The 54,687-nt window shown below is 71.8% G+C and carries 43 protein-coding genes, 1 tRNA gene and 1 riboswitch; of the genes, 23 read left to right on the top strand and 21 right to left on the bottom strand.

What is annotated here, in order from left to right:
- Nucleotides 1-252: 252 nt before the first annotated feature.
- Nucleotides 253-1,104 (bottom strand): hypothetical protein, encoded by an 852-nt coding sequence (locus tag ACGFYU_RS35450; RefSeq protein WP_393831426.1) that lies wholly within the window; start codon nucleotides 1,102-1,104, stop codon nucleotides 253-255.
- Between the two features lie 124 nt (nucleotides 1,105-1,228).
- Nucleotides 1,229-2,755: an MFS transporter gene (locus ACGFYU_RS35455; RefSeq protein WP_393831462.1), complete on the bottom strand. Its 1,527-nt coding sequence runs from the start codon at nucleotides 2,753-2,755 to the stop codon at nucleotides 1,229-1,231.
- 751 nt (nucleotides 2,756-3,506) lie between these two features.
- On the opposite strand from ACGFYU_RS35455, the gene ACGFYU_RS35460 reads away from it, so the two are divergent.
- Both ACGFYU_RS35460 and ACGFYU_RS35465 read left to right on the top strand, forming a co-directional pair.
- Nucleotides 3,507-4,295: an ABC transporter ATP-binding protein gene (locus ACGFYU_RS35460; RefSeq protein ID WP_393831427.1), complete on the top strand. Its 789-nt coding sequence runs from the start codon at nucleotides 3,507-3,509 to the stop codon at nucleotides 4,293-4,295.
- Entirely contained in the window at nucleotides 4,292-6,883 is a 2,592-nt protein-coding gene (locus tag ACGFYU_RS35465; RefSeq protein WP_393831428.1) for an ABC transporter permease, read from the top strand. The genes ACGFYU_RS35460 and ACGFYU_RS35465 overlap by 4 nt, the downstream gene beginning before the upstream one ends.
- Nucleotides 6,884-6,983: 100 nt before the next feature.
- Here ACGFYU_RS35465 and ACGFYU_RS35470 read toward each other — a convergent pair whose 3' ends face one another.
- Genes ACGFYU_RS35470 through ACGFYU_RS35480 form a run of 3 tightly spaced genes read right to left on the bottom strand, consistent with a single transcriptional unit; the run spans nucleotide 6,984 to nucleotide 9,090 of the window.
- Complete coding sequence (locus ACGFYU_RS35470) at nucleotides 6,984-8,393, bottom strand: DUF2079 domain-containing protein (protein WP_393831429.1); 1,410 nt, start codon at nucleotides 8,391-8,393, stop codon at nucleotides 6,984-6,986.
- A 56-nt stretch (nucleotides 8,394-8,449) separates the two neighbouring features.
- Nucleotides 8,450-8,824 (bottom strand): type II toxin-antitoxin system VapC family toxin, encoded by a 375-nt coding sequence (locus ACGFYU_RS35475; protein ID WP_393831430.1) that lies wholly within the window; start codon nucleotides 8,822-8,824, stop codon nucleotides 8,450-8,452.
- Nucleotides 8,821-9,090, bottom strand: coding sequence for a type II toxin-antitoxin system Phd/YefM family antitoxin (locus ACGFYU_RS35480; RefSeq protein WP_393831431.1), 270 nt, complete (start codon nucleotides 9,088-9,090; stop codon nucleotides 8,821-8,823). The genes ACGFYU_RS35475 and ACGFYU_RS35480 overlap by 4 nt, the downstream gene beginning before the upstream one ends.
- Nucleotides 9,091-9,291: 201 nt before the next feature.
- Here ACGFYU_RS35480 and mfd point away from each other — a divergent pair, with 201 nt between their 5' ends.
- Entirely contained in the window at nucleotides 9,292-12,828 is a 3,537-nt protein-coding gene (mfd, locus tag ACGFYU_RS35485) for a transcription-repair coupling factor (protein WP_393831432.1), read from the top strand.
- An 80-nt stretch (nucleotides 12,829-12,908) separates the two neighbouring features.
- Here mfd and ACGFYU_RS35490 read toward each other — a convergent pair whose 3' ends face one another.
- The 3 genes from ACGFYU_RS35490 to ACGFYU_RS35500 form a co-directional block, all read right to left on the bottom strand.
- Entirely contained in the window at nucleotides 12,909-13,091 is a 183-nt protein-coding gene (locus ACGFYU_RS35490; RefSeq protein WP_393831433.1) for an antitoxin, read from the bottom strand.
- Between the two features lie 98 nt (nucleotides 13,092-13,189).
- Complete coding sequence (locus tag ACGFYU_RS35495; RefSeq protein WP_393831434.1) at nucleotides 13,190-13,906, bottom strand: hypothetical protein; 717 nt, start codon at nucleotides 13,904-13,906, stop codon at nucleotides 13,190-13,192.
- 457 nt (nucleotides 13,907-14,363) lie between these two features.
- Nucleotides 14,364-15,035, bottom strand: a complete 672-nt coding sequence (locus ACGFYU_RS35500) for a hypothetical protein (protein WP_393831435.1) — start codon at nucleotides 15,033-15,035, stop codon at nucleotides 14,364-14,366.
- A 165-nt stretch (nucleotides 15,036-15,200) separates the two neighbouring features.
- Between ACGFYU_RS35500 and ACGFYU_RS35505 the strand changes: the two genes are divergently transcribed.
- From ACGFYU_RS35505 to ACGFYU_RS35515, 3 genes are all read left to right on the top strand, one after another.
- Nucleotides 15,201-17,246, top strand: a complete 2,046-nt coding sequence (locus ACGFYU_RS35505; RefSeq protein ID WP_393831436.1) for an N-6 DNA methylase — start codon at nucleotides 15,201-15,203, stop codon at nucleotides 17,244-17,246.
- 110 nt (nucleotides 17,247-17,356) lie between these two features.
- The gene (locus ACGFYU_RS35510; RefSeq protein ID WP_393831437.1) at nucleotides 17,357-18,007 is read left to right on the top strand and encodes a hypothetical protein; all 651 of its coding nucleotides are present in this window, start codon (nucleotides 17,357-17,359) and stop codon (nucleotides 18,005-18,007) included.
- On the top strand, nucleotides 18,004-19,524 hold the full coding sequence (locus ACGFYU_RS35515) for a protein kinase (protein ID WP_393831438.1): 1,521 nt from the start codon (nucleotides 18,004-18,006) through the stop codon (nucleotides 19,522-19,524). The genes ACGFYU_RS35510 and ACGFYU_RS35515 overlap by 4 nt, the downstream gene beginning before the upstream one ends.
- Before the next feature lie 33 nt (nucleotides 19,525-19,557).
- Here the strand turns inward: ACGFYU_RS35515 and ACGFYU_RS35520 are convergent, their stop codons facing one another.
- Nucleotides 19,558-21,909, bottom strand: a complete 2,352-nt coding sequence (locus ACGFYU_RS35520) for a YfhO family protein (protein WP_393831439.1) — start codon at nucleotides 21,907-21,909, stop codon at nucleotides 19,558-19,560.
- Between the two features lie 193 nt (nucleotides 21,910-22,102).
- Between ACGFYU_RS35520 and ACGFYU_RS35525 the strand changes: the two genes are divergently transcribed.
- Nucleotides 22,103-22,726 carry a SurA N-terminal domain-containing protein gene (locus tag ACGFYU_RS35525; RefSeq protein WP_393831440.1) on the top strand — a complete coding sequence of 208 codons (624 nt, stop codon included), beginning with the start codon at nucleotides 22,103-22,105 and terminating at the stop codon, nucleotides 22,724-22,726.
- 28 nt (nucleotides 22,727-22,754) lie between these two features.
- Nucleotides 22,755-23,765, top strand: coding sequence for a nucleoside triphosphate pyrophosphohydrolase (locus ACGFYU_RS35530; protein WP_393831441.1), 1,011 nt, complete (start codon nucleotides 22,755-22,757; stop codon nucleotides 23,763-23,765).
- A 110-nt stretch (nucleotides 23,766-23,875) separates the two neighbouring features.
- Here ACGFYU_RS35530 and ACGFYU_RS35535 read toward each other — a convergent pair whose 3' ends face one another.
- Nucleotides 23,876-25,087, bottom strand: a complete 1,212-nt coding sequence (locus ACGFYU_RS35535) for a globin domain-containing protein (RefSeq protein ID WP_393831442.1) — start codon at nucleotides 25,085-25,087, stop codon at nucleotides 23,876-23,878.
- A gap of 139 nt (nucleotides 25,088-25,226) precedes the next feature.
- Nucleotides 25,227-26,870, bottom strand: coding sequence for an IS200/IS605 family accessory protein TnpB-related protein (locus ACGFYU_RS35540; RefSeq protein WP_393831443.1), 1,644 nt, complete (start codon nucleotides 26,868-26,870; stop codon nucleotides 25,227-25,229).
- 393 nt (nucleotides 26,871-27,263) lie between these two features.
- Between ACGFYU_RS35540 and ACGFYU_RS35545 the strand changes: the two genes are divergently transcribed.
- From ACGFYU_RS35545 to ACGFYU_RS35585, 9 genes are all read left to right on the top strand, one after another.
- Nucleotides 27,264-28,526: a cytochrome P450 gene (locus tag ACGFYU_RS35545; protein WP_393831444.1), complete on the top strand. Its 1,263-nt coding sequence runs from the start codon at nucleotides 27,264-27,266 to the stop codon at nucleotides 28,524-28,526.
- A 103-nt stretch (nucleotides 28,527-28,629) separates the two neighbouring features.
- Nucleotides 28,630-29,703, top strand: coding sequence for a transglycosylase family protein (locus tag ACGFYU_RS35550; protein ID WP_393831445.1), 1,074 nt, complete (start codon nucleotides 28,630-28,632; stop codon nucleotides 29,701-29,703).
- 276 nt (nucleotides 29,704-29,979) lie between these two features.
- Nucleotides 29,980-30,152: riboswitch (cyclic di-AMP (ydaO/yuaA leader) on the top strand.
- A gap of 3 nt (nucleotides 30,153-30,155) precedes the next feature.
- A complete protein-coding gene (locus ACGFYU_RS35555) occupies nucleotides 30,156-30,857 on the top strand; it encodes a transglycosylase family protein (protein WP_393831446.1) in 702 nt (233 codons plus the stop codon).
- A 271-nt stretch (nucleotides 30,858-31,128) separates the two neighbouring features.
- On the top strand, nucleotides 31,129-32,415 hold the full coding sequence (gene eno, locus ACGFYU_RS35560; protein WP_030296966.1) for a phosphopyruvate hydratase: 1,287 nt from the start codon (nucleotides 31,129-31,131) through the stop codon (nucleotides 32,413-32,415).
- A 101-nt stretch (nucleotides 32,416-32,516) separates the two neighbouring features.
- On the top strand, nucleotides 32,517-33,005 hold the full coding sequence (locus tag ACGFYU_RS35565; RefSeq protein ID WP_382646206.1) for a septum formation initiator family protein: 489 nt from the start codon (nucleotides 32,517-32,519) through the stop codon (nucleotides 33,003-33,005).
- A 59-nt stretch (nucleotides 33,006-33,064) separates the two neighbouring features.
- The gene (locus ACGFYU_RS35570) at nucleotides 33,065-33,601 is read left to right on the top strand and encodes a DUF501 domain-containing protein (protein WP_393831447.1); all 537 of its coding nucleotides are present in this window, start codon (nucleotides 33,065-33,067) and stop codon (nucleotides 33,599-33,601) included.
- Entirely contained in the window at nucleotides 33,598-34,539 is a 942-nt protein-coding gene (locus ACGFYU_RS35575) for an exopolyphosphatase (RefSeq protein ID WP_393831448.1), read from the top strand. Before ACGFYU_RS35570 ends, ACGFYU_RS35575 begins: the two co-directional genes overlap by 4 nt.
- Before the next feature lie 423 nt (nucleotides 34,540-34,962).
- Nucleotides 34,963-36,348 carry an NAD(P)/FAD-dependent oxidoreductase gene (locus tag ACGFYU_RS35580; protein ID WP_393831449.1) on the top strand — a complete coding sequence of 462 codons (1,386 nt, stop codon included), beginning with the start codon at nucleotides 34,963-34,965 and terminating at the stop codon, nucleotides 36,346-36,348.
- Between the two features lie 133 nt (nucleotides 36,349-36,481).
- The gene (locus ACGFYU_RS35585) at nucleotides 36,482-37,870 is read left to right on the top strand and encodes a class I SAM-dependent methyltransferase (RefSeq protein ID WP_393831450.1); all 1,389 of its coding nucleotides are present in this window, start codon (nucleotides 36,482-36,484) and stop codon (nucleotides 37,868-37,870) included.
- A gap of 79 nt (nucleotides 37,871-37,949) precedes the next feature.
- On the opposite strand, the gene ACGFYU_RS35590 is transcribed toward ACGFYU_RS35585, so the two are convergent.
- A complete protein-coding gene (locus ACGFYU_RS35590) occupies nucleotides 37,950-40,499 on the bottom strand; it encodes an ABC transporter permease (RefSeq protein WP_393831451.1) in 2,550 nt (849 codons plus the stop codon).
- Nucleotides 40,500-40,562: 63 nt separating this feature from the next.
- Nucleotides 40,563-41,327 (bottom strand): ABC transporter ATP-binding protein, encoded by a 765-nt coding sequence (locus tag ACGFYU_RS35595; protein WP_393831463.1) that lies wholly within the window; start codon nucleotides 41,325-41,327, stop codon nucleotides 40,563-40,565.
- 451 nt (nucleotides 41,328-41,778) lie between these two features.
- Between ACGFYU_RS35595 and ACGFYU_RS35600 the strand changes: the two genes are divergently transcribed.
- Nucleotides 41,779-41,860: transfer RNA gene (locus ACGFYU_RS35600), tRNA-Leu, on the top strand.
- A gap of 145 nt (nucleotides 41,861-42,005) precedes the next feature.
- Nucleotides 42,006-42,857, top strand: a complete 852-nt coding sequence (locus tag ACGFYU_RS35605; protein ID WP_393831452.1) for a Bax inhibitor-1/YccA family protein — start codon at nucleotides 42,006-42,008, stop codon at nucleotides 42,855-42,857.
- A 126-nt stretch (nucleotides 42,858-42,983) separates the two neighbouring features.
- On the opposite strand, the gene ACGFYU_RS35610 is transcribed toward ACGFYU_RS35605, so the two are convergent.
- Entirely contained in the window at nucleotides 42,984-43,214 is a 231-nt protein-coding gene (locus ACGFYU_RS35610; RefSeq protein WP_390801886.1) for a DUF4287 domain-containing protein, read from the bottom strand.
- Nucleotides 43,215-43,315: 101 nt separating this feature from the next.
- On the opposite strand from ACGFYU_RS35610, the gene ACGFYU_RS35615 reads away from it, so the two are divergent.
- Nucleotides 43,316-43,651 (top strand): hypothetical protein, encoded by a 336-nt coding sequence (locus tag ACGFYU_RS35615; RefSeq protein ID WP_393831453.1) that lies wholly within the window; start codon nucleotides 43,316-43,318, stop codon nucleotides 43,649-43,651.
- Here ACGFYU_RS35615 and ACGFYU_RS35620 read toward each other — a convergent pair.
- The 3 genes from ACGFYU_RS35620 to ACGFYU_RS35630 form a co-directional block, all read right to left on the bottom strand.
- Nucleotides 43,635-44,441 (bottom strand): hypothetical protein, encoded by an 807-nt coding sequence (locus tag ACGFYU_RS35620; protein ID WP_393831464.1) that lies wholly within the window; start codon nucleotides 44,439-44,441, stop codon nucleotides 43,635-43,637. The genes ACGFYU_RS35615 and ACGFYU_RS35620 overlap by 17 nt on opposite strands.
- A 285-nt stretch (nucleotides 44,442-44,726) precedes the next feature.
- Complete coding sequence (locus tag ACGFYU_RS35625; RefSeq protein ID WP_393831454.1) at nucleotides 44,727-45,947, bottom strand: acetyl-CoA C-acetyltransferase; 1,221 nt, start codon at nucleotides 45,945-45,947, stop codon at nucleotides 44,727-44,729.
- A 468-nt stretch (nucleotides 45,948-46,415) separates the two neighbouring features.
- Nucleotides 46,416-47,462, bottom strand: a complete 1,047-nt coding sequence (locus tag ACGFYU_RS35630; protein ID WP_393831455.1) for an SGNH/GDSL hydrolase family protein — start codon at nucleotides 47,460-47,462, stop codon at nucleotides 46,416-46,418.
- A 140-nt stretch (nucleotides 47,463-47,602) separates the two neighbouring features.
- On the opposite strand from ACGFYU_RS35630, the gene ACGFYU_RS35635 reads away from it, so the two are divergent.
- Complete coding sequence (locus tag ACGFYU_RS35635) at nucleotides 47,603-48,988, top strand: cystathionine beta-synthase (RefSeq protein WP_393831465.1); 1,386 nt, start codon at nucleotides 47,603-47,605, stop codon at nucleotides 48,986-48,988.
- 583 nt (nucleotides 48,989-49,571) lie between these two features.
- Here ACGFYU_RS35635 and ACGFYU_RS35640 read toward each other — a convergent pair.
- Complete coding sequence (locus ACGFYU_RS35640) at nucleotides 49,572-49,946, bottom strand: hypothetical protein (RefSeq protein ID WP_393831456.1); 375 nt, start codon at nucleotides 49,944-49,946, stop codon at nucleotides 49,572-49,574.
- A 140-nt stretch (nucleotides 49,947-50,086) separates the two neighbouring features.
- On the opposite strand from ACGFYU_RS35640, the gene ACGFYU_RS35645 reads away from it, so the two are divergent.
- Entirely contained in the window at nucleotides 50,087-50,929 is an 843-nt protein-coding gene (locus ACGFYU_RS35645) for a MurR/RpiR family transcriptional regulator (protein WP_393831457.1), read from the top strand.
- A 15-nt stretch (nucleotides 50,930-50,944) separates the two neighbouring features.
- Here the strand turns inward: ACGFYU_RS35645 and ACGFYU_RS35650 are convergent, their stop codons facing one another.
- A complete protein-coding gene (locus ACGFYU_RS35650) occupies nucleotides 50,945-52,126 on the bottom strand; it encodes an FAD-dependent oxidoreductase (protein ID WP_393831458.1) in 1,182 nt (393 codons plus the stop codon).
- A 105-nt stretch (nucleotides 52,127-52,231) separates the two neighbouring features.
- On the opposite strand from ACGFYU_RS35650, the gene ACGFYU_RS35655 reads away from it, so the two are divergent.
- Complete coding sequence (locus tag ACGFYU_RS35655) at nucleotides 52,232-52,792, top strand: TetR family transcriptional regulator (protein ID WP_393831459.1); 561 nt, start codon at nucleotides 52,232-52,234, stop codon at nucleotides 52,790-52,792.
- A 288-nt stretch (nucleotides 52,793-53,080) separates the two neighbouring features.
- Here ACGFYU_RS35655 and ACGFYU_RS35660 read toward each other — a convergent pair whose 3' ends face one another.
- Both ACGFYU_RS35660 and ACGFYU_RS35665 read right to left on the bottom strand, forming a co-directional pair.
- Complete coding sequence (locus ACGFYU_RS35660) at nucleotides 53,081-53,725, bottom strand: hypothetical protein (RefSeq protein WP_393831460.1); 645 nt, start codon at nucleotides 53,723-53,725, stop codon at nucleotides 53,081-53,083.
- Between the two features lie 58 nt (nucleotides 53,726-53,783).
- Nucleotides 53,784-54,437: a hypothetical protein gene (locus ACGFYU_RS35665; protein ID WP_393831461.1), complete on the bottom strand. Its 654-nt coding sequence runs from the start codon at nucleotides 54,435-54,437 to the stop codon at nucleotides 53,784-53,786.
- Nucleotides 54,438-54,687: the final 250 nt, after the last annotated feature.

The following is a 54,687-nucleotide window of genomic DNA, read 5'->3' on the forward strand; positions in this document are numbered from 1 at the left end:
GGCCCCGGCCTCACGAACCCCCGCCAGGGGACCGGCCGAGCCCCCGGCCGGGGAACCGGCCCCGGCCCCACGAAGCCCCCGCCAAGGGACCGGCCCCGACCACCGCGAAGCCCCCGCCAAGGGACCGGCCAAGTCCCGGGCAAGGCACCCGACCCGGCCCCGCCATGCCCCCGCCGAGGGACCGGCGCGGCCCCCGCCAAGGGGCCGGCCGAGCCCCAGGTCGGCCCCGGCCACCGCCGAGCCGCGGCACGGTTACTGCGTCGACGGGTTCCGGGCGGCCGGGATCGACGGGGTAGGGGATTCGTAGCGGAACGGGTCGCTGCGGAGGCCGCGGGAGGTGACCACCACCGTGAACGGGGGGTGGGTGGAGGAGGGGAGGGGGGCCGTCAGGGTGGCCGTGGTGGGGTCCGGGGTGGCCGGGAGGGGGGTGTCGTCGACCGTGAGGCGGGGGTCGGTGAAGCCGCCGCCCTCGACCGTGAGGAGGCCCTCGGAGACGGTGACCCGGGTGATCACCGGGTTCGCCCGGGAAGCCAGCTTGTTCAGGAGATACGCGCCAGCCGGAGCCCCCGTCAGGGCCCAGACCTCGGAGGGCAGCCGCGGCAGCCCCGCACCCACGTCCGCGAGGAAGAACAGCGCCACGTACAGCATCGTGACCCCGCTCAGCGCGACGTACTGGACGTCGACCAGGTCCGTCCGCCCGCCGTCGTTCGCGATGAGCTCCCTCAGGGGCCGCCGCCCCGAGGCGGTCGGTTTCGCGGCCGGCTTGGCCAGGGTGCCGTTCTCCACCCGCATGCCGACGACCGTCTTCGCCCCGATCAGGGCCGCGTACGGCCCCCCGAGCAGCGGCAGGTACACCGTCGTCAGCGTGGACAGCGGGCCGTCGGAGCCCTGGAAGTAGGGGACTCCGCCGCCCGCGGTGAGCCCGTAGGCGAGGATCGTGAGCAGCAGCCAGACCAGGATCACTGTCCAGGCCAGGGCCAGCGTCGTGGAGGTGGACAGCCGGCCGTCGCGGCCGGTCACGAACCCCGGGTGGCGGCGCAGCCGCAGGCCGATGGGCCCGGCCAGTGCGGCCAGTAAGGCCAGTGCGAAGAGTGCGGAAGCCATGTCGGTCGTCCCCCCGGATTGCGTCCTGCTGGCGGTCCTCGGTTCTCGGTCCTCGGTCCGCGGTCCTGGACAGACACTTACCCATTGGCCTGGGGCATGACAACTCGGCGAGGCCTTCCGCCCGTTACTCCTCGCGCTGCTCCGGCAGTACCGGGAACCTCCGCGGCGCCACCAGCAGCAGGATCAGCAGCGAGGCCACGGCCGCGCCCGTCGCGCCGAGGAAGATGTGGTCCACGGCGGCGGCCACGGCCTCGCGCAGGTAGTTGGCGGCGGCCTGCGGGAGCAGCCCCGGCTGGTCCAGGGCCTTCGATACGTCGTCCAGCTTGTCCGGGAGTCCGGGCATGGGGGCGTCCACCAGGCGGGCGGCGATGGTGGCGTTGGCGACGGCCCCGAGCAGCGCCGCGCCCACGCTCTGGCCGACCTGGCGGGAGAACAGCACCGAGGCCGTCGCCGTTCCGCGTTCGGCCCAGCCCACGGTGGACTGGACCCCGACGACCAGCGGGAGCTGGAAGATGCCGAGGGCGCCGCCCAGCAGCAGCATGATCAGCGGGGGCTGCCAGGGCCGGGCGGGGTAGGGGAGCAGGGTGAAGGAGAAGAGGATCACCGCGGCCAGGGCAATGCCGAGGGCGGCGGTGTTGCGGAAGCCGATGCGGCGGTAGACGTGCTGGCTGAAGGCGGCCGTGATGGGCCAGCTCAGGGTCATCACGGACATGACCAGCCCGGCGCTGATGGGCCCGAGGCCGAGCACGGACTGGGCATACGTCGGCATGAACACCATCGGGGCGACCATCAGCAGGCCGAGCGCGCCCATGGCGAGGTTGACGGCGGCGATGGTGCGCCGGCGCCAGACCCAGCCGGGCAGAATCGGTTCTTCGGCTCGGCGCTCGACCCGGACCACCACCGCGGCCAGCACCGCGCTCGCGCCCAGCAGCCCCAGCGAGGGGGCGGACAGCCAGGGCCAGGCGACCCCGCCCTGCACGAGCGCGAAGAGCAGCAGCCCGCCACAGGCGAAGATGCCGAGGGCTCCCGCCCAGTCGACCGGGCCGCGGCGCCCGGGGGACCGTACGGGCTCGGTCAGGTGACGGGCGATCATCCACAGGGCCAGGGCGGCCAGGGGCAGGTCGATCAGGAAGATCCAGCGCCAGTGCGCGTAGGAGGCGAGCAGCCCGCCGAGCGCGGGGCCGGCCACGGCCGAGGTGGCCCAGACGGTGGACATCCGGGCCTGGATCTTCGGGCGGTCCTTGAGGGGGTAGAGGTCGCCGGCCAGGGTCTGGACCGTGCCCTGGAGGGCGCCGCCGCCCAGGCCCTGGACGATGCGGAAGGCGATGAGGGCGGCCATGTTCCAGGCGAGCGCGCAGAGCAGCGAGCCGACGAGGAAGAGGCCGATGCCGAAGAGGAGGACGGGCTTGCGGCCGAAGGTGTCGGACAGCTTGCCGTAGACGGGGAGGGTGACGGTGACGGCGAGGAGGTAGCCGGAGAAGAGCCAGGAGAAGACGGAGAAGCCGCCGAGGTCGCCGACGATCTGGGGGACGGCGGTGGAGACGATGGTGCTGTCGAGCGCGACGAGCGCCATGCCGAGCATGAGCGAAGCCACGACGGCAGCCGCCGGCCGCCCATGCCCCGCCGCCGTCGCGCCGCCGCCATGGGCCACACCGGCTCCCGCACCGGCTTCGGCCGCGCCCGTACGTGCACCGGCCCCGCTCGCGCCCGCACCCGCACCGGCCGCGGGGCCCGTATCGGCCTCGGCCGTACCGGCCCTGCCCTTCGCGGCACCGGCACGGGCACTGGCACCGGCCGCGGCACCGGCACCGGCACGGGCACTGGCACCGGCCGCGGCACCGGCGCCGGCCGCGGCGCCGGCACCGACCGTGCCGATGACGGTGGCATCGGCCCCCGCGGCCCGGCTGCTGGGGCGCTGACCCAGACCCCGCGCCTCAAACGCCGGCGGGGTCGGTTCCGCCCGGCCGTTGGAGTCGTTGGCCGGAACACGGCTGCCCGACGGGCCGTCCGCACGGGCGCCCGGTATGCCGTCCGGGCTTTCGGCCGTGCTCTCCTCTGAGCCCACGAAGATTCCTTCCCCCTGCACGCACCTGCGGGGAACACCTTCTCACCACGCCTGTATCCCGCGGTATCCCCCACGGCACCTCCCCCGAAGGGTGGAGAACCCCTAGGGGTCTCTCACCACAACGGGCCAGGGGTCTTTCGTCCCGGCGGATGAGGCCGAGGGACCGTCCGCGTCTTTAACTGGTTCACATGGGCCGGGGGTGAGAAGCGGCCCAGGGGGGTGGGGAAAACCCCCGGACGGATACGGCGACGGGCACCAGCGCGCCCGGCCCCGTCCCGCACCAGACTTCACGACGGCGACGCACGCCACCGCAGCAGCAGGAGAAGGAGAAAACACCGTGACAACGGCTGTGACCGAAACCAGGCACGGGGGTACTGGAGGGCATGAAGCCGTCGCGGCCCGGGCACGCAAGGTCGTCAAGGCCTACGGCTCCGGGGAGACGCGCGTCGTCGCCCTCGACCAGGTGGACGTCGACATCATGCGCGGCCAGTTCACCGCGATCATGGGCCCCTCCGGCTCCGGCAAGTCCACGCTGATGCACTGCCTCGCCGGTCTCGACACGGTGACCAGCGGGCAGATCCACCTGGACGACACCGAGATCACCGGGCTGAAGGACAAGAAGCTCACGCAGCTGCGCCGCGACCGGATCGGCTTCATCTTCCAGGCCTTCAACCTGCTGCCCACGCTGAACGCCCTGGAGAACATCACGCTCCCCATGGACATCGCGGGCCGCAAGCCCGACGCGGAGTGGCTGAACCGGGTCGTGGAGACCGTCGGTCTCGCCGGTCGCCTCAAGCACCGCCCGACCGAGCTGTCCGGCGGCCAGCAGCAGCGCGTGGCCGTCGCCCGCGCGCTCGCCGCCCGCCCGCAGATCATCTTCGGCGACGAGCCGACCGGAAACCTGGACTCCCGGGCCGGCGCCGAGGTCCTCGGCTTCCTGCGCCGCTCCGTCGACGAGCTCGGCCAGACCATCGTCATGGTCACCCACGACCCGGTCGCCGCCTCCTACGCGGACCGCGTCATCTTCCTCGCCGACGGCCGCATCGTCGACGAGATGTACGGGCCCACCGCGGACCAGGTCCTCGACCGGATGAAGGACTTCGACGCGCGCGGGCGGACCTCATGAGCACCGTCATCAAGACCTCGCGGCGCAACTTCGTCGCGCACAAGGGGCGGATGGCGCTCTCCGCCATCGCGGTCCTGCTGTCGGTGGCCTTCGTCTGCGGCACCCTGGTCTTCACCGACACCATGAACGCCACCTTCGACAAGCTCTTCGCCACCACCGGAGCGGACGTCACGGTCTCCGCGAAGCCCGCCGGAGCCGGCGACGACGACGTCGAGAACCCGCGCAACGCCCGGCCCGCGACCATTCCCGGCGACGCCGTCCAGAAGGTCGCGGCTGTGCAGGGCGTCCAGTCCGCCCAGGGCAGCGTCATCTCGCTGTCCGTCACGGTCGTGGGCGCCGAGAACAAGAACGTCGGCCCCACCTCCGGCGCCCCGACGATCGCCGCGAGCTGGAACGACAACGAGCTCAAGTCGATGGCCGTCAGCTCCGGCCACGAGCCGCGCGGTCCCACCGAGGTGATGGTCGACGGCGACACGGCGAAGAAGCACAAGCTGAAGATCGGCGACGAGCTGCGCACCATCGCCGTCACCGGCGACTTCCGCGCCAAGATCTCCGGCATCGCCACCTTCAAGGTGACCAACCCGGGCGCCACCGTCGTCTACTTCGACACGGCCACCGCCCAGCGCGAGCTGCTCGGCGCGCCCGGCATGTTCACCAACATCAACGTCACCGCCAAGGACGGCGTCAGCGACGAGCAGCTCAAGGGCAGCATCGCCGACGCCGTCGGCGCCGACACCTACAAGCTCCAGACCGCCAAGGAATCCGCGGACCAGGGCCGCAAGGACGTCGGCTCCTTCCTCGACGTCATGAAGTACGCGATGCTCGGCTTCGCCCTCATCGCCTTCCTCGTCGGCATCTTCCTGATCTTCAACACGTTCGCGATGCTGGTCACCCAGCGCACGCGCGAGATCGGCCTGATGCGCGCCATCGGCGCCGACAGCGGCCAGGTCCTCAATTCCGTCGTCCTGGAGGCCTTCCTCCTGGGTCTCGTCGGTTCGGTCGGGGGCGTCGGCGTGGGTGTGGGGCTGGCCGTCGGGCTGATGAAGCTCATGGGCCAGATGGGCATGAACCTGTCCACCGACGACCTCACCGTCGCCTGGACCACCCCGGTCGTCGGCATCCTCCTCGGCGTCGTCGTCACCGTCGTCGCCGCCTTCATCCCGGCCCGCCGGGCCGGCAGGGTCTCCCCGATGGCCGCCCTGCGCGAGTCGGGCACCCCGGGCGACAAGAAGGCCGGCGTGGTCCGCGCCGTCCTCGGCCTGGTCCTCACCGCCATCGGCGGCGCGGGGCTCTACCTGGCCTCGGCCGCCGACAAGGCCGGGCCCGGATCGCTCTGGCTGGGCCTGGGCGTCGTCTTCACCCTCATCGGCTTCATCGTGATCGGCCCGCTGCTCGCCGCGGGCGTGGTGCGCGTGCTCTCCGGCATCGTCCTGCGGCCCTTCGGGTCCGTCGGCCGGCTCGCCGAGCGCAACGCCCTGCGCAACCCGCGCCGTACCGGCGCCACCGCCGCCGCCCTGATGATCGGCCTCGCGCTGGTCGCCTGCCTGTCGGTGGTGGGCTCCTCGATGGTGGCCTCCGCCACCGAAGAGCTCGACAAGTCGGTCGGCGCGGACTTCATCGTCAACTCCCAGACCGGGCAGCCGGTCATGCCGCAGGCCGAGCAGGCGATGCGCGCCGTCAAGGGCCTCGACCACGTCACCGCCTACCGGGAGGTCGACGCCAAGGTCACCGCGCCCGACGGCACCACCGAGGAAGTGGGCCTCGGCGCCACCGATCCCACGTACGCCAAGGACATCCGGCGCAAGATGGTCGCCGGTGAGCACGCGGCGGCGTACGGGACGAACGCGATGTCGGTGGGCTCGGAGTACGCCACCAAGCACGGCATCAAGCTCGGCGACGAGCTGACGGTCGCCTTCACCGGCGGCAACACCGTCAAGCTGAAGGTCGCGGCGATCACCAGCGACGAGGGCAACCTCGACAAGACGATGAAGTACATCAGCACCGCCGTCGCCGAGGCGAACGTCCCGGCGGACCGGCTGCCGCGCCCCTTCATGCTGCTGGCCAGCGCGAAGGACGGGCAGGACGAGGACGCCGCGTACGCGGCGGTCAAGACGGGGCTGGCGGAGTACCCGCAGTACGTGGTCCGCAACCAGGCCGACTACAAGCAGTCCCTGAAGGACCAGGTCGGCCAGCTCCTGAACATCGTCTACGGGCTCCTCGCCCTCGCCATCATCGTCGCGGTCCTGGGTGTCGTGAACACCCTGGCCCTGTCGGTGGTGGAGCGGACCCGGGAGATCGGCCTGATGCGCGCCATCGGCCTCTCCCGCCGCCAGCTGCGCCGCATGATCCGCCTGGAGTCGGTGGTCATCGCCCTCTTCGGCGCCCTGCTCGGCCTCGGGCTGGGCATGGGCTGGGGGGCCACCGCACAGCAGCTGCTCGCGCTCCAGGGCCTGAAGGTGCTGGAGATCCCGTGGCCGACGATCCTCGGGGTGTTCGCGGGCTCGGCCCTGGTGGGCCTGTTCGCCGCGCTGATCCCGGCCTTCCGGGCGGGGCGGATGAACGTCCTGAACGCGATCGCGAGCGAGTAGGAGCACCGCCCCGGCCGCACGGGGGAGGCGCTGGTCCGGGACCCACGGGGGAGGTTCCGGACCGGCGCCCTTTCACGCGCGCCGCGTCAGGTCCGCCGTATCACGTGCGCCGCAGCAGGACGACGCCCTCGGCCTCGCCCACCAGGGTGAACCGCTCGCCGGGGTGCAGCTGGCGGGCGTAGACGGTCGGGTCCTCGCCGGCCCACTTGGAGCCGTTGTCGAGGGTGATCCAGTCGGGGACCACGCCCTTGGCCCCGCCGATCCACAGCACGCGGCAGCGGGAGGTCAGCCGGGTCAGCGGGACGGTGTCGGCCTCCACGGTGGCCCCGTCGGGGATCCGGTCGAGGAGCTGTTCGATGGCGGTGGCGCGGGCCGGCTTCTCGTACGTACGGGCTTCCACGAGCTTGGCCGTCGGCATGGCGGTCGCGCTCAGGGCGAGGGCGGCGGCCAGGACGGCGGTGGGCATGTGGAGGGCGTAGGCGCGCAGCCGCGGCCGGTCGCTGCGCCGGACGGTGTCGATGGCGTCGACGAGGGCGAGGGCCACGACGGGCATGAGTACGGCGCTGTAGTGCCAGTCGGTGGACCAGTAGTGGTCGTCGCCGGACAGGAACCGCCAGCCGAGGGTGGGGGCGGCGACCAGCAGCAGCGGCGAGCGCAGGGCGAGCAGCCCGGAGGTGGGCAGCAGCACCCAGGTCAGGGTGGTGAGCTTGGTGCCGAGGCCGTCGAGGGGGGTGCCCGCGCCGTCGAGCTTGTCCCAGTAGCCGTAGCCCTCGGTGGCGAAGGCCGGGACGAACACGGTGAAGACGAGGACGGCGAAGACGGCGGCCCCGGCGGCCGCGCCGAGGGCGGTCCAGGCGGCCCGCCGGTCGGAGGTCCTGGCCCGCCAGGCCACGACGACGGCCAGGGCGGCGAGCGTGAAGCCGAGGTCCTCCTTGACGAGGACCAGCGGCAGCCCCCACAGCAGGGCGGCGCGCCAGCGGCGGGCGAGGACCGCCTCCAGGGCGAAGGCGATCAGGGGGACGGCGAAGGCGATCTCGTGGAAGTCGAACTCCACGGCCCGCTGGATGCCCCAGGACAGCCCGTACGCGACCCCGACGGCGATCCCGCGGGGCCGGCCGAGGAAGCGTCCGGCCGCCCGGGTGACGGGGACGGCGGCGAGCGCGAACAGGGCGGCCTGGACGACCAGCAGCGTGACGGGGCCGGGGAAGATCCGGTAGACGGGCGCGGCGAGCGCGATGATCGGGCTGAAGTGGTCCCCGAGGATGTTGGCCCCGGGCCCCTTCAGATCGGCGACGGGCGCCTGCAGGTGCGCGTACGCGCGGATCGCCTGCTCGAAGATCCCCAGGTCCCAGGAGGCCCACTCCATCCGCCGGAACCGCCCGACGGACAGCACGAGGTAGACGAGGAACAGTCCGCCGGCCACGATCCACGGCCCGGCCCACCGGCCCCTGCCGGCCGTCACGGCAGCCGTGCCCGCGGGGTTGGGGCGGGCTATCGCATCGCTCGTCACGGACTCGTGCTCCCTCGGCCGGTGGCGTCTCTCCGGCGGGGGGCGACGCGGCGAGCTCAGACGGTCAGTACGTCGACATCGTAGAGCGGGATGAACTTGTCGCGCGTGATGAGGGTCAGCCCCTCGGACTGGGCCTGGGCGACCAGTATCCGGTCGAAGGGGTCCCTGTGGTGGAGGGGGAGCTGACCGGCCCGGATGCCGTGCAGGGCGGTGATCGGCAGCGGCCTGAGCTGACAGTCCCTGGCCCGTTCCGGCAGGTCTTCCGGGCCGTCCAGCTTGCCGAGGGTCTGCTTGACGGCCAGTTCCCAGGGGGTGACGGCACTGACGTAGGCGAGTCGCTCGGTGTCGAGCAGGTCCTTGACCTCGTCCGACAGCTGCGGCGAGTCCATCAGCCACCACACGATGACGTGGGTGTCGGCCAGGAGCTTCACTCGGCCGCCTCCGTGTGGGGCAGCAGGCCGAAGGCTTCGGCGAAGCCGGGGTCGTCGGACATGTCGTCGAAGTCCTCGCGGAAGACCACGGGCTCCCTGACGGAGCCGCGTGTCGTCCGGAGCACCTTCCCCGCGAGCGGGATCACCTTGGCGACCGGTTCGCCGGCCTTGCTGATGATCACCTCCTCGCCGGTGGCGACCGCCTCCAGGATCTTGGAGAAGTTCGTCTTCGCCTCGTGGACGTTGTACTGCCGGGCCGCTTCCATGGGGCTCTCCAGGGCAGAGGTGGACTAACCGCTGGACCAAGCGTAATCAGATCGGCCCAACCCGCGCCAGCTCCGTCACCCTCACGGGGGACCGGAATCGCCCGCGCGTGGGAGCGGGGCGCGTCGTAGGGTGGGAACCCCCGGCCCGTGCGACGTGTCGGGTCCTTCGCGTTGCCCCTTCACCGGATGGAAAGCCTCCCCATGAGCCTGCACGGACTGCTCGACGCCGTCACCCGGGATCCCGCCCTCGCCGAGGCGGTCACCGCGGCCGGGGACGGCAACCGGATGCACGTGGACCTCGTCGGCCCCGCCGCCGCGCGGCCCTTCGTGATCGCCGCGCTCGCCCGGCAGACCGAGCGGACCGTGCTCGCGGTGACCGCGACCGGGCGCGAGGCCGAGGACCTGGCCGAGGCGCTGCGGTCGCTGCTGCCCTCGCCCGACGAGGTGGTGGACTACCCGTCGTGGGAGACGCTCCCGCACGAGCGGCTGAGCCCGCGCAGCGACACCGTCGGCCGGCGGATCGCCGTGCTGCGCCGCCTCGCGCACCCGAGCAAGGACGATCCCGCCGCCGGCCCCGTCTCGGTGGTCGTCGCGCCGATCCGGTCCGTGCTCCAGCCGCAGGTCAAGGGGCTCGGGGACCTGGTTCCCGTCGGCCTGCGGCAGGGGCAGAGCGCCGACCTCGGCGAGGTGACCGAGGCGCTGGCCGCCGCCGCGTACGCGCGCGTCGAGCTCGTCGAGAAGCGCGGGGAGTTCGCCGTGCGCGGCGGCATCCTCGACGTGTTCCCGCCCACCGAGGAACACCCGCTGCGCATCGAGTTCTGGGGCGACGAGGTCGAGGAGATCCGTTACTTCAAGGTCGCCGACCAGCGGTCGCTGGAGGTCGCCGAGCACGGTCTGTGGGCCCCGCCCTGCCGCGAGCTGCTGCTGACCGACGAGGTGCGGGAGCGGGCCGCGGTCCTTGCCGAGGCCCACCCGGAGCTCGGCGAGCTGCTGAACAAGATCGCCGAGGGGATCGCCGTCGAGGGCATGGAGTCCCTGGCCCCGGTCCTGGTCGACGACATGGAGCTGCTGGTCGACGTCCTGCCCGCCGGGTCGATGGCCGTCGTGTGCGACCCCGAGCGGGTCCGGACCCGGGCCGCCGACCTGGTGGCCACCTCCCAGGAGTTCCTCATGGCCTCCTGGGCGGCCACGGCCGGCGGCGGCGAGGCCCCGATCGACGTCGGCGCGGCCTCGCTGCGCGGGATCGCGGACGTCCGCGACCGAGCCCGCGAGCTGGACATGATGTGGTGGTCCGTCTCCCCCTTCGCCGCCGACGAGACGGCCGCCGGCGGGGACACGTTGAAGCTCGGCATGCACGCCCCCGAGGCGTACCGCGGCGACACCGCCCGCGCGCTCGCCGACACCAAGGCCTGGATCGCCGACGGCTGGCACACCGTCTACCTCACCGAGGGCCACGGCCCGGCCGCCCGTACCGTCGAGGTCCTCGCCGGCGAGGGCATCGCGGCCCGGCTGGAGTCGGACCTGCGCGCCCTGGAGCCGAGCCTCGTGCACGTCGCGTGCGGCTCGATCGACAACGGCTTCGTCGACCCGGCCCTGAAGGTCGCGGTCCTGACCGAGACCGACCTCACCGGCCAGCGCACCGCCACCAAGGACCTCGGCCGGATGCCGACCCGCCGCCGCAAGACGATCGACCCGCTGACCCTGGAGGCCGGCGACTACATCGTCCACGAACAGCACGGCGTCGGCCGCTACATCGAGATGGTGCAGCGCACCGTCCAGGGCGCGACCCGCGAGTACCTCCTCGTCGAGTACGCCGCCGCCAAGCGCGGCCAGCCCGGCGACCGCCTCTACATCCCCACCGACCAGCTGGAGCAGGTCACCAAGTACGTGGGCGGCGAGGCCCCGACCCTGCACCGGCTCGGCGGCGCCGACTGGACCAAGACCAAGGCGCGCGCGAAGAAGGCGGTCAAGGAGATCGCCGCCGACCTCATCAAGCTCTACAGCGCCCGCATGGCGGCCCCCGGCCACGTCTTCGGCCCGGACACCCCCTGGCAGCGCGAGCTGGAGGACGCCTTCCCGTACGCGGAGACGCCCGACCAGCTCACCACGATCGCCGAGGTCAAGGAGGACATGGAGAAGTCCGTCCCCATGGACCGACTGATCTGCGGCGACGTCGGCTACGGCAAGACCGAGATCGCCGTCCGCGCGGCCTTCAAGGCGGTCCAGGACGGCAAGCAGGTCGCCGTCCTCGTACCGACGACCCTCCTCGTGCAGCAGCACTTCGGCACCTTCTCCGAGCGCTACAGCCAGTTCCCCGTCAAGGTGAAGGCGCTGTCCCGCTTCCAGAGCGACAGCGAGTCCAAGGCCACCCTGGAGGGCCTGGGGGAGGGCTCGGTGGACGTGGTCATCGGCACGCACCGGCTGTTCTCGCAGGAGACGAAGTTCAAGGACCTGGGCCTGGTCATCGTCGACGAGGAGCAGCGGTTCGGCGTCGAGCACAAGGAGCAGCTGAAGAAGCTGCGCGCCAACGTGGACGTGCTGACGATGTCCGCGACCCCGATCCCGCGCACCCTGGAGATGGCGGTGACCGGCATCCGCGAGATGTCGACGATCACCACCCCGCCGGAGGAGCGGCACCCGGTCCTGACCTTCGTCGGCCCGTACGAGGAGAAGCAGATCGGCGCGGCCATCCGCCGCGAACTGCTGCGCGAGGGCCAGTGCTTCTACATCCACAACCGGGTCGAGTCCATCGACCGGGCGGCCGCCAAGCTGCGTGAGATCGTGCCCGAGGCGCGGATCGCGACGGCGCACGGGCAGATGTCCGAACAGGCCCTGGAGCAGGTCGTGGTGGACTTCTGGGAGAAGAAGTTCGACGTGCTCGTCTCGACGACGATCGTCGAGTCCGGCATCGACATCTCCAACGCCAACACCCTCATCGTCGAGCGCGGCGACAACTTCGGCCTCTCGCAGCTCCACCAGCTGCGCGGGCGCGTGGGCCGCGGCCGCGAGCGCGGGTACGCGTACTTCCTGTACCCGCCGGAGAAGCCGCTGACGGAGACCGCGCACGAGCGGCTCGCGACGATCGCCCAGCACACCGAGATGGGCGCGGGCATGTACGTGGCGATGAAGGACCTGGAGATCCGCGGCGCGGGCAACCTGCTCGGCGGCGAGCAGTCCGGCCACATCGCGGGCGTCGGCTTCGACCTGTACATCCGGATGGTCGGCGAGGCGGTGGCCGACTACCGGGCCGCCGTCGAGGGCGGGGTGGAGGAGGAGCCGCCGCTGGAGGTGAAGATCGAGCTGCCGGTCGACGCGCACGTCCCGCACGACTACGCGCCCGGCGAGCGGCTGCGCCTCCAGGCCTACCGGTCCATCGCCTCCGCCAATTCCGAGGCGGACGTGAAGGCCGTACGGGAGGAGCTCACCGACCGCTACGGCAAGCTGCCCGAGCCGGTGGAGAACCTGCTGCTGGTGGCCGGGCTGCGGATGCTCGCCCGCGCGTGCGGGGTCGCCGACATCACTCTCCAGGGCCCCAACATCCGCTTCGGGCCGGTGGAGTTGCGCGAATCGCAGGAGCTGCGCCTGAAGCGGCTCTACCCGGGGGCCGTGCTCAAGCCCGCCACCTCGCAGGTGCTGATCCCGCGTCCGAAGACGGGGAAGATCGGTGGGAAGCCGCTGGTCGGGCGGGAACTGCTGGCCTGGACCGGGGAGTTCCTCGCGACGATCCTCAGCTCGTGACGCTCACGCGGCCGTAGCGCGCGGGCCCGTGGATACGCGTGCGGCCGGGGACCCCGTGGGGTCCCCGGCCGCGACGCGGGCTACTTGTTCGGGTCGTCGTCGATCCCGAGCTGCTTTTCCATCTGCTGCTGGGCCTGGTCGACCTGCTTGGCGTACTTGCCGCCGGTCCGCTCGTTGATTTGCTGCTCGGCGGCGTCGGACATCTGCTTCGCCTGCTGGCTGTGACCCTGCAGCATCGCCTTGGCCCTGTCCAAAAACCCCATGCGAAGGCTCCCTTCGGTTTCCCTTCTGCGACGCTACGCCCGTTTCGGGTGATTCGCTCGCCGAGGGGGCACCGTGCCCTGCGGCCGGCCCGGCCGGGTCAGCCCTGCTTGTCGGGGTCGATGACGTCCTTGTCGGCCGGGGCGTCGGCCTGGACGGGCTTGTTGAAGCCGGTGAAGGTGAGATCCGAAGGCTCCTTGCCGTCGAGGCTCACCTTGAGCAGGTACGGCTCGCCCTTGGTGGCGACCAGCGCGGTCTCGGTGCCCTCGGTGGTCTTCGTGGTGAGGGTGAGGGCCTCCTGGCCGTCGACCGTGGTGGTCTTGCCCTTCTGTGCGCCCTTGCTGTCCTCGAACTCCTTGAGCAGCTGGTCCAGATCGCAGAGGTCGGCCAGGTCCTTCATGTCCGGGTCCGAGGTCTTCGTCTTCAGCCAGTGCCCGGCGAGCTGCTTGACCGCCGCGTCCGCCTGCTCCTTGGGCAGGTCCTTCATCTGCTCGCGGTAGAAGGGCTCGTCGGCCTTGATGAAGACGTTCTGTGCGTTGCGGATCAGCTCGAAGGAGCCTTCCTTGCTGGAGATCGAGCCCTTGCAGTCGCCGGCCTTGCTGACCGCCATGTTCAGCTGCAGCGGCTTGCCCTCGTCCCAGACGTTGCCGCTGACGGTGAGCGAGGTGGCGCCGCGCAGCGCGTCCACGGACTTGTCGGCGACCTGGGAGCCGGACAGGTCGGGGAACGGGCCGGAGGCCTGGAGGCAGCCGGTGAGCCCGAGGGCGGTGGCGCAGGCGAGGGCGGCGGTGGCGGTCAGGCGGTGAGCGGTACGCATGGGGGGACTCCACTGAGGGGGACGCGGGGGCCGCGGGGACGCGGAACGGGGCGAGGCTATCCGGAGGCAGCAACTCCGGATAGAGGCGGTGCGGGATCGCCGGTGGTGGACCGGCGGTGGGGGCACCGGGTGGGGATTGCCGGGCGGGGGCCGGCGGTGAGGATCACCGGGTGGGGGCCGGCGGTGGGGGCCACCGGGTGGGGATCGGCGGGTGGGGATCGGCGGTGGGGGCCACCGGGTGGGGATCGCCGGGTGGGGATCACCGGGTGGAGGCCGGCGGTAGGGAGTCCACCGGGTGGGGGCTACCGGGTGGGGGCCGGCGGTGGGAAGGCCGCCGGGTGGGGGTGCGCCGGGTGGGGCCGGCGGTGGGGGGTCACCGGGCGGGGAATTGCCGGGTGGGGGCCGGCGGGGTGGGGCGTCGCCGGGCGGGGGGCCGGCGGGTGGTGGACCCGGAGGGTCAGGAGGACTTCTTCCAGTCTCCGCAGTCGACGGTCTTGAAGTAGCCGTCCCCGGCGTCGATCGTCACGACCGCCGGGCCGGTGGCGTTCTCGTTCGCGATGATGGCGTCGGTGTCGTGGCTCGCGTCCTTGGCGCGCTCCCAGTAGCAGTCCGCGCTCTCCGGGGCCTTGTAGGTGCCGGGTGCGATGTCGGTGCCGACCTTGAGCATCCCCGCCTTGCCGGAGAACTCGGTCTTCGGGGTGCCGCCGGTGGCCTTCGGGTCCACGGCCTCCCAGTCCTTGCAGTCGCTGGACTTGAAGATCTTGTCGCCGGCCGCGATGGTCACGTAGCTGGAGCCCGTGACGTTGTCGTTGGCGATGATCGAGTCCGCCTCGCCCGAGGAGTCCTTGGCCCGCTCCCAGTAGCAGCCGGCGCTGCCGTTGCCGGTGGTGCGGTAGGTGCCGGGCTGGACGTCCTTGCCGACCTCGAAGGTGCCCTTGCCGCGGATCGCGACCGCCTTCTTCTCCTCGGCCGGCTTCGAGGCCGAGGCCGCCGGCTTCGACGCGCCGCCGTCGTCCTTGGCCTGGTCGGGGCCGGTGCAGGCGCCGACCGTAGCCAGTGCGAGGACCGCACCGCCGACGGTCAGGACCTTGTGACGGGCGAGCCGGCTCTTGCGCGGGGTGTGGGACATGCGTAACTCCTGCCTCTCTGGCTGTTCTTGCACTTGTTTCGGCCTTCGCTGTTCGACGCGCTGATCACATCAGATGCCTGTGAACCGAGTCAACGCGATTCACGAGAAATTTTTGCTTCACGCTGTGAAGCGGTCTCTCGTGCGTGAACGGGTATGCTCCCCGGCATGTCCGAGGAGAACGCCCCACACGTCACCGAGGCAGAAGTCACCGCGGCCGAGGTCGCCCGCCTGGCGGGCGTCGGCCGCGCCGCCGTGAGCAACTGGCGGCGCCGCCACGCCGACTTCCCCAAGCCCGTCGGCGGCACCGAGACCAGCCCCTCCTTCGCCCTGGCGGAGGTCGAGCGGTGGCTGCGCGCCCAGGGCAAGCTCGCAGAGGTTCCGCTGCGCGAGCGCGTCTGGCAGCAGATCACCGCCCACCCCGGCGGCCCCGTCACCGCGCTCGTCAAGGCCGGCTGCGCGCTGCTCGTCGTACGGGACCGGCCCGCCGACTGGCTGGAGCTGACCGCCGTCTCCGACGAGCGGATGGCCACCTTGCTGCGGCCCGTCCTCGACCAGGTGCTCGGCGCACGTCTCGGCCCCGGCCACCCGCTGGAGGCCACCCGGACCGGCCCCACCGCGATGCCGCTGATGCGGGCCGCCGCCGAACTCGCCGCCGAACTCGGCGCCCGCAAGGCCTTCGAGTTCCTGCTGGGCCGCCACCTCGACGCCAACCCCCGCCAGTACACGCTCACCCCGGACGGCCTCGCCCGGCTCATGGCCGGCCTCGCCGGCCCCGGCGTGCGCACCGCCCTCGACCCCGCCTGCGGTACCGGCACCCTGCTGCGCGCCGTTGACGGGGGCACGGTCCTGCAGGCCCAGGACTCCTCGCCCGAACTCGCCGCCCTCAGCGCGCTGCGCCTGGCCCTGAACGGCTCCGCCCAGGTCCGCGCGGCCGCCGCCGACAGCCTGCGCGCCGACGCCTTCACGGGTGAGGCCGTCGACGCCGTGCTGTGCCACCCCCCGTTCAACGAACGCAACTGGGGCCACGAGGAGCTGGCCTACGACCCCCGCTGGGAGTACGGCTTCCCGGCCCGCACGGAATCCGAACTCGCCTGGATCCAGCACGCCCTGGCCCACCTCCGCGAGGGCGGCACCGCCGTCCTGCTGATGCCGCCCGCCGTCGCCGCCCGCCGCTCCGGCCGCCGCATCCGCGCCGACCTGCTGCGCCGCGGCGCCCTGCGGGCCGTCATCGCGCTCCCGGCCGGCACCGCCCCGCCGTACGGGATCCCCCTGCACCTGTGGATCCTGCGCAGGCCGGCCCCGCACGCGGTGCCGCCGCAGGGGCTGCTGCTCATCGACAGTGCTGCCAGTGCTGCCGGTGCGGCCGCCGCCTCCGCCGGCTTCGCCTCCCTGGCCGGCGAGGTGGAGGCCGCCTGGGCCGCGTACGACCGCACCGGCTCGGTGGCGGAGGTCCAGGGCATCAGCCGCGTCGTGCCCGTCATCGAACTGCTCGACGACGACGTGGACCTCACCCCCGCCCGCCATCTGCCGCCCCCCGCCGCCGGCGGCGGCCCGGCCGAGCTGAGCGCCGTACGGGAACGGCTGGACGGGACCCTCGCCCGGGCCGCCCGGCTCACCCCGCCGCCCGCCGTCCCGGCCCCCGAGGCCACGGCCTTGCTGTCGCTGACCACCATCGGCGAACTCGCCCGCTCCGGGGCCCTGGTGCTGCACACCGGCACGGGCAGCGGGACCGGTACGGCACCCGTCCTCACCGAACAGGACGTCTACGCCGGAACCGGCCCCTCCGGCACCCTGGCCGCCACCCCCGACGAACCGGTGCTCACCGCCCCCGGCGACGTCCTCGTCCCCGTCGTCGGCGCCGCCGCCATAGCCCGCGTCGTGGACGAGGCCGCCGCCGGCGCCGTCCCCGGCCGGGGCCTGCAACTGCTGCGCTCCGACCCGGCCGCCCTCGACCCGTGGTTCCTGGCCGGATTCCTGCGCGGCACCGCCAACAACCGCCGCGCCAGCAGCCATGCCTCCACCGCCACCCGGCTCGACGTACGCCGCCTCCAGCTGCCCCGGCTGCCGCTCGCCGAACAGCAGCGCTACGGCGCCCGCTTCCGCGCGCTCGCCGAGTTCGAGGACGCGCTGCGGCTGGCGGGACGGCTCGGCGAACAGCTCGTACAGGGCCTGTACGACGGCCTGTCGGACGGCACGGTCACCCCGGACTGACCGGCGGGGCGGCGACCGTACAACGGTTGGGCACATCCCCTCACCAGCGGCCGAAAAGGCTTATACGCTTCGCTCCGCAAGCCTTTCCGCACAGCCCGTCAGGAGCAGCGATGCACGGCCCCGGCCTCCCGCCGCCGCAGCACGGTCACCAGCCCAGTTCCGGGGGCGTGGTGGCCCTGCGCGTGGTGTTCGCGCTGCTGCCCATCCTGAGCTGTGGCTTCCTGGCCTGGGCCACGATGCTGCGGCTCGCGCTGCTGACCCGCAAGACCGTCGACTGGGCGCTGCTGGCGCTCAGCGTCGGGCTGTCCGTCGCGTGGGTGGTGCTGATCGGGCTCGACCCGACCGAGGACACCAGCGGTTGGCAGGGCAACACCGGGGCCGGTGGCACCCTCCTGACCGCGCTCGCGACCTGCGTGTACTTCCTCGTGGCCGACATCCGCCACTACGAGCTCCGGGCGGCCGGGGCCGCGCCCGCGCCCTGGTACCCGGCGCAGCCCGCCCCGTACGCCCACCCGCAGCGGACGGCGCCCGGGTACGGATACCCGCCCGTGCAGACGCCCGACCGGACGCCCGTACCCCCGCAGGTCCCGCCGCAGCCGACCCCGCCGCCGCGCATCGGGCAGGTCCGCGCCGAGCTCGACGAGCTCAGCGAACTGCTGCGCAAGCAGCCGCACCAGCCCCCGCAGGCCCCGCGGCCCCCGCAGCCCGGCGGCCCGTACCAGGACCCGAACGACACCCCGATCCAGGACCGCAATCAGTGACCGACCGGCTCATCGGAGACCGCTACCAGCTCGCCACCCTCCTCGGCCAGGGCGGCATGGGCCAGGTCTGGACGGCGTACGACCGGCGCCTGGACCGGCGGGTCGCCGTCAAACTGCTGCGCCCCGACAAGGTCGCCGGCCCCGGCACGGTCGCCGAGGAACTGCGCCGCCGCTTCGTGCGCGAGTGCCGGGTCACGGCGCAGGTCGACCACCCCGGCCTGGTCACCGTGCACGACGCCGGCAGCGACGGCGACGAGCTCTTCCTCGTCATGGGCTACGTCGAGGGCTCCGACCTCGCCGACCACCTCGCCGAGCACGACCCGTACCCCTGGCCGTGGGCGGTCGCGGTGGTCGCGCAGCTGTGCGCGGTGCTGTCGGCCGTGCACGCGGTGCCGATCGTGCACCGCGACCTCAAGCCGCGCAATGTCATGATCCGCCCGGACGGCACCGTTCTGGTCCTGGACCTCGGTGTCGCCTCGGTGATGGACACCGACACCACCCGCCTCACGAGCACCGGCTCACCCATAGGCAGCCCGGCGTACATGGCGCCCGAGCAGGCCATGGGCGGCGCGGTGGGCCCCTACACCGACCTCTACGCCCTCGGCGTGCTGCTGTACGAACTCCTCAGCGGCAACGTCCCCTTCGCCGGCTCCACCGCCCTCGGCGTCCTGCACCGCCACCTGTACGAGCCCCCGCTCCCGGTGCGTCAGCTGCGCCCGGAGGTCCCGCCGGAGCTGGAGGCGGTCCTGCTCCACCTCCTCGCCAAGGACCCGCAGGACCGTCCCGCCTCCGCGCAGGAGGTGTACGAGGCGCTCACCCCGCTGCTCCCGGCCCGCGGCAGCGCCGCCCCGACCGGCCCGCTCGACCCGACCCGCCCCTTCCTGCGCCCCCACGCCCCCTGGCCCGACCGGGCCACGGTCATCCCGCCCCGGCCGAGCGGCCCGCCGCCGACGACCCCCGCGCCGCCGAAGCCGGACATCCCGGGCGCGGTGGACGAGGCCCGCAAGCTCCTGGACCAGGGGCGGCTCACCCAGGCCGTGGACATCCTCGGCGGCATCCTCCCGGCGGCCGCCGCCGAGCACGGCGAGCACTCCCCGGTGGTCCGCTCCCTGCGCAAGCAGTACGCGGCCACGCTGATGGACGACGGCCAGTACCGCCGCGCCCTGCCGGAACTGCGCCGCCTCGCCGACGAGTTCCCGGCCGGCGACGCCCAGGCCCTGCGCTTCCGCTACGACGCGGCCCAGTGCCTGGAGCAACTCGGCGAACCGGCCGCGGCCCTGGCGGAGTACCGCTCACTGCTCCCGCTCTTCGAGAACCACTACGCCAACCCGGACCCGGGCCTCCCCCTGGAGGTCCGCCGCCGCATAGCCCACCTGCTGCTCTCCCTCGGCGACCGCCCGGCGGCCCACGACACCCTGGCCCGCCTCCTCTTCGACGCGGAACGCCTCCACGGCCCCGCCCACCCCTTCCCGGCCGAAATCCGCCGCACCCTCCACTGGCTGGGCCAGGTCCGCTGACCCGGCGGCCACCGCTGGCCGCGCTCCACGCCGTCAGCGTCGGCGGGAGCGCCGCAGCACGGCGGCCAGGACCAGTACCGACAGTGCAGCCACGCCCGTGCCCGGGATCAGGCCCGGGGGGCGGAACGTGCAGGTGAGGTGGGTGGTGCCGGGGGTGAGGGGGAGGGCCACCAGGCCCAGGTAGGACGACGCGGGGCGGTCGTTGCACGTCCAGCCGGCGATGGCGGGGGCCGAGAGGACGGCCGTGCCCGTGGTGTTCGGGGGCAGGGCGGCGCTGATGTCCGAGGGGCCGACCTTCAGGGAGGTCGCCGCCGTGGCGCGCAGGGCGGCCACCGCGGTGTCGAGACGGGCGCGGTCCAGGCAGGAGAGGAGCCACCGGGCGGGCTGGGGCGCGTCGAAGACCAGGGCCGAGGAGGCGCCGCGGGAGACGCCCAGGGGCTGGAGGGCCGCCCGGTTGCGCGGGGCGTTGCCGTTCAGCCGGAAGGGCGGGCCGTCGGCGAGGCGGGCCGTCGCGTTGTACTCCGGCGCCCACAGGTAGGCCTCCGTGCCCGCGCGGCAGACCCCGGGGGAGAGGGGGTCCTCGTACACCTTCGCGCCGAGCAGCAGCTCCTGGTTGGCGAAGGGGGAGTCGCCGTACGGGGAGGGTTCGCCCGGCGGGCGGGTCGTGATCAGCGGCGGGACCTCGGCGCGGCGGACCGTGCCGTCGGGCTGGAGGCGGGCGCCGACCGCGAACAGCGCGTCGACCACCGGGTTGTCGATGCTCTGCACGTTGCGCCCGCGCGAGGTCCAGCCGGCGCCGAGCGCGACCATCGTGCGCGTGAACACCGCCGGGGTGTGGCTGCTGTAGTAGGCGCCGCCCTCCCCGCCCAGCAGCAGCGGATCGTTGCCGGTCAGGGCCGGCCGGCTGGGGTCCGTACGGTACGCGGGCCAGCCCTCGGCGCCCGTCAGGGCCGTGGCGCGCGCGGTGTGCGCCGGGCCCCAGGACGGGTAGTCGTCGAGCCCGCCCAGCTTGCCCTTGTGGCCGAAGGCCGTGGTCGCGGCCGCCTGCCCGGCGAGTACGGCCGCCAGCAGTGCGACCGCCACCGGCGCCAGGCGCCGGTGGCGCAGCGCCCACCAGGCCGCGCCCGCCAACGCCAGCCCGCCGCCGAACAGCACGTACCCCCAGGTCGTCGCGAGCGGGCTGCCGCTCGCCCACAGGGCCGCCGCGGCGAGCAGGCCCGCCCCCGCGGCCAGCGCGCGCTGCCCGGGCAGGCCCGCCGCCAGCCCGGTCCAGGCCGCGATCACCACGATTCCGGCGAGGACGAAGGTCTGCCGGTACGGGCTTCCGTTCGGCGTCGCGAAGAGGTGCCAGGCCAGATGCGTCGGCGCCCACTGGAAGGAGAGCGCCACCGCCACCGTGAGCCCCGCCCACAGCAGCCGGGTGCGCCCGGGCACCGCCCGGTGGAAGGGCAGGGCCGCCGCGAGCAGCAGCGTCCCCGTCCCCACGAAGACGGCGGGGGAGGAGAAGGAGTACGTCGCCGGCAGCAGCCGGGCGAAGAAGTCCTCCGAGGAGACGGGACGGAACTCCTTGACCCACCCCGGATAGGCCTGCCCCGAGCTGAGGAAGAGGGGCGCCAGCACCGGCGCCGCGAGCGCGATCCCCAGCACGGTCGTCCCGGCCGCCCGGCCGATCACCCCGAGCCGGGCCCGCGCCCCCTCCCGGGTCGGCACCACTCGTACGAGCAGCACCAGCGCCGCACCCAGCGTCGCCATGTAGGCGGTGTAGAAGTTCGCCGTCCAGCACACGGCCACGACCAGCGGCGCGAGCAGCGGGCGCCGTCCGCGCAGGGCCCACTCGCCCGTCAGGCACAGCAGCGGGAAGGCGATCAGCCCGTCGAGCCACATCGGGTTGTAGGAGGCCTCGATCACCGACCAGCCGCACAGCGCGTACGAGGCACCGAGCAGCCCCGCCGCCCACCAGGCCCCGCGGCGCTGTGTGCGCAGCAGCCAGGTCATGGCCGCCGCGGCGAGCGCGGTCTTGAGCACGGTGACGACGTACACCGCGAGGTCTATGTCGGCCCGCGGGAAGAGCCCGACGAGCACCGAGAGGGGGCTGGTCAGGTAGGTGCCCAGGTCGGGCAGGAAGCTCGTGCCGTAGCCGGACTGCCAGTTGAACAGCAGCCCGCCCTCCGCACGGCCGTGCAGGAGGTCCCACAGGTGGGCGTGGAAGGGCACGAACTGATTGCCGAGGTCGTTGATGCTGCGGTGGCGCGGTCCGTACGGGAAGACGCGGGCGGCGGCGTCTCCGGCGCACACGGCCACCGCCGTGAGCAGGGCGGCGAGCCCCGAGCCGAGCAGGCTCGGGCGGCGCGGCGCGCTGCGCGAAGAGGGGCGCGGTGTCGACATGGTGGGCCGACCCTGGCAGCACCGGAGGACGCGGGGGTGGCCAGGGGGTGGCCGCGACACCAACAAGCAGCGCACCCCAACACCCGGGGAATCGTTGGTCGAACCGGTGGCCCGCACCACCGTGACCTCATACCATCGATCATCGCAAGGCCCTTGTGCACCGACGCACAATCTCCCGGCCCTGGAGGCTCCTTTGCACCGTCGCACTGCGCTCTCCGTCTCCACCGCCCTGCTCCTGGCGGCCCCCCTGCTGTCCGCCTGCTCGGGCGAGACCCGGCCCGGCACCGCGGCCGTCGTCGGCGGCGAACGGATCACCACGTCCGCGCTCCAGGCCCAGGTCAACGACGTCCGCGCCGCGCAGAACCGTTCCGGGCAGTCCGCGGCCGAGCTGATCGCGAGCACCCCGAACCTGGAGCGGGTCAAGCTCGACTCGATGCTCCAGAGCCGGGTCATCGACAAGATGGCCGCGACCGCCGGGATCACGGTCTCCGGGAAGGAGATCGAGGACGAGCACAAGGCGTACGTGGAGAACAACAACGGGGCCGAGCAGTTCGAGGCGCTGCTGCTGCAGAAGGGCGCCATGGCCCCCGGCCAGGTCGACCGCTTCCTGCGGGACCGGGTCCTGCTCACCAAGCTGACCGCCAAGTACGGCAACGGGAAGCTGGAGGAGCCGGCCCGGGCGGCCGCGAAGGCGCTGCGCATCGAGGTCAACCCGCGCTACGGGGCCTGGGACGTCAAGCAGATCAAGCTCGGCGCAGGGGAGACCCCCTGGATCACCCAGCGGACCCAGCCCGAGCAGGCCCCCGCCGGAGCGTGATGCTCCCGCCCGGAGGTAGGTTCGTGGGGTGACCGACCACGACCCCTCCCACCAGACGCCCGCCGAGCCCACCGGCCGCATCGTCCTGCTGACCACCAGCCACCGGGTCGCCCCCGGCGTGCTGTCCTGGCCGGCGTGGCAGACCCTGCACGCCGCGGACCGGGTGCTGTGCGCCGACCCCGGCCACCCGCAGCTCCCGTACCTGCGGGAGGCGGGCGTCGAGGTGGTCCACGCGATCCCGGACGCCCACGAGCTGGTCGAGGCCTGCGCCGGCGGCCGGACGGTCGTGGTGCTCCCGTCGGGCGAGGGCGACCAGCGGCTCACCGACGGGCTGGCGCGCCTCGCGGGCTCGGGCCGGGTCTCGATGCCGGACCTGGAGCTGCTGCCCGGCTCCTACGACCTGCCCGGCGCGCGCCTGCTCGACCTGGTCCAGGTGATGGACCGGATCCGGCGCGAGTGCCCCTGGTCCTCCCGGCAGACCCACGAGGACCTGGTGAAGTACGGGATCGAGGAGGCGTACGAGCTCGTCGAGGCGATCGAGGCCGGTGACCCGGAAGCGCTCCGCGAGGAGCTCGGCGACGTCCTGCTCCAGGTGGTCTTCCACGCGCGGATCGCGGAGGAGGGGGGCGGGGACGCCGAAGACTCCGTCGAGAGGTTCTCCATCGACGACGTGGCCGGGACCCTGGTGGAGAAGCTGATCCACCGGCACCCGCACGTGTTCGGCGACGCGGAGGCGACCACCCCGGAAGAGGTCAAGGCGCACTGGCTGCGCTCGAAGGCGGTCGAGAAGCAGCGCGATTCGGTGACCGACGGGATCCCGCTGGGCCAGCCGGGTCTCGCCCTCGCGGCCAAGCTCGCCGGGCGGGCCCGTACGGGCGGCGTGGCCGTGGAGCTGCCCCGCGGCGAGGGCATCGGGTACGAGCTGCTGGAGCTGGCGGCGCGCGCCGAGGCGTCGGGGATCGACCCGGAAACGGCGCTGCGCGCGGCGGCTCGCGTCTACCGGGACGCGATCCGGGCCGCCGAGGGCGTCGGCGATTAGGGGGTGTTCGGGGGAGCAGGGTCGGATGGCCCGGGTCGTCTGGTGCCAGGCGGGCAGGGCCCGGCCCTGGTCCCCCGAACACCCCCTGAGCCCTCAGCAGCGGTGGTGCTCTAGTACGGGCGCGGTGCGCGGCCCGAGGGGTTGTGCCAGTGCGGCGACGGGCGGTTCAGGAACCACTCGCCGAAGCCGAGCGGGCGGCCGTTCGGGCCGTGGCCCTTGCCGGCGGCGGGTACGGCGTCGTAGAAGATCCGGTCGGGGTGGGCGCCGAGCTCCTCCAGGAGGTGGGCGGTCTCCTCGATGAACAGCGGCGGCCCGCTGAGGTAGACGTCCTGGGCGGGCCACAGGCCCCGGGTGCTGAGCGCGGTGGCGAGCCGGTCGGTGGCCTGGTTGCGGTGCTGCCCGGGTGCGGGCGTGATGTAGGTGACGTCGAGCCAGCCGAAGGCGGCGGCGTACTCGTCGATGAGCGGGCGGTCGTAGAGGTAGGCGGCGTCCCGCGCGACCACGAAGAGGCGTACGTCCTGATCGGGGGGGTGGTCCGCGAGGTCCTCGAGCATGGCCCGGATCGGCGCCCAGCCGGTGCCCGCGGCGATGAAGCTGGCCGGCCGGTCCTGGCGGCGGAAGGTCAGCTGCCCGCCGGCGGCGCCGAGCCGCAGCAGGTCGCCCGGCCGGCTCTCGTGGACCAGGACGGTGCTGAGCCGCCCCCGCTCGATGCGGCTGACGTGCAGGTCGAGGGTGCCGTCGGGGCGCGGGGCGTTGCCGATCGAGTACGTGCGCCAGGTCGTCGGGACGCGCGGGCTGCTCACGCTCGTGTACTGGCCGGGGAGATGCCGGAAGGGGGCGTGCGGCTTGAGGGTCAGGACGCCGATGTCCTCCCCGTACTGGAGGTGGCGGACCACCTCCGCGTCCCACCACGGCGGGTCCTCGCTCGTGGCGGCGCCGGCCATCATCGCGTCGGCGATGACCTGGTACGCCTCGGTCCAGGCCTTCTCCACCCGGTGGGTCCAGGCCTCGCCGGAGGTTTCGGCGAGGGCCGCGATCAGGCTGGTGCCTACGGCGGCGTAGTGCTCGGGGCCCGCCAGGAACTTGCGGTGGTCGCGCCCGAGGTCGCGTAGATAAGGGACAAGGGTGTCGTTCTCCAGGTGGGCGATCACGTGTGTGAGCGCGGCGAAGAGCCGGTCCCGCTGACGCTCCATGTCCTCGAAGGAGGCCGGGAAGAGTTCACGGACTCCGGGGTTGTGCCAGAAGAGGTGGGAGTAGAAGTACTTGACCGCGTGTTCGGCCCGTCTCTCCACCACCGCGAAGCTGCTTTTCAAGATCCTCACATCCACAAACCCGAAAGTAGGAATGTCGGACAAGGTGAGGTCAAGCGATGGCGGATCTACGGACAGCCGCGACGAACCACCCATATGGGATGGGGCCGTGCGCCGGGATACGGTCATCGGGTGCACGAGCAGACCGTTCCTAATCAGTGATCAGGAGTGAGTCTTGGACCCACGTCCCGGCACTGCGGGCATCCCGAACGGTTTTGGGTGTCCTGGTCGCCCGCTTTCGCTCCGCGTCCGGCTGTACGGATCGTGTCCGGGGTCCGGGGATGCGGGGGCGGGTTTCCTCACGCTCTCGGGTGCCTCGATGGGCCTGGGCGGTCCGATGCCCCGCAGCATCGCTCTGGTGATGCGGGGGCGGTGCCGTCCGTCGCCGGATCGGGTGCCCGAGGGCGCGTCGCCCGATCGCGATACCAGCGGCATCGTGACGGGACATCTTGCGCGTCTTGCTGGTCAGTGGCTTGCGCCAGTGCTCGTCGCCCCACATCGACGTGTACGCCGGATCGACGGCGACGATCGCCAGGCCGAGCTCGGCGGCCATCGACACCAGGCGGGCCTTGAGCTTGCCGGTGGGGATGCCGGAGATGACTTGCCGGAACCGCTTCTTGCGGCCGTGCTTCTCGCGGGTCTTCTCGGCGGCGAAGTCCAGGTTCTCGATGCCGATCGCCCTCACGCCGTGCTGATGGGTCCAGTGCAGGAGCCGTGTGATTGCGTGGCGGATCTGGGCGTCGCGATGGTCGGCGCTGCCGGTGAGGTCATAGAAGAACCGTCTGGGGTCGCCGACCGGGTTGCCGTGCCGGTCGAGGCGGTAGGCGGCGAAGTGGTCGGTGTTTGTATCCACACCGACCATCGCCTGGGCACGGGCCGTCTCCAGCGGGATCGTCTTGACCACGGGCCGCTGCCACGAGGCCGTGAGGTACCAGCGGCCGCGGGCCACGTCCAGGTGGATGCGGTAGGCCACAGCCCGGTTCGCTCCGACGCGGTCGGCCCACTCCTGGCCCCGGTGGGCGAACGCGATCCGGGAGGTGAGGACGTACCGGCCGTGCTTGCTGTTGGTCAGGTCCGCGAGCGGCGCGGGGAGCTTGATGGAGACTTCGCCGTCGGGGGTGACGCGGATCGTCTCGTTCCCGAAGCGCTTGCCGGACTCGCCGTCCGCGGCGAGGAACCAACGCTCGGCCTCCCACCGCTGCCGCCACTCGGCCTCGGTCAGCTGGGCGGCATTCAGGTTATGCCGGGTGCCCAGCAGGCGCCGGCCGCCGTGCACCGCATGCACGACACCGGCTTCACGGTCGGTCCTCGCCTGGTCGAGCCGGTTCTCCAGGACCGCCAGACGGCGGGACTTGTGGAACCACTCGTTCTTGGAGCGGTATCCGCCCGCAGCCCGCTTGCTGCCCTTCTCCCCGAGAGGAAGCGACAGCCGGTGCATCAGCGTCCGCACTCCGGCTTCGAGGTTGTGGATGTGCGCGAGCTGGCAGCGGCGCGAGAGCGCCCACTGATCGTGGGTGGCCTTCGTGATGCTCCCGGCCCAACGTGAGGACGACTCAGCGGTCAACCCCTGCTTACGAGCTGCCCACGTATCGCTGCTGTGGTCGTTGCCCTGCGCGCAGCGCACGGCCAGATCACGGGAGGCGAGCCGGCCCAGGTGCTCGCCAACCAGCCGTAACATCTTCTCGTCCTCGGGCGTCAGGCCCTTGAGGCGGTCGCGTATCGCGACACCGGACGGGCCGAGAGCAACGAACGGCGCGTCGATTACACGTAGCTGCTGCTTCGTGTTCTGTCGCACCGCTCGCCCCCCTCCGTGATCAACACCCCGAACCTGCAAGCGCCACTGGCAACGCTCCCGCCGCTCACGCGGACGGATCAGCCAGCGCCCGCAGTGCAAGCCTCTGCCGACCCCCACCCCGCGCCACCAGCCCCTCCATTCACCCGCAGCTGCTTTGCATGCACTCCTTCGACATTGACCTCTCGGCCAAGACCGCGGGCCTGCGAAGCCCCCCGTTCACTCGTACGAGGTACCAGACGGTCATCGGCTGCTACGAACCCGACACGTCACAGCCCTGCCTTCCACCTGGGTCCGGTGGAGCGCGGGACCGTTCGCATGCTCGGAGGCGGTGCCCCCTGCGGTGCAGGTACTGGTGGGGTCCGTGTGGCAAAGACGGACGGTTACTGTCGGGGAATGCGCGACCAACCGTCCATCGCCGATGATCCCGACGCACCCGAACTCTTCACGTGGGAGTTCGCGACCGACCCGTACCCCGCCTACGCATGGCTGCGCGAGCACTCCCCGGTGCACCGCACCAAGCTCCCCAGCGGGGTCGAGGCCTGGCTGGTGACCCGGTACGCCGACGCCCGCCAGGCCCTCGCCGACCAGCGGCTCAGCAAGAATCCGGCGCACCACGCGGAGCCCGCGCACGCCAAGGGCAAGACGGGGATCCCGGGGGAGCGCAAGGCGGAGCTGATGACGCACCTGCTGAACATCGACCCGCCGGACCACACCCGGCTGCGGCGGCTGGTGTCGAAGGCGTTCACCCCGCGCCGGGTCGCCGAGTTCACCCCGAGGGTGCAGGCACTGACCGACCACCTCATCGAACAGTTCGAGAAGAGGGGGGAGGCGGACCTCATCCACGAGTTCGCCTTCCCGCTCCCCATCTACGCCATCTGCGAGATGCTCGGCGTACCGCGCGAGGACCAGGACGACTTCCGCGACTGGGCCGGGATGATGATCCGGCACGGCGGGGGTCCGCGCGGCGGGGTCGCCCGCTCGGTCAAGCAGATGCGGACGTATCTCGGAGAGCTCATCCACCGCAAAAGGGATGATCTGGGCGACGACCTGATCTCCGACCTGATCCGCGCGAGCGACCACGGGGACCACCTGACGGAGGGTGAGGCCACCGCCATGGCCTTCATCCTCTTGTTTGCCGGCTTCGAAACCACCGTGAATTTGATCGGAAATGGGCTGCATGCCCTGTTTATGAACCCGGATCAGCGCGAGCGCCTCCAGCTGTCGCTCGCCGCCGGGGAGAGCGGGCTGCTGGAGACCGGGATCGAGGAGCTGCTGCGCTACGACGGCCCCGTGGAGCTGGCCACCTGGCGGTTCGCCACCGAGCCGCTGACCCTCGGCGGGCAGTCCATCGCGGTCGGGGACCCCGTCCTGGTCGTCCTCGCGGCCGCCGACCGGGACCCGGCCCGGTTCGCCGAGCCGGACACCCTCGACCTCGGGCGCACCGACAACCAGCACCTCGGATACGGGCACGGCATCCACTACTGCCTGGGTGCTCCGCTCGCGCGACTTGAAGGACAGACGGCGCTTGCGACTTTGCTCACGCGTCTGCCGGATCTGGAACTCTCCGTTCCACCGGAGGACCTGCGCTGGCGCGGCGGACTGATCATGCGTGGCCTGCGCACTCTGCCTGTGCGCTTCACACCCCGAAACATCTGAAGCCCGTCTGACCGGAAGTCAGTTCTCCGACGAACTTGTGACATGCGTTCGAAGGCCGCTAGGTTCTGCCGTTACCCCGCCGTTATGCGAAAGGTGCAGCCTCATGCTTCCCGGGAACGGCCGCCACAGACGCCCCCGCCAGATCCCCGCGATCGTCGTCACCGCCGGAGTCACAGGCTCCGCGCTGGCTCTGCCGCTGCTCGCCGCCACGAGCGCGAGCGCGGCCGACACGTCCACGTGGGACAAGGTCGCCGAGTGCGAGAGCGGCGGCACGTGGACCGCCAACTTCGGCAGCGGATCGTACGGCGGACTCCAGTTCACGCAGGAGGAGTGGAAGGGCGCCGGCGGGCTCGACTTCGCCGAGCGGGCCGACCTCGCGAGCCGCTCGCAGCAGATAGCCGTAGCCGAGCGGGTGCTCGCCTCCCAGGGGACGCAGGCATGGCCGCAGTGCGCGGCGTCGGCCGGGCTGGACGCGCAGAGCCCCGCGGCCGCGGTGGACCCCGGTCTGCCCGGCGGCTCCCACTCCGTCACCCCCTCGCCGGGCCGCCCCGACGGCAGCGTGCCCGTCACCGGACACGGCAAGCCCTCCACGGACTTCGGGGCGCCGAGCCAGCCGGCCCCGAGCCCCTCCGGGACCCCGTCGGTCGTGATCCCCGACGGCCCCCTCGGGCCCTCCCTCGGACTGCCCGTCATGCCGGCGCCGGACGACCCCACCACGACCCCGACGCCTCCGGTGACCCCCACGGACCCGACCGTCCCGCCGGTGACCCCCCTCGACCCGACGGCCCCGGTGCTCCCGGGCGTCCCGACCACGGATCCGGTGGACCCCACCGCCCCGCCGGCCACCCCGTCGGCACCCACGACGCCCGGCGCCATGACCGGCCCGACGGCCCCCGGAGCCTCCGCCGAACCCACCGCCCCCGCCGCCCCGTCCGGCACGCCGGCCGAGGGCACCGGCAAGCACCGCGGCGCGCCCGCGACCGAGACGCCGGTCACGTCCGACGCCGCGTCGAGCCCCAAGTACACGGTGCAGGAGGGCGACAGCCTGGCCGCCATCGCGGATGCCAAGGGGGTCAAGGGCGGTTGGAGCGCGCTGTATGCGGCCAACGAGCAGGTCATCGGCCAGGACGCCAACCTGATCAAGCCCGGACAGAACCTGGATCTAACCGCCAAATAGCGGCACTTCAGGCATCCGGAAAGACTCGATTGTCCGTTTTGATCAAGTGAGACATGTGTCTCTTCCGGTCAACTGGCGTGTCACCCCTCGGGGATTCTGCAAACCCCGTCCTCACCTGCGCAAACGTGCGTAAGTGGAACGCAAGTAGGGGCGGTTTCCCCCCGATGTCGCTTGTTGAACATCGGGGGGAGGCCTGTCTACCTTCTGAATCGCTCGCCACCGCGAGCTCCTTCGACCGCATCGCCGAATCCTGCCGGCGGACGGAGGGAACAGTCGTCGCGTCAAGCGCCGAAGGCAGGAGCGGGGGAACCAAGGTAGGCGCCGGGAGCGGCCGTTGAGAGACGGTCACGCCACCGGCTAGGGGTTAAGCCGTGCGCTAGGTCGCACGACCGGGCAACTCATCCGCCCGAACCCGACAGCTCACCTCGTAGGCGTCGGTGAGGAGAAACCTCATGCTGCTTTCCGGCAAGGGCAAGCACCGCCGCGCCTCCAAGGCCGCCCGCATCGTCACGCTCGCCGGTGTCGCCGGTGTCGCCGTCGCGGCGCCCCTGATGACCGCGGGCTCCGCCTCGGCCGCCACGGCTGCCGAGTGGGACCGCGTCGCGCAGTGCGAGTCCGGTGGCAACTGGGCCATCAACACGGGCAACGGCTACTACGGCGGCCTGCAGTTCTCGTCGTCCACGTGGGCCGCGTACGGCGGCAAGGCGTACGCCCCGCAGGCCAACCAGGCCTCGAAGTCCCAGCAGATAGCCATCGCCGAGAAGGTCCTCAAGGGCCAGGGCAAGGGTGCCTGGCCGTCCTGCGGCGTCGGCCTGTCCAACTCCTCGTACAACGGCGGCGGGGCCGAGACCCCCGCCAAGCCGAAGACCGAGCCGAAGAAGACGGAGCAGAAGGCCGCTCCGAAGAAGACCGAGCAGAAGGCCGCGCCGAAGAAGGAGACCCAGCGCTCCGAGGCGCCGACCACCCGCTCCGAGCGCACCGAGGCCCCCAAGACCGGCAACGGCTCCTACGAGGTCAAGCCCGGCGACACCCTGGGCAACATCGCCGAGGCCAACGGCGTCAAGGGCGGCTGGGAGAAGCTCTTCGAGCTGAACAAGGACATCGTGTCCGACGCCGACCTGATCTTCCCGGGTCAGAAGCTGAAGCTCAGCTGAACAGTGCGGCAATAGCCGCGCTCCCCACCGCCCGGCGCGTCTCCCCCCACGCGCCGGGCGGCGGCGTTTTCCCCGGCGGATGCCCGCCGAAGCCCGCCGAAGCCCGCCGATCAAGAGTCCAATGTCCTGGAAGAGGGGTATTCGGTCCCTTTTTCGTCCCAGGACCCGGGCGGTCGGCTGGCCGAGTGCCCGGAGCCGGTTAGGCTCTAGGCGGCGGGGCCATCCCACGGCCTGACGCCATCGCACACCCAGCGTCACATCCCAGAAGGAGATGCTCGTGCCGTCCATCGACGTCGTCGTAGCCCGGGAAATCCTGGACTCCCGAGGCAACCCCACGGTCGAGGTCGAGGTGGGCCTCGACGATGGCAGCACCGGCCGTGCTGCAGTTCCGTCCGGCGCCTCCACCGGTGCATTCGAGGCCATCGAGCTCCGTGACGGTGACCCCAACCGTTACATGGGCAAGGGTGTCGAGAAGGCAGTCCTCGCCGTCATCGAGCAGATCGGGCCGGAGCTCGTCGGCTACGACGCCACCGAGCAGCGCCTGATCGACCAGGCCATGTTCGACCTGGACGCCACCGACAACAAGGGCTCGCTCGGCGCCAACGCCATCCTCGGCGTCTCCCTCGCCGTCGCGCACGCCGCGTCCGAGGCCTCGGACCTGCCGCTCTTCCGCTACCTCGGCGGTCCGAACGCGCACCTGCTGCCCGTTCCGATGATGAACATCCTGAACGGTGGGTCGCACGCCGACTCCAACGTCGACATCCAGGAGTTCATGATCGCCCCGATCGGCGCGGAGTCCTTCTCCGAGGCGCTGCGCTGGGGTGCCGAGGTGTACCACACCCTCAAGAAGGTCCTGCACACCAAGGGCCTCTCCACCGGCCTGGGCGACGAGGGCGGCTTCGCCCCGAACCTGGAGTCCAACCGCGCCGCGCTCGACCTCATCGTCGAGGCCATCAAGCAGGCCGGCTACACCCCGGGCAAGGACATCGCGCTCGCGCTCGACGTCGCCGCGTCCGAGTTCTACAAGGACGGCAAGTACGAGTTCGAGGGCCAGTCCCGCTCGGCCGCCGAGATGACCGACTACTACGCCGAGCTCGTCGAGGCGTACCCGCTGGTCTCCATCGAGGACCCGCTGTTCGAGGACGACTGGGCCGGCTGGAAGACCATCACCGACAAGCTGGGCTCCAAGGTCCAGATCGTCGGCGACGACCTCTTCGTCACCAACCCGGAGCGCCTGGCCCGCGGCATCGAGGAGGGCTCCGCGAACGCCCTGCTCGTGAAGGTGAACCAGATCGGTTCGCTGACCGAGACCCTCGACGCCGTCGAGATGGCCCAGCGCAACGGCTTCAAGTGCATGATGTCGCACCGCTCCGGTGAGACCGAGGACGTCACCATCGCCGACCTCGCCGTCGCCGTGAACTGCGGCCAGATCAAGACCGGCGCCCCGGCCCGCTCGGACCGCGTCGCCAAGTACAACCAGCTGCTGCGCATCGAGGAGATCCTCGACGACGCCGCCGTGTACGCGGGCCGCAGCGCGTTCCCGCGCTTCAAGGGCTGACCCACCAGCCAAGAGGTCTAGCCTCCCTGCGTCCCCGCACTCGGTCCCGTACCGTGTGCGGGGACGTAGTGCGTAGTGCGTATATAGGGGAGGCGGGATCAATGGCCGGGAACCGGGATCGGTTCTCCACCTTCTCGACCGCGACCAGGCTCAAGCAGCTCGGCGAGCGGACCGCCGCCCACGTCTACCGCTCGCAGTCGCGCCGCCAGGTCCGCCGCAGCCGGCTCACCGGCCGCGCCGCGCTCCTGGTGCTCGTCCTCTGTACGCTGGTCGTCGCCCTCGCGTATCCGATGCGCCAGTACGTGTCCCAGCGCTCGGAGATCGCGGAGCAGCAGCGGGCCGCCGCCGCCGCGCGGGACCGCCTGGAGCGGCTCCGCGACGAGAAGGCCCGCTGGCAGGACAACGCCTACGCGGAGCAGCAGGCGCGCAAACACCTGCACTTCCTGCGCCCGGGGGAGACCGGCTACATCATGACCGACCCCGGGGCGCAGGGCCCCGAGCGGCACCGGACCGGCCAGGCCGGCTCCGACCGCCCGTGGTACTCCAACGTCTGGGACGGCGTCGACAAGGCCGACCGCCCGGGCGACTGACCCGTACCACGCACGCACCGCAGCACCCATCCACGAGAACGAAGAGACTTCCTCCAGGCATGCAGACGCCCCCGCCCCAGACCGACCGGACCGAGCCGACCGACGCGGACATCGAGGCGTTCGAGCAGCAGCTCGGCCGCCCGCCGCGCGGGCTGCGCGCCATCGCCCACCGCTGCCCCTGCGGCCAGCCGGACGTGGTGGAGACCGCCCCGCGGCTCCCCGACGGCACCCCCTTCCCGACGCTGTACTACCTGACGTGCCCGCGCGCGGCCTCCGCGATCGGCACGCTGGAGGCCAACGGCGTGATGAAGGAGATGCAGGCCCGCCTCGCCGAGGACCCGGAGCTGGCCGCCGCCTACCAGAAGGCGCACGAGGACTACATCCAGCGCCGCGACGCCATCGAGGTGCTCCAGGGCTTCCCGAGCGCCGGCGGGATGCCGGACCGGGTCAAGTGCCTGCACGTGCTGGTCGGGCACTCCCTGGCCGCGGGCCCGGGCGTGAACCCGTTCGGCGACGAGGCCCTGGCGATGCTGCCGGAGTGGTGGGCCAAGGGCGCCTGCGTCACCCCGTGCGCGGACAAGAAGGAGTCGCAGTGACGAGGGTCGCGGGCATCGACTGCGGTACGAACTCCATCCGGCTGCTCGTCGCGGACTGCGACCCCGCCACCGGTGAGCTGGTCGAGCTGGACCGGCGGATGATCATCGTCCGCCTCGGTCAGGGCGTCGACAAGACCGGCCGCCTCGCCCCCGAGGCCCTGGAGCGCACCTTCGCCGCCTGCCGCGAGTACGCGGCGGTCATCAAGGAGCTGGGCGCGGAGAAGATCCGCTTCGTGGCCACCTCCGCCTCCCGGGACGCCGAGAACCGGGACGAGTTCGTCCAGGGCGTCCTGGACATCCTGGGCGTCGAGCCCGAGGTGATCTCCGGCGACCAGGAGGCCGAGTTCTCCTTCACCGGAGCCACCAAGGAACTCGCCGCGCACGACCACCTGGAGCGGCCGTTCCTGGTGGTGGACATCGGCGGCGGCTCGACGGAGTTCGTGGTCGGCGAGGAGCACGTGCGCGCCGCCCGCTCCGTGGACGTGGGCTGCGTGCGGATGACCGAGCGCCACCTGGTGGTCGACGGGGTCGTCACCGACCCGCCCACCGAGGCGCAGATCGCCGCCATGCGGGCCGACATCGAGGCGGCGCTGGACCTGGCCGCCGAGACGGTCCCGCTGGGCGAGGCCCGGACCCTGGTGGGCCTGGCCGGTTCGGTGACCACGGTCGCCGCCATCGCGCTCGGGCTGGCGGAGTACGACTGGTCGGCGATCCACCACTCCCGGATCTCCTACGAGCAGGTCCGCGAGATCAGCGAGCGGATGCTGACGGCCACGCACGCGGAGCGCGCGGCGATCCCCGTCATGCACCCGGGCCGGGTGGACGTGATCGGCGCCGGCGCCCTGGTCCTCCTGGCGATCATGGAGCGGATCGGCGCCTCCGAGGTCGTCGTCTCGGAGCACGACATCCTGGATGGCATCGCCTGGTCCGCTGCCTGAACGGCGGTTCGGAAGGGTCTCCGAGGGCCCGTTGAGGGCCCTTGGAGGGGTCTCGGAGGGCCTTTGGTCCCGTGATCCACAAGAAGTTCGTGAAGTTCTTCACAAAGGAAAGTGGCCTGATGGCGCGCGAGGAGGGCCTTTTGGGGGTCTCGCGAGGCCCTCAGGCCTCTTTTCCAAGGCGTTCGTACGAATAGCGGACGCAACCGGTTCCGCATCAGACGTATGGACAAAGCCCGGTGGTCCAGTCCGGTTGAGGGCCTACGGGCCAGTTCAGGACGGGTGCACAACGACTCCCGTTACGCCGTGGTTCCCGTTGCGCACCATGACCTCCGTCACGTGGGCCGCGCAGTGTAGCAGAGGGTCTCCGACTGCTTGTGAAGGGGCTCACGAGCGGCACCCCTTTGGGTGCTGGATACTCGTTCCATGAGCACCACGGAGCGTCCCAGGATCCTCGTTGTAGGAGGTGGGTACGTAGGCCTGTACGCGGCCAAGCGGATCATGAAGAAGATGCGCTACGGCGAGGCGACCGTCACGGTCGTCGACCCCCGGTCGTACATGACCTACCAGCCCTTCCTCCCCGAAGTGGCCGCAGGCAGCATCTCGCCTCGGCACGTCGTCGTCCCGCTGCGACGCGTGCTGCCCAAGGCTGAGGTTCTCACCGGCCGGGTCACCAGCATCGACCAGGACCGCAAGGTCGCCGTCGTCACGCCGCTCGTCGGCGAGGCGTACGAGCTGCCCTTCGACTACCTGGTGATCGCGCTCGGCGCCGTCTCCCGCACCTTCCCGATCCCCGGCCTCGCCGAACAGGGCATCGGCATGAAGGGCGTCGAAGAGGGCATCGGCCTGCGCAACCACGTCCTCGAGCAGCTCGACAAGGCCGAGTCCACGGCGGACGAGGACGTCCGCCGCAAGGCCCTCACCTTCGTCTTCGTCGGCGGCGGCTTCGCCGGCGCCGAGACGATCGGCGAGGTCGAGGACATGGCCCGCGACGCCGCGAAGTACTACACCACGATCAAGCGCGAGGACATGCGCTTCATCCTGGTCGACGCGGCCGACAAGATCCTTCCCGAGGTCGGGCCCAAGCTCGGCACCTGGGGCAAGGAGCACCTCGAGTCGCGCGGCATCGAGATCTACCTCAACACCTCGATGGACTCCTGCGTCGAGGGCCACGTGGTGCTGAAGAACGGCCTCGAGGTCGACTCCAACACCATCGTCTGGACCGCGGGCGTCAAGCCCAACCCGGTCCTCTCCCGCTACGGCCTGCCGCTGGGCCCGCGCGGCCACGTCGACGCCGAGCCCACCCTCCAGGTCAAGGGCACGGACTACATCTGGACCGCCGGCGACAACGCCCAGGTTCCCGACATCGCCGCCCGCAAGGCCGGCGTCGAGAACGCCTGGTGCCCGCCGAACGCCCAGCACGCGCTGCGCCAGGCCAAGGTCCTCGGCGACAACGTCATCTCCGGCATGCGGGGCTTCCCGCAGAAGGAGTACGCCCACTCCAACAAGGGTGCGGTGGCGGGCCTCGGCCTCCACAAGGGCGTCGCGATGATCGTCATGGGCAAGATGAAGATCAAGCTCAAGGGCCGGCTCGCCTGGTACATGCACCGTGGCTACCACGGCATGGCCATGCCGACCTGGAACCGCAAGATCCGCGTCTTCGCCGACTGGACCCTCGGCATGTTCCTCAAGCGCGAGGTCGTCTCCCTCGGTGCTCTGGAGACCCCGCGCGAGGAGTTCTACGAGGCCGCCAAGCCGGCCCCGGCTCCGGCCGCCGCCGCGGCACCGGCCGAGAAGGCCAAGGCCTCCTGACCCGGGCCTGACCGCAGCACCCCGTACGACCCGAAGGGGCCGCCCGCCATCCGTGGTGCGGGCGGCCCCTTCGGCATGCCGCGGGCCCGTAGTGGGTAGGTCGCTTCGTCGGAGCTTTCTGGAGGTGCCTACGATGACCGACGCCGCGCCGCGGCTGGCCGCACTCGCCGAGACCCTGCTGGGCGCCCCCGTGCCCGTCCGCATACGGGCCTGGGACGGCAGCGAGGCGGGCCCGCCCGCCGGCCCCACCCTGGTGCTGAAACACCGGCGCGCCCTGCGCCGCATCCTGTGGAAGCCGGGCGAACTGGGCCTGGCCCGGGCCTGGGTCGCCGGTGACCTGACCGTCGAAGGCGACCTCTTCGAGCTGCTGGACCGCGTCGCGGGGCTCTTCTGGGAACGGCCCGCCCCGGCCGCGGCCGACCTCCCGCTCCCGCCCGCCAGGGTCCGGGCGACCGGCCTGGCCCGGCTGCGCCCGCACCGGCCGCACCTCCCCGACCGGTCCGCCGGCGACACCGGGACCGTCGCCCTGCTGCGCGACCCGCGGACACGGGCCGCCGTACGCGAACTGATCGCGCTGGCCAGGCCGTGGAACGCGCCCGCGCCCCCGCCCGAGGAGGCCGCCCGCCGCGGCGGACCCCAGCACAGCAAGAGCCGCGACCGGCAGGCCGTCAGCCACCACTACGACGTCGGCAACGAGTTCTACGAGCACGTCCTCGGCCCCTCCATGGTGTACTCCTGTGCCTACTGGACCCCCGACTCCACCCTGGAGCAGGCCCAGCGCGACAAGCTCGACCTGGTCTGCCGCAAACTCGCCCTCACGCCCGGCACCCGGCTCCTCGACGTGGGCTGCGGCTGGGGCTCCATGGCCCTGCACGCCGCCCGCGAGTACGGGGTCCAGGTCACCGGCATCACGCTCTCGCGCGAACAGGCCGCGTACGCCCGCAAGCGCGTCGCGGAGGAGGGCCTGGCCGACCGGATCGAGATCCGGGTCCAGGACTACCGGGACGTCAAGGACGGCCCGTACGGGGCCATTTCCTCGATCGGCATGGCCGAACACGTCGGCGCCGAGCGCTACCGCGACTACGCCCGCACCCTCCACGCGCTGCTCGCCCCCGGCGGGCGGCTCCTCAACCACCAGATCGCCCGGCCCCCGGAGCCCGACGAAGAGGCGTACCGGATCGACGAGTTCATCGACGCCTACGTCTTCCCCGACGGGGAGCTCTCCCCGCTCGGCACCACCGTCGGCGAGCTGGAGCGGGCCGGCTTCGAGGTCCGCGACGTGGAGGCGCTGCGCGAGCACTACGCGCTGACCCTGCGCGCCTGGGTGGCGCGCCTGGAGGCCCACTGGGAGGACGCCGTACGCCTCACCTCGCCCGGTCGGGCGCGCGTCTGGCTGCTGTACATGGCCGCCTCCGCACTCGGCTTCGAGCACGGCCGGCTCGGGGTCAACCAGGTCCTGGCGGTGCGCCCGGACGGCGGGACGTCCGGACTGCCGCTGCGGACCCGCACCTGGGGCGCGTAACGGCCCGGCGTGGACAAGGGGAAGGGCCCCGGGGCACGTGCCCCGGGGCCCTTCCGCATCCCTGTGAACCGCTGCGCCGCTACTCGGTCTTGATGGCCGTCAGCATGTTCAGGCGGGCGGCGCTGCGGGCCGGCCACATGGCGGCCAGCACGCCGACCACGGCGGCCAGCAGGAGGAAGATGCCGATCCGGTCCCAGGGGAGGACCAGGGCGTAGTTCGGGACCGACTTGGCGAGGGTGGTGCCGACCGCCCAGGCGAGGAAGACGCCGATGGCGACACCGAGGACCGCGCCGAACAGCGAGATCACCACGGCCTCCAGGCGGATCATGTTCTTGACCCGGCTCCGGTCGAGGCCGATCGCCCGCAGCATGCCGATCTCCTGGGTCCGTTCGAAGACGGACATCGCCAGGGTGTTGACCACGCCGAGCACCGAGATGATCAGGGCCATGCCGAGCAGGCCGTACATGATGTTCAGCATCGTGTTGATGATGCCGCCCATCTCGTTGCGCATGTCCTGCTGGGTGGCGACGGTCATCGCCGGGTTCTTGCCGAGGGCGTCGACGACCTTCTGCTGGGCGGCCTTGGAGGCACCGCCGGTGGTGTTGACGTAGACCTCGCGGATGTACTGGTCCTCGCTGTGCTCGGCGAGGATCTTGTTGTCGAGGACGTACGGGGACAGCAGGCCTTCGAGGTCCTTGTAGACGCCGCCGACCTTGAGGGTGGCCTTCTGGCCGTCGTCGTACTGGACCTGCAGGGCCGAGCCGACGGAGAGGTTCTGCTTCTTCGCGGTGGACTCGGCGACCAGGACCTCGCCCTGGGCGAGGCTGCCCAGGGAGCCGCTGACCGTCTCGATGTTCAGCAGCTCGCCGATGGCGGCCGGGTTGACGCCGGAGGCGGAGCGGAAGCTGTCGCCGATCTTCAGGTAGCCGTCCGCCTGCGGGGAGACCGCCTTGATGCCGGGGGCCTTGGCCAGGGTCTCGGCGACCGACTTGTCCAGGCTCATGCCCTGGGCGGCCATGGAGACCTTGTAGTCGGCCTTGAGCTTGTCCGTGCTCATCCGGTCGACGGCCTTGCCCATCGTGATGCCGAGCACCGACAGGGTGGTGACCAGCGTCAGGCCGATGGCCAGGGAGGCGGCGGTGACCGCGGTGCGGCGCGGGTTGCGCACGGCGTTCTGCGCGGCCAGCTTGCCGGGGACGCCGAACACCTTCTGCAGGAGCGGGCGGACGGCCGCGATCACCGGCTTGGACAGCAGCGGCAGCATCACGATCAGGCCGATGAGCATGAAGAACGCGCCGGCGCCGATGACCATGCGGCCGTCGCCGCCCATGGACACGCCCAGCATGACCACGCCGATGCCGGCGAGGCTGATCACGGAGCCGAGGACGTTGCGCAGCAGGAGGGACTTCGCGGTGGCCGGCAGGTGGGCGCTGCCCATGGCGGCTACGGGTGCGATCCGGCCGGTGCGCCAGGCGGGCAGCAGCGCGGCGAGGGTGGTGACGAGGACGCCGATGACCAGGGCCGCGACGACGGTGCCCGGGGCGATCACGAGGTCGCCGGCCGGCAGCTTCGCGCCGAGGGCCTCGATCGCGGAGCGCATGCCGACCGCCAGGCCGATGCCGCTGACCAGGCCGATCACGGCGGAGAGGAGGCCGACGACCAGGGCCTCGGCGAGCACCGAGCGCATGACCTGGCCGCGGTTGGCGCCGACGGCGCGCAGCAGGGCCAGCTCCTTCGTGCGCTGGGTGACCAGCATGGTGAAGGTGTTGTAGATCAGGAAGACGCCGACGAAGAGGGCGATGCCGGCGAAGGCGAGCAGCATCTGGTTCATGTTGCTCATGCCCTTGGCGACCTGCTTGGCCTGCTCGTCCGCGAGGGCGGCGCCGGTCTGGGCCTTGGTGTTCTTGGAGTCCAGCAGCGGCTTGATCTCGCCGAGCAGCTGGTCGGCGGAGGTTCCGGCCCGGGCGCCGACCGACAGCTCCTGGTAGAAGCCGGGCTTCAGGTACAGCTCCTGGGCGACGGCGGTGTCGAAGAGGACCAGGCTGCCGCCCGCGTTGACGTCGCCGTCCTCGGTGGTGAACACACCCGTGAGGGTGTACTCCTTCACCGGGCCGTTGGTGGCGACGCGGACCTTGTCGCCGACCTTGTACTTGCCGGTGACCGCGGTCTCCTTGTCGAGGGCGATCTGGTCGGCCTTGGCCGGGCCGGTGCCCTCGGTGAAGGCGTAGCGCGGGTCCTTGCCGTCCTTGACGGGGGCGTAGTTGGCGCCCTTGTTGGCCCAGCCGGAGCCGATCAGCTTGCCGTTCTCGTCGCCGACACCGGCGAAGCCGGAGACCCGGCCGGAGACGGAGTCGACGCCCTTGACCGCCTTGACCTTGTCGAGGGTCTGCTGGCTGATGCCGACCTCGCCCTCCTTCTGGCCGTCCTCGTTGCGGGACTGGCCGTACGAGGTCACGGAGACGGCGACGCCCTCGTAGCTCTTGGCGGACTGGCCGGAGAGGGCCTTGCTGAGGGTGTCGGTGAAGACGAGGGTGCCGGAGACGAAGGCGACGCCGAGGACGACGGCGAGCACCGTCATCAGCAGTCGGGCCTTGTGCGCGAGGACGTTGCGCAGGGCGGTACGGAACATGGGGTCTCTGTCCTGGGGCTGGCTGGGAGGTCTGCGGAAGGGGTGCGGGGGAGAGACCCCGGATCAGCTGGTGCGGCCCTTGGCGTCGAACGCCTTCATGCGGTCCAGCACGCCGTCCGCGGTGGGCGCGATCATCTCGTCGACGATGCGGCCGTCGGCGAGGAAGATGACGCGGTCCGCGTAGGAGGCGGCGACCGGGTCGTGGGTGACCATCACGACGGTCTGGCCGAGCTCGCGCACCGAGTTGCGCAGGAAGCCGAGGACCTCGGCGCCGGAGCGGGAGTCGAGGTTTCCGGTGGGCTCGTCACCGAAGATGATCTCGGGACGGGAGGCCAGGGCCCGGGCGACGGCCACGCGCTGCTGCTGGCCGCCGGAGAGCTGGGTGGGGCGGTGGGAGAGGCGGCCGGAGAGGCCGACCATGTCCACGACCGTGTCCAGCCACTGCTTGTCGGGCTTGCGGCCGGCGATGTCCATGGGGAGCGTGATGTTCTCCAGGGCCGTCAGGGTCGGCAGCAGGTTGAAGGCCTGGAAGATGAAGCCGATCTTGTCCCGGCGCAGCTGGGTGAGCTGCTTGTCCTTCAGGGAGCCCAGCTCTGTCTCGCCGATGCGGACCGAGCCGGCGGAGAAGGTGTCCAGGCCGGCGACGCAGTGCATCAGGGTGGACTTGCCGGAGCCGGAGGGGCCCATGATCGCGGTGAACTGGCCCTGGGCGAAGTCCACGGAGACGTTGTCGAGGGCGACCACCTGGGTCTCGCCCTGGCCGTACACCTTGGAGAGGCCCGTGGCGCGGGCGGCCACGGCCTGGGTGGTGTGCGGGGCGTAGTTCATGGTGGTCACGGGAGCGACTCCTGTCACGGCTGGGGACGGCGGTCTGATGAACGGCAAGACCTCTCCATCCTCGCGGCGCCCACCCCCGCTCCGAATCAGCCGACGTGCCCGTTCTCCGGCCCACCGGAGGCTGACCACGGGCGCACGCGTGTCCTCCTCTGGTATGACGGGAACCCTGACCGGGGGCGGAGGCGCGGGGCCGGGTGCGGGGTGGAGGCGCGGGGTGGCGAAGGGTGGCGCGGCGGGTGGCGCGGGCCATCGAAATCCCGTCATTCCCGTATCGGACGTGATCGTCCCCGACAGCGGGCCGACCGTGTGTTCTCCGCCTGACTGCCCCTCAAGCGCCAATAAAATCAGACAACATCGGGAAATCGGCCCGGTGGCGGCGAGGGTATTCCGGATAGGCTCGGCACAGCGTTCTTGCTTTTTCTACGGGGGTCCGCCACGCCCTGCCCGGATGGTGGAATGTAGACACGGCGAGCTTAAACCTCGCTGGCCTTCGGGCCGTGCCGGTTCAAGTCCGGCTCCGGGCACTCCGTAGGTCCCGGCGAGGCTCCCGTCCTCATCACCTGCGCTTCGCTGCGCCTTCCTAAGATCCTCCTCCAGCAGTAGGGTGCTTTCTTTGCGAGCGCATTACTCTTGTTGCAAGGCCGCGCACGGTGGCCACGGAGGAGTGAGATGAGGAGCAGTAACCCGGTCTTCTCGCGACGGGGGTTCAGCCGCGACAACGGTGGCTACGCCGGCTTTGAGGCGCAGCAGTACCAGCAGGCCGGGACCAACCCGTACGCGACGAACCCGTACGCCGTCGACCCGGCCACGGGCATGCCGCAGGCACCGGCGCGCACCAACGCGATGACCATGGACGACGTCGTGAGCCGTACGGCCATGACGCTCGGCACGCTCATCGTCACGGCGACCCTGTCCTGGGTCCTGCTGCCGGTCGACCCGGCCAACCTGAACAAGTCGTATGGCATCGGCATCGGCGCGGCCCTGGTCGCGTTCGTCCTGGCGATGATCCAGTCCTTCAAGCGCAAGCCGGTCCCGGCCCTGATCATCGGGTACGCGGCGCTCGAAGGTGTCTTCCTGGGCGTCATCAGCGCCGCGACCAGCACCTACCTGGGCCCCGGCGTGGTCATCCAGGCCGTGATGGGCACGATGTGCGTCTTCGCCGCCGTGCTCCTCGCCTACAAGATGGGCTGGATCCGCGTCAACCGGCGCTTCACCGGCTTCGTCATGGCCGCCGCCATGGGCTTCATCCTGCTCATGGTCGCGAACTCGCTGTTCGCCCTCTTCGGCGGCGGTGACGGCCTCGGCTTCCGCAGCGGCGGCCTCGGCCTGCTGTTCGGCGCCATCGGCGTCATCCTCGGTGCCTGCTTCCTCGCCATGGACTTCAAGCAGGTCGAGGACGGCATCGCCTACGGCGCCCCCCGCGAGGAGTCCTGGCTGGCGGCCTTCGGCCTCACCCTGACCCTGGTGTGGATCTACCTGGAGATGCTGCGCATCTTCCAGATCCTCTCGGGCGACGACTAGCAGCACCGGCAGCCGCCCCGCGGCGGCTGTCCACAGCATGGGGAAGGCCCCGCGAGCTCACCGCTCGCGGGGCCTTCCCGCGTCCAGGGGGATGTCATAGGGGGATGAAGTCGTCGGGGGGAGGGCTCAGCCGAACCGGCGGGCGGCTCTGCGCAGGTCGTACTCGTGGATGATCGCCTTGGCCTGGCCGTACGACAGCTCGTGCGCGCCGCGCAGCCAGCTGACCTTCTCCTCGAACCGGACGAGGGAGGGGCCGTCGTCGACGGTGCGGAGCCAGTCGGAGACCTCACGACCGGTGGTTTCGGGGATTCTGTCGATCATGTTGCGGTGCGTCTGCTCGGAGAACTCTACGGACATGGGCGCCTCCGGAGGTATCGCCGTGCTGTTCTCTTCACGCGAGCGTGCCGGAGAGTTCGCCCGTTGGCAATGGTGCCCGGGCGGCGCGTAAGGTCGGCCGGGTGCTTGATACTTCGCCCCTGACCGCCGTTGTGGAACGTTTCGCCGACCGGCTACGGGCCGCGCCGCAGAGCCGCCTCCAGCAGGGGGCCGCGGAAGCGGCGCTGGAGCTCGCCCGCGCGCTCTCCACCAGGGCCCAGGGCCTGGAGGGCCTCGCCGTACGGGAGATGCCGGACGCGGGGATCTTCGCCGTCGGGGACCAGGTGGCGGTGGCCGGCCTGGACCTCGCCGAGGCGCTGCGCGGCGCACGCGCCGGAGAAACGGCGACGGCCCCGTCCGAGATGCTGGACGAGGCCGTGCGGCTGGTGGAGCAGGCGGAAGTCAGAGCGATGCGATGACGCGGTCCGCGAGGATGTAGACGTTGCTGTCGGGGTCCTCGGTGTCACCGCAGGAGAAGGTCAGCGCGTAGGCGCCGGAGATGCCCGAGCCGCCCAGCAGGACCGGCGCGGTGCCCGAGCGCAGGGCCTCGGCGAGGCGTTCCGCGGTCTCCCGGTGGCCGGGGGTCATGCACAGCGTGGTGCCGTCGGTGAAGACGTACACGTCGAGCGTGCCCAGCGGGCCGGGGCGGACGTCCGCGAGGGCCGTACGGGCCTCCGCGAGCTCCTCCAGGCGGCTGACGGTGCGCTCGTGGTCGGCGCCCGGGGCCGAGGCCTGGACCGGCACGAAGTCGGGGTGCGAGGGGTGGCGCCGGCGGGCGGCGGCCAGCTCGGCCGAATCCTCCGGGTACTCGTCGACGGCCTCGTCGCCGAGGGCCGGCTCCAGCCCCACCATGTCCGCCTGCCGGGGCAGGAAGACGGGGCTGTCCTCACCGAGGCCGGGCAGGCCGCCCAGCAGCGAAGGGGCGTCGGCGGCGTCACGGGCCTCCTGCGCGGCCCAGAAGGCACGCGCCTCGGCCAGCTCGCGCTCGCGCTCCTCGGCGAGGGCTTCGGCCACGGCGGCTCGTATCTCCGCGGCGGGGGACTCCACGGCGCTCCGGGCGTGCGGGACGGTCGCACCGCGAGGCTGGACCGGAACCGCCAGCTCGCTGCGCAGGGCCGTGACCTGCTTGCGCAGGCCGTGGACGGCGTGCAGCGCAGCAGCGCCCACGGCCGTGGCAGCGGCTGTGGTCAGCAGCAGGGCAAGAGACATGGCGCTCACTGACTAACTCCTGAGGTGATTCGATCCCCCGACTTCCTACATCAGAGTGTCCCGACCTGGGAATGGCGTGCAGTGCATTACGTCACGAATTGGACAGGGCTTTGGTCACAGCGGATCTGTCCGGATGGCTTCTGACCTGCATATATGCCGGTCCCCCAGGAGATAGGTCACATCCTGGGGGAGATTCGGTCACAGGTCGGCCGCGACGGGATTAGATTCGGCGTCAGTACGCGGCAGGGGATCCGCCCGGATCCCTTGCCGCGCCTGGGGCCCGAACTAGCTCAGCCGCTCGATGACCATGGCCATGCCCTGGCCGCCGCCCACGCACATGGTCTCCAGACCGAACTGCTTGTCGTGGAACTGCAGGCTGTTGATCAGGGTGCCGGTGATGCGCGCACCGGTCATCCCGAACGGGTGACCGACGGCGATGGCCCCGCCGTTGACGTTCAGCTTGTCGAGGGGGATCTCCAGGTCCCGGTACGACGGGATGACCTGGGCCGCGAAGGCCTCGTTGATCTCGAACAGGTCTATGTCGCCGACGGTCAGGCCGGCCCGCTTCAGCGCCTGCTTGGAGGCCTCGACCGGGCCCAGGCCCATGATCTCGGGGGAGAGGCCGGTCACGCCGGTGGAGACGATCCGCGCTAGCGGGGTCAGACCCAGCTCCCGGGCCTTGGTGTCGCTCATGATGACCAGCGCGGCGGCGCCGTCGTTGAGCGGGCAGCAGTTGCCGGCGGTGATCAGGCCGTCGGGGCGGAAGACCGGCTTGAGGCCCTCCACGCCCTCCAGGGTCACGCCGGCGCGCGGGCCGTCGTCCGTCGAGACGACGGTCCCGTCCGGGGTGGTGACGGGGGTGATCTCGCGCTCCCAGAAGCCGTTCTTGATGGCGGCCTCGGCGAGGTTCTGCGAGCGGACGCCGAACTCGTCCATGTCCCGGCGGGTCACGCCCTTGAGGCGGGCCAGGTTCTCGGCGGTCTGCCCCATCGCGATGTAGGCGTCGGGGATGAGGCCGTCCTCGCGCGGGTCGTGCCAGTCGGACCCGGTCGACTCGGCGACGGCCGCCGTACGGGCCTCGGCGTCGGCGAAGAGCGGGTTGTGGGTGTCGGGCCAGGAGTCCGAGTTGCCCTTGGCGAAGCGCGACACCATCTCGACGCCGGCCGAGATGAAGACGTCGCCCTCGCCGGCCTTGATGGCGTGCAGGGCCATCCGCGAGGTCTGCAGGGAGGAGGAGCAGTAGCGGGTGAGGGTGGTGCCGGGCAGGAAGTCCATGCCCATCTGCACGGCCACGATGCGGGCCAGGTTGTTGCCCTGCTCGCCGCCGGGGAGGCCGCAGCCGAGCATCAGGTCGTCGATCTCGCGCGGGTCCAGCTCGGGGATCTTGGCGAGGGCGGTCTGGATGATCGTGGCGGTCAGGTCGTCGGGGCGGACGTCCTTGAGGGACCCCTTGAAGGCACGCCCGATGGGCGAGCGGGCGGTGGAAACGATGACGGCTTCGGGCATCGGGGCTCCAAGGGGGTGCGTCGTTGCGGGACCGCATGCGAAGTTACCGCCCCGTACGGTCGGGGTCACCGTGCGGGGGGTGTGATGCCGGTCGCTCCCGCGGGGGTGGCGGGTCGTCCGGGCGGGCCCGTACCCCCAGAGTGCCTCTGCGGCGCCGCTGCCGGGGGCTCCGCCCCCGGACCCCCGCGCCTCAAACGCCGGCGGGGCTGCTTTGCCTCCGGCGGCGCCTCAATCGCCGGCGGGGCTGGATGTGCCTCCGGCGGCGGCTCAAGCGCCTGAGGGGCTGAGATTGCCCTCCGGGCAATCCGGCCCCGCCTGGCGTCTGGTTGCGCTACGCGCACATGCGGGCTGACGCCGGCCGAATCCAGCCCCTCCGGCGTTTGAGGCGCGGGGTTCGGGGCGGAGCCCCGAGTCTTTGGGCCGCGCCTGCGAGCGAGCCGCACCCATCCAGCCCCGGAGGGGTGGTGGTCAGGCCGGGCCGGAGATGTCGGCGGTGGGGGCGGCCGTGCCGGGGGCGGGGGCGGGCGGGGCCGTGACGTCCTCGGCCTGGACCCGGCGCCGGCGGCGGTGCTTCAGCAGGACCCACGGCCCACGCGCCGCGGTGACCTCGGTGCCCGCCTGCCCGGCGGCGGCCGACGCGGCCTTCGCCACCGGCAGCATGTCCTCGTCCCGGGACACGTCCAGCCGGTCCGACTCCGGCCACAGCCCGAGCGCCGCGCACAGGGTGGGCAGGACCGCCATCGCGGCCGTCGCGTACCCCTCCGCCGAGGGGTGGTACGAGTCCGGCCCGAACATCTCCCGCGGGTTCGCGGCGAACTCCGGGCCCAGCAGGTCCCCCATCGAGACCGTACGGGCCCCCAGCGCGACCACCCCTATGGTCTGGGCGGCCGCCAGCTGCCGCGAGACCCGCCGGGCCAGCCACCGCAGCGGCTGGTACACGGGCTCGATCGTGCCCAGGTCCGGGCAGGTACCCACGACCACCTCGGAACCCGCCAGCCGCAGCCTCCGTACGGCCGCGGTCAGCAGCCGCACCGACTGGGTCGGCGGCATCCGCCGGGTCACGTCGTTCGCGCCGATCATGATCACGCACACGTCCGGGACACGCGCGCCGTCCCCGTCCAGCAGCAACCCCACCTGCCGGTCCAGGTCGTCCGACATCGCCCCCGACACGGCCACGTTCCGCAGCTCCACCGGCCGCTCCGCCACCGCCGCCAGCCCGGAGGCCAGCAGCGCCGCCGGAGTCTGCCGGGCCCGCCGTACGCCCAGCCCCGCGGCCGTGGAGTCGCCCAGCATGCCCAGCCGCAGCGGCCCCGGGCTCAGCTCCGGCCCGCCGAACTCGCTCCCGTACAGCCCGTCCGCCCGCGGCGGGTCGCCCAGCCCGGTCCCCACCGTCCGCTTCGCGAACTGCACCTCCGCCAGCACCAGCCCCACGGCTGCGGCCCCGACCAGTCCGAGCCCGCCCCCGCCGTACGCTGCGCCCGCCGCGATCCGGCGGGCCGTTCTCGCCCTGGACACCCTGCAGGCCACCTCCTCGGTCCCCGGTCCTCGGTCCTTGTTGACCTACCTGCCCCGTACGGCCGGTCGGCCAATCCCTTTCCGCATACTCTGGCCGTGCCTCCCGGAGAACCCGTGGAGTCCCCTCCTTGGAGAACATGGTGCAATTCCACGACTCGATGATCAGCCTCGTCGGCAACACCCCGCTGGTGAAGCTCAACCGTGTGACCGAAGGCCTGCAGGCCACCGTCCTTGCGAAGGTCGAGTACTTCAATCCCGGCGGCTCCGTGAAGGACCGGATCGCCGTACGGATGATCGAGGCCGCCGAGCAGAGCGGAGCCCTCAAGCCCGGCGGCACCATCGTGGAGCCGACCAGCGGCAACACGGGTGTAGGACTCGCCATCGTGGCCCAGCAGAAGGGCTACAAGTGCATCTTCGTCTGCCCTGACAAGGTGTCCCTGGACAAGATCAACGTCCTGCGCGCGTACGGCGCGGAGGTCGTGGTCTGCCCGACCGCCGTCGACCCCGAGCACCCGGACTCGTACTACAACGTGTCCGACCGTCTCGTCCGCGAGACGCCCGGCGCCTGGAAGCCGGACCAGTACAGCAACCCGAACAACCCCCGTTCGCACTACGAGACCACCGGCCCCGAGCTGTGGGAGCAGACGGACGGGAAGATCACCCACTTCGTCGCGGGCGTCGGCACCGGCGGCACGATCTCCGGTACCGGCAACTACCTCAAGGAGGTCAGCGGCGGGAAGGTCAAGGTCATCGGCGCCGACCCCGAGGGCTCGGTCTACTCCGGCGGCACGGGCCGCCCGTACCTCGTCGAGGGCGTCGGCGAGGACTTCTGGCCGACCGCCTACGACCCGAACGTGACCGACGAGATCATCGCGGTGTCCGACAAGGACTCCTTCCAGATGACCCGCCGCCTCGCCAAGGAGGAGGGCCTCCTCGTCGGCGGCTCCTGCGGCATGGCGGTCGTCGCCGCGCTGAAGGCGGCCGAGGGCCTGGGCCCGGACGACGTGGTCGTCGTCCTGCTCCCGGACAGCGGCCGCGGCTACCTCAGCAAGATCTTCAGCGACGAGTGGATGGCCGGACACGGCTTCCTCGAGGAGGCCGGCCCCTCCGCGCGCATCGGTGACGTGATGAACGACAAGGACGGCGGCATGCCGTCCCTCGTCCACATGCACCCCGAGGAGACGGTGGGCGAGGCCATCGAGGTCCTGCGCGAGTACGGCGTCTCCCAGATGCCGATCGTGAAGCCGGGCGCCGGCCACCCGGACGTGATGGCCGCCGAGGTCATCGGCTCCGTGGTGGAGAAGGAGCTGCTGTCGGCGCTCTTCGCGAAGCAGGCCTCGCTGAGCGACCCGCTGGAGAAGCACATGAGCCCGCCGCTCCCGCAGGTCGGCTCCGGCGAGCCGGTCTCCGAGCTGATGGCGGTGCTCGGCGAGGCCGACGCGGCGATCGTCCTGGTCGAGGGCAAGCCGACGGGTGTGGTGAGCCGTCAGGACCTGCTGGCGTTCCTGGCGAAGTCGGCCAAGTAGCCGTCGCCGTAACCGTTACGGAGCCGCGCACGGGCGTCGCGCAAACGGTACGGGCCCGACACGTGACGGCAGCACCGGCTTAACACGGCTCCGGCACAGTGGTGGTTGTCGGCAGGGAAGCCCGGAACACCGGAACCCGGCCGGCACCACCGAACGGCGCCCACGCACCTCCGGAGCGGCTCCCGGACCGCGCGGACGCCACGGACGCGGACGGCCCTGACCCGGCCCGTGTCCTCCGCGGGGACCGCCGTCGTCCCGCCCCCGGGCAACCGGGGTGCGGCGGTCCCCGCCTGACTTCCCTTTGGGCCGGGTTCCGGCCAATCGAGCCCCGTGGGGCGCCTTCCAGCCTCGCTGTGCGGCCTTCGGCCGGAGGCCAAACCCCGGCTTCGCCGTGCGGCCTTCGGCCCGAGGCCAAACCCAGCCCCGCCGGGCATCATCCAGCCTCGCCGGCGTTTGAGGCGCGGGGTCTGGTGCGGAGCCCCAGCAGCGGCGCCGCACCCCAAATCCAGCCCCGCCGGCGTTTGAGGCTCGGGGGCTCGGGGGCAGAGCCCCCGCAACGGCGCCGCACCCGGCAGCGAGCGGATCAGTCGGGGGTGTCCCCGCCCCGGCGGCGCAGCCCCCTGGCGTGGATGAAGTTCACGCCCAGGATCCCGCCCCAGGCGACCACCAGCCCACTCAGGTGCGCCTGCGCGGCAGCAATCGCCGACAGCGGAATCGCCAGCACCAGCGTGATGATGGCGAACCCGAAGCGTTCGCCGAAGTTCCCGTCCCCCGATTCGGGGCGACCGCCCCCACGCGCATGGAGGAGCCGCTCCTCCGCCAGCCGCCGCCGGACCTGCGTGTCCACCTTCTCGACGAACGAGTCCACCAGCGCGGCCTCGTACTCCGGACCCAGCTCCCGCCGGGCGTCCATCGTGGCGTCGAGTTCCTTCTTCAGCTCTCGGGCGTGGGCGTCCATCCCCCCACCGTAGGAACCGCCACAGGCGCCGGCACTGGGGCTAGCCCCCGTATCCGCATCGCGGGCGCGGCTTGCCGAGCTGCATAACCGCATGCAGAGTGCTCCGTGAGTGAATATCTCACCCGGACGGAGGGGACGGCATGAGCGACAGCCCGGCCGCGCGGCTGCAGAAGCTGTTCGAGGGGCACCGGCTGACCCCGACCCAGCGGCGGATCGCGCACTGCATGGTGCGCGGAGCGGCGGAGGTGCCGTTCCTGTCGAGCGTGGAGCTCGCCGAGCTGGCCGGGGTGAGCCAGCCGTCGGTGACCCGGTTCGCGGTGGCCCTGGGCTTCGACGGGTATCCCGCGCTGCGCCGGTACCTGCGCGAGGTGGCCCCCGCCGAGCGGGCCGAGGCCGCGCACGAGGACTCGTACAACGAATACCAGCAGGCCGTCCAGGGCGAGATCGAGAACCTGCGGCAGCTCGCCGCCATGCTCGCCGACCCCTCGCCGGTCCAGGAGGCGGGCCGGCTGCTCGCCGCCTCGACCCCGCTGCCCGTGCTGGGGCTGCGGGCGGCGTCCTCGCAGGCGCGCGGGTTCGCGTACTTCGCCGCCAAGGTGCATCCGGACGTACGGCTCCTCGACGAGGGCGGCTCGATGATGGAGGACCGCATCGACGCGGCCCTCTACGAGGGGGCCACGGCGCTGCTCTGCTTCGCGCTGCCCCGGTATCCCCGGGAGGTCGTGGACACCCTGGAACGCGCCCGGCGGGCCGGCCTGACCGTGGTCACGGTCGCCGACTCGGCCTTCGCGCCCGTGGCCCGCCACTCGGACCTGCTCATTCCGGCGCCCGTCGGGACCGGGCTGGCCTTCGACACGGCCTGTGCGCCGATGCTGCTGGGCCGGGTGCTGCTGGAGGCGATGGCGGACGCCCTGCCGGACGCGCAGGCCCGCCTGGAGGCCTTCGACGCGCGGGCGGCGGCGCGGGGGCTCTTCGTGGAGTGAGACGTGGAGTAGGGCTCAGCGGTAGTCGAGCTCGGCCAGTTCCCGGGCGAGGCGGTTGCGCAGGGCCGGGATGCGGGCGAGGAGGGGGAGCAGGGTGTTGCGCACGGTGCGCACCGCCCCGTTCCGGGTGGTGGCGACCCGGGTCATCCGGTGGGTCAGGGCCACCACGTGCAGGGCGACGGGCCGGCGGCGGGCCTCGTAGCCGTCGAGGGCGGCGGGGTCACCGGCGGCCAGGGCGCGGCCGAGGGCGTAGCCGTCCTGGATGCCGGTGTTCATGCCCTGGCCGCCGGCCGGGCTGTGCACGTGCGCGGCGTCCCCGGCGAGCAGCAGCCGCCCGGCGCGGTAGTGGTCGGCGACGCGGTGGTGGATCCGGAAGCGGGAGGACCAGGCGAGCGCGGTGACGGTGGCCTGTCCCGGGACGCGGGCGTCCAGCAGGGCCTGGACGAAGGCGAGGTCCGGCTCGGCGGGGGCTTCGTCGACGGTGGCCACGATCCGGTAGTGCCCGCCGGGGAGCGGGGCGACCACGGTGAGGCCGGCGGCGCCGAAGGCGAGGGAGACCTCGGCCGCTCCCGGGGCCCAGTCCATGACGACGTCGGCGAGGACGAAGGACTCGGCGTACGCGCTGCCGCTGAAGCCGATGCCCGCCGCCTCGCGGACGGCGCTGTGCATGCCGTCGGCGCCGACGGCGTGGGCGGCGCGCAGGGTTTCGCCGGTGGCGGTGGTGAGGGTGACCCCGTCGGCGTCCTGGGTGACGGCGGTGACCTCGTACGGGCGGTGGACGTCGTGGCCGAGCTTGCGCAGGCGGTCGAGGAGGACGGCCTCGGTCTCGTACTGGGGGACCATCAGCGCGTACGGGTGGGCGGTGCGCAGGCCGTCGAAGGGGACGGCGGCGAGGGGACGGGCGCCGTCGCGGATCTGGAACCGTGAGACCGGGATGCCGCGGCCGACGAGCTCGGCGGTGAGGCCGCCCGACGGGTCGAGCTCGTCGAAGACCTCCAGGGTGCGGGCGTGGACGACGGCGGCGCGGGAGGTGTTGGCGCCCTCGGCCTGCCGGTCGAGGAGGACGAAGTCGACGCCGGCCTGGGCGAGGGTCACGGCGAGCGTGAGGCCGGTGGGGCCGGCACCGACTATGGCGACGTGGGTGTGGGTGGGGAGGGGGAGCGGGGAGGGGAGCGGGAGTGCGGCGGTGCTGGTCATGCGGGCCTCCTCCGGGGAGCCAACGCTTGTTGGCCAACGGCTGTTGGCATAAGGGTGCGCCTCTGTGGCTGGCATGTCAACGGTTGTTGGCCTACGGTCGTTGGCATGATGGAGCGACGCTCTTCCGAGCAGACCAAGGCGACGATCCTGCGGGTGGCGCGGGAGCGCTTCGCCGCGCAGGGGTACGAGCGCACGACGATCCGCGCCGTGGCGGCGGAGGCGGAGATCGACCCGTCGATGGTCATGCGGTACTTCGGCAGCAAGGAGCAGCTCTTCGACGCGGCCCTCGCGGTCGACCTGCGGCTGCCGGACCTGGCCGCGGTCCCGGCGGAGGACCTGCCGGCGGCCCTCGTACGGCACTTCGTGGAGCGGTGGGAGGGGGACCCGGCCGATGACGCGCTGCTGGTGCTGCTCCGCTCGGCGGTGACGAACGAACGGGCGGCGGCGCGCATGCGCGAGGCCTTCGCGACCCAGGTCGCCCCGGCCCTGGCGGCGGCCGTCGGCCCCGACCGCGCCGCCCGCGCGGCAGGCCTGGTCGCGGCCCAGCTGCTGGGCCTGGCCCTGACCCGCTACCTGCTGCGCCTGCCGGCGGTGACGTCCCTGACGCCGGAGGCGGTGGTGGAGGGGTTGGGGCCGGGGGTGGGGGCGGTGTTGGGGGTGGGGTAGGAGGTGGGGTGAGGGGGCCCAAGTGGCCCGGTATCAGGGAGGGTTTGGGGGTTTCCCGTCAGTCTCATCGTCCTTCCGGTTCGGGCCGCCCTGTCAAGGGCGTCCCGAACCGGAAAAACGAAGACCGACGGGAAACCCCCAAAGGAACGGGCCGGGTCAGAGACGCATGGGCGGGGAGGCCAGGGAGGCGTGGGGGGCCTCAAGCGCGTCGGATCGCTACGCGCTTCGCACGTCTCGGCGTCCGACGGCCGTCTGGGGCTGATCCGATTCGGTCGCGGGGGCCGAACGTCAGGGCGCGTTGACCCCGAGGTTCTGGTTGGTGGCGTTCGTCGCCCCGGGGCTGAGCAGGTTGTTGTTCGTGCTGACGTTGTTGAACAGCGTGACGACACCGTTGAGGTTGACGGGGAGGATCGAGTCGCCGCCGCCGCCGCCGCCGCCGTTGCCGCAGCCGGTGCCAGTGATGGTCGTGGTGTCGCTCGCCGCGATCGGGGTGTTGTCCGACTCGTTGGCGTTGACAGTGTTCGTGACAGCGCCACAGGGAGCGTCAGCGGAGATGTCCACGACGAGGTCGAACGTCGCAGCCGTGTAGCTGCCGAAGACCAAGTCGCAGACGAAGCCCTCTTCCGTAAACGGGGCGCACTCACCGTCGACACCGCTGACCGGGAAAGTGTTGATCGCGAGGTCGTTCATGGTGAGCCCCTGCGGAAGGGTGTCCGTGATGTGCACACTGCCGCTCTCCGTGCCGGTATTGCTGATCGTGATGTGGTAGATCCCCTGCCCGCCACGGACGAAGCTCCCCTCGTGGGACTTCTTCACGTTCAGTTGGGACACGGCGTGCGCCGGGGTGGCGCCGGTGGTGAGCGGCAGGCCGATGGCCAGCCCGAGGACGGCTCCGAGGGCGGACATCCGTCGCCTCAGCGTGTGCATGGTCATGGTCGGCTTCTCCTGTCGGGGGTGGTTCGGGAGGGACTCCTGGGGTTACGGCAACACGTCAGGACGCGTTGACCCCGAGGTTCTGGTTGGTGGCGTTCGTCGCCTTGGGGCTGAGCAGGTTGTTGTTTGTGCTGACGTTGTTGAAGAACGTGAGGACCCCGCTGAGGTTGACGGGCAGGATCGAGCTGCCGCCGCCGTTGCCGTTGCCGTTGGGGCAGGTGTCGCCCGTGATTCGGGTGGCGTCGCTCGCTGAGGTCAGGATGCTGTCCTCGGGTGAGCTGAGGGTGACCGTGTTGGTGCTGACACCACAGGGAGCGTCAGGAGCGACATTCATGGTGAAGTCGAATTCGAGGTAGCTATTGGCGGGGAAGGTCCCGTTGCAGACGATCCGTGTCCCGTCGAAGAATCCCGGGCAGTCGAAGGCGGCGCCGTTTACGGACACGAGGTTGTTGACCGTCCCCAAGGTGAGTCCCTGCGGAAACCGGTCCGTGAGATGCACAGTGCCGATCGGATCCGTGTCGCCCGTGTTGCGGATCGTGAAGTGATAAACCCCTTGCCCGCCACGGACGAAATCCCCCACATGACTCTTCGTGACGCTCAGACGTGCCTCGGCGTACGCCGGCGTGGCGCCGGTGGCGAATGGCAGGCCGATGGCCAGCCCGAGGACGGCCCCGAGGGCGCACATTCGTTGCTTCAGCGTGTGCATGGTCATGGTCGGCTTCTCCTGTCGGGTGGTTCGCGCGGGACTTCTGGCAGTACGGCAACGCACCGCGAACGGCGTCAGCACGGGGCGCGGTGGCCGCTTCACCCGTTCGCCCGGGCATCGGGGGGAGCGTTCACCCCGCTGGTCGGCCCCGGGGCCGTCACCGTGAGGTGGGCCGCCGGGCGAGGTGCCAGCCTGTGGGGCTGGTCCTTTTCCCAGCGACCTCCTCCCGAACCCGTCGTGCGACGTTAATCGCAAC

This window comes from Streptomyces sp. NPDC048337, assembly GCF_043201175.1.
In the GTDB taxonomy this organism is placed as follows: domain Bacteria; phylum Actinomycetota; class Actinomycetes; order Streptomycetales; family Streptomycetaceae; genus Streptomyces.

Excerpts from the sequence above, each read along its gene's own strand:
- ACGFYU_RS35505 (WP_393831436.1), top strand. The coding sequence starts at position 15,201 with ATGTCCGAGGAGAACGCCCCACACGTCACCGAGGCAGAAGTCACCGCG.
- ACGFYU_RS35545 (WP_393831444.1), top strand. The coding sequence starts at position 27,264 with ATGCGCGACCAACCGTCCATCGCCGATGATCCCGACGCACCCGAACTC.
- ACGFYU_RS35520 (WP_393831439.1), bottom strand. The coding sequence starts at position 21,909 with ATGTCGACACCGCGCCCCTCTTCGCGCAGCGCGCCGCGCCGCCCGAGC.
- ACGFYU_RS35595 (WP_393831463.1), bottom strand. The coding sequence starts at position 41,327 with ATGAACTACGCCCCGCACACCACCCAGGCCGTGGCCGCCCGCGCCACG.
- ACGFYU_RS35510 (WP_393831437.1), top strand. The coding sequence starts at position 17,357 with ATGCACGGCCCCGGCCTCCCGCCGCCGCAGCACGGTCACCAGCCCAGT.
- mfd (WP_393831432.1), top strand. The coding sequence starts at position 9,292 with ATGAGCCTGCACGGACTGCTCGACGCCGTCACCCGGGATCCCGCCCTC.
- ACGFYU_RS35605 (WP_393831452.1), top strand. The coding sequence starts at position 42,006 with ATGAGGAGCAGTAACCCGGTCTTCTCGCGACGGGGGTTCAGCCGCGAC.
- ACGFYU_RS35620 (WP_393831464.1), bottom strand. The coding sequence starts at position 44,441 with ATGTCTCTTGCCCTGCTGCTGACCACAGCCGCTGCCACGGCCGTGGGC.
- ACGFYU_RS35645 (WP_393831457.1), top strand. The coding sequence starts at position 50,087 with ATGAGCGACAGCCCGGCCGCGCGGCTGCAGAAGCTGTTCGAGGGGCAC.
- ACGFYU_RS35465 (WP_393831428.1), top strand. The coding sequence starts at position 4,292 with ATGAGCACCGTCATCAAGACCTCGCGGCGCAACTTCGTCGCGCACAAG.
- eno (WP_030296966.1), top strand. The coding sequence starts at position 31,129 with ATGCTCGTGCCGTCCATCGACGTCGTCGTAGCCCGGGAAATCCTGGAC.
- ACGFYU_RS35650 (WP_393831458.1), bottom strand. The coding sequence starts at position 52,126 with ATGACCAGCACCGCCGCACTCCCGCTCCCCTCCCCGCTCCCCCTCCCC.
- ACGFYU_RS35580 (WP_393831449.1), top strand. The coding sequence starts at position 34,963 with ATGAGCACCACGGAGCGTCCCAGGATCCTCGTTGTAGGAGGTGGGTAC.
- ACGFYU_RS35570 (WP_393831447.1), top strand. The coding sequence starts at position 33,065 with ATGCAGACGCCCCCGCCCCAGACCGACCGGACCGAGCCGACCGACGCG.
- ACGFYU_RS35660 (WP_393831460.1), bottom strand. The coding sequence starts at position 53,725 with ATGACCATGCACACGCTGAGGCGACGGATGTCCGCCCTCGGAGCCGTC.
- ACGFYU_RS35610 (WP_390801886.1), bottom strand. The coding sequence starts at position 43,214 with ATGTCCGTAGAGTTCTCCGAGCAGACGCACCGCAACATGATCGACAGA.
- ACGFYU_RS35550 (WP_393831445.1), top strand. The coding sequence starts at position 28,630 with ATGCTTCCCGGGAACGGCCGCCACAGACGCCCCCGCCAGATCCCCGCG.
- ACGFYU_RS35565 (WP_382646206.1), top strand. The coding sequence starts at position 32,517 with ATGGCCGGGAACCGGGATCGGTTCTCCACCTTCTCGACCGCGACCAGG.
- ACGFYU_RS35585 (WP_393831450.1), top strand. The coding sequence starts at position 36,482 with ATGACCGACGCCGCGCCGCGGCTGGCCGCACTCGCCGAGACCCTGCTG.
- ACGFYU_RS35640 (WP_393831456.1), bottom strand. The coding sequence starts at position 49,946 with ATGGACGCCCACGCCCGAGAGCTGAAGAAGGAACTCGACGCCACGATG.
- ACGFYU_RS35655 (WP_393831459.1), top strand. The coding sequence starts at position 52,232 with ATGATGGAGCGACGCTCTTCCGAGCAGACCAAGGCGACGATCCTGCGG.
- ACGFYU_RS35495 (WP_393831434.1), bottom strand. The coding sequence starts at position 13,906 with ATGCGTACCGCTCACCGCCTGACCGCCACCGCCGCCCTCGCCTGCGCC.
- ACGFYU_RS35480 (WP_393831431.1), bottom strand. The coding sequence starts at position 9,090 with ATGGAAGCGGCCCGGCAGTACAACGTCCACGAGGCGAAGACGAACTTC.
- ACGFYU_RS35590 (WP_393831451.1), bottom strand. The coding sequence starts at position 40,499 with ATGTTCCGTACCGCCCTGCGCAACGTCCTCGCGCACAAGGCCCGACTG.
- ACGFYU_RS35555 (WP_393831446.1), top strand. The coding sequence starts at position 30,156 with ATGCTGCTTTCCGGCAAGGGCAAGCACCGCCGCGCCTCCAAGGCCGCC.
- ACGFYU_RS35500 (WP_393831435.1), bottom strand. The coding sequence starts at position 15,035 with ATGTCCCACACCCCGCGCAAGAGCCGGCTCGCCCGTCACAAGGTCCTG.
- ACGFYU_RS35625 (WP_393831454.1), bottom strand. The coding sequence starts at position 45,947 with ATGCCCGAAGCCGTCATCGTTTCCACCGCCCGCTCGCCCATCGGGCGT.
- ACGFYU_RS35665 (WP_393831461.1), bottom strand. The coding sequence starts at position 54,437 with ATGACCATGCACACGCTGAAGCAACGAATGTGCGCCCTCGGGGCCGTC.
- ACGFYU_RS35450 (WP_393831426.1), bottom strand. The coding sequence starts at position 1,104 with ATGGCTTCCGCACTCTTCGCACTGGCCTTACTGGCCGCACTGGCCGGG.
- ACGFYU_RS35490 (WP_393831433.1), bottom strand. The coding sequence starts at position 13,091 with ATGGGGTTTTTGGACAGGGCCAAGGCGATGCTGCAGGGTCACAGCCAG.